Source organism: Dawidia cretensis, from assembly GCF_018598175.1.
Lineage (GTDB): Bacteria > Bacteroidota > Bacteroidia > Cytophagales > Cyclobacteriaceae > Ohtaekwangia > Ohtaekwangia cretensis.
The window spans coordinates 57,672-115,342 of record NZ_JAHESE010000005.1 but is presented as its reverse complement, the minus strand read 5'-3'; the positions used below and the strand labels follow the sequence as shown (position 1 = coordinate 115,342).

Below are 57,671 nucleotides of genomic sequence, written 5' to 3'. Positions count from 1 at the left end.
AAAAACCATGGTGATGGTGACCAGTAGCCAATCCTGGTAGAGCCACGCGCCGATGTGGGCGGGTAGCAGGGGCAGCGACGTGATAAAAATCGTATTGGCCGGGGTGTTTAATCCTTTAAAGGAATCGGATTGTGTTGTATCGATGTTGAAGATTGCCAACCGCAGCGCGGAAAAGGCGGCAATGGTGAACGCAATGTAGGGCAGTGCCTCGCTGGACGAATGCGCGCCGATGAGCTTGTACATGACCATCGCGGGCAGCACGCCAAAGCTGACCACGTCGGCCAGGGAATCGAGCTCACGCCCGATGGGCGACGAGACGTTTAGCCATCGCGCTACAAAACCGTCGAAAAAATCGAAGACGCAGGAGGCCCACACAAAATAGGCGGCAGGCACAGGGCGGCCTTCCAGCAGGAAAACAATTCCCAGGCAGCCTGAAATAAGATTACAGCAGGTGAGAAAATTCGGCAGGTGTCGGATCATAAAAAATTAAGGTCGCGGGGATGATACGCCAACAAATGGATTCGTGCGTTTTTCATACCCAATGGTTGTTTCAGGACCATGGCCCGGATAGACGGTTACATCGTCAGCCAAGGTAAAAAGTTTTTCGTGGATGCTGTGGATGAGCGTGTCGAAATTTCCCCCCGGCAGGTCGGTTCGGCCGATGCTGTTGTAAAACAGCACGTCGCCGCCGATCAACACTTTTTGCTCGGCATGGTAAAATGCAACGTGGCCGGGCGAATGGCCGGGCACAAAAAGCACCTGCAGCTGCTGGTTGCCAAAGGTCAGCGTTTCACCCTCTTCCAGAAAGGCATCGGCTTCGGTTTCGGCGTATTGGAAGATGCCATAGTGGGGTGCATAGACCTTGACTGCCTGGAGCACGGCGACTTCCGTCGGGTGTATGTACAGCTTGGTTTTGTATGTGTCTTTCACAAAAGCATTGCCCAACACGTGGTCTACGTGGCAATGTGTGTTGAGCAGCATTTTTACCGTCAGCCCCTGGGTTTCGATAAGATCCGCCAGCTCATACCGCTCTTCCGCGTCATAACAACCCGGGTCGATGATGACACATTCTTTTGTTTCGTCGGCGAGTACATAGGTATTCTCCTGTAAGGGATTAAAAACAAAAGAGTGAATTTGAAGCATGGGCAAAAATAACTGGGAATTCCTCAGAAGGCCAGAGAATTATTTCCAATTTTAGCCCTCGATTTTTGTACCGTGCAGGCAGTGGATTATATCGTCGTGGGCCAGGGGTTGGCCGGTTCGGCCGTGGCAGTGCAACTGCTGCAGCGTAAAAAGCGCATCGTCGTGATCGATCAACCCACCGGCAATAGCTCGTCGCGCATCGCCGCGGGGTTGTTTAATCCCATTACCGGCAAGAAGATGACAAAAACGTGGCTTGCCGACACACTCTTTCCCTACCTGCACGAATTTTACCGGGCCGTAGAGGTACGCACCGCGCGGAGATTTTTCTTTCCCATGCCGCTCTATCGTCCCTTCCTTTCGATTGAAGAGCAAAACGATTGGATGGCGCGGAGTGCCGAGCCGGGGTATGCCCCCTACATCGACACCGTCCACCGGCGCCCCGCGATACCCGGCATTCACGATCCCTGGGGCGGGCTGCTGCTTCGCCAATGTGGATACCTCGATACAACCGGGTATATCGAGGCTGTACGCGGCTGGATTACCGAGGAGGGAACTTTGCTGCAAACGTCATTTGACCCTGCCGGCCTGCACATGACACCGCATGGTGTACAATACGGGACGTACACGGCGGCGCAGATTATTTTCTGTCAGGGCGTGGCGCCCGCCAAAGGCTTTGAATGGCTGCCGGTAAAGCCGCTGAAGGGTGAAACGATCCGCATCAAAACAGACTTCCAACACAATGCCATCATCAACCGCGGCGTTTACCTGGTGCCTGGCGTGGGGCCCGGCGAGCGGCGCGTGGGCGCCACGTATGAATTTCACGATAGCACCCCAACCATTACACAGGCTGCTAAAGAAACACTCGATCAAAAACTGAAAGAACTGGTGGATTTCCCGTACGAAATTACCGGTCAGGAGTGGGGCTTTCGTCCCACCGTGCCCGACCGGCGTCCCCTGGTGGGCGTCCATCCGGAACACCCGTCAGTAGCGGTTTTTACGGGGCTGGGCACGAAGGGCGTAAGCCTGTCGCCGTACTTTTCCGAGGTTTTGATCCGCCGGTTGGAAAATCAGGTGCCATTAAACAAAGAGATAGATATTGAACGTTATAAATCATTATATTGAGTTCCCCTAAATGACTATGATGCTGCGCAGAGGTTTACTAGCTGTTTTCTTGATTGTGATCTCCGTTACCGGGTTTGCCCAGCAGGCCAGAGAGGTCTTTGGCAAGAACCGTATCCAATACCGCCAGTTCGACTGGCAATATCTGAGCGGCGAAAATTTTGATATTTACTATTACGACGCCCGCAAGGGTGTAGCGCAGCAAGCGCTGGAATACCTCGAAGGAGAGTTCGATCGCATCACCGACATGATCGACTACCCGCCGTACTTCAAAACCAAAGTATTTGTCTACAATTCCCTGGCCGACCTGCGGCAAAGCAACATGGGCCTGAACCGGAACGTGTACAAGGTTGGCGGCGAAACAGAATTCATCAAACCCTATATCGAAGTAGCACACCTGGGCACGGCCCAGGAATTCAAGGAAGAATTATTAGTCCGCATCTCCGACCTGATGGTGAACGAGATGATGTTCGGCGGAAACCTCAAAGACATTTTCCAAAGCTCGATTCTCATGAACCTGCCCGACTGGTTTACGAACGGTGCTTCCCTGTATGTTGCCAAAGGCTGGACGTCTGAAATGGATGACTATATCCGCACACTGGTGCGTTCACGCAAAGCAAAACGCGCGACGAAGCTCGGGGGCAAGGAAGGTGCGTTGGTAGGCCAGTCGATCTGGAACTTCATTACCGAGAAATACGGCAAGAGCAGCATGGCCAACATCCTCAACTATACGCGCGTGACGCGCAACGAGGAGAAGAGTATTCAAATCACGCTCGGCATCAGCTTCCGGCAGATGCTGACGGAATGGCAGCGTTATTATACCGAAATGGAATCGACCACGGCTAAAGCCTACGTCGCCCCTGCCGACTCGCTGCAATTCAGCCGCCGCCATAACCGCACGACCGAGTTTACTCAGGTGAAACTAAGCCCCGACGGGCGCTACATCGCGTATGCCGAAAACGACCGGGGCCGGTATATTGTAAAAGTACAGTCGCTGTCAAGCGGTAGAGAAAAGACCATTATTTCCGGTGGCAGCAAGGTGATCAACCAACGTGTGGACTACCGTCAGCCGATCATTGCCTGGTCGGACGCCAGCACGCTGGGGGTCATCGGCGTAACACGCGGCGAGTATGTATTCTGGCTTTACGACCTGAGCACAAAAACCAAGCAGCCCCGTGCCCTCGAGAAATTCAGCAACATCCGAAGCCTTCACTTCTCCGACAACGGCCGCCTCATCATCCTCAGCGCGGACTTCGAAGGCAAGAGCGACCTGTTTTTGTTAAGCACCCGCCGCGACCGTGTGCGCCGCCTGACCAACGACCTTTACGACGACCTCGATCCGACATTTATTCCCGGCACAAACCGGATTGTGTTTTCTTCCAACCGTACGACCGACTCGCTTAAGGCCAACGCTAAACCGGAGTTTGAGAAGCTCAACAACAACTATAATCTTTTCATCTACGATCTCGATAGCACTTCGTCCACGTTGAAGCGCGTCACGAATACGCTGAGCAAAGACATCATGCCCCTGGCGGCAGACCAGAGCAATGTATATTACCTCAGCGACCAACGCGGCATTGTCAACCTGTTTAAATACAACCAGGCCACCGGCATCTATTCGCAGGTCACCAATTTTGATACAAGCATCAAAGACTACGATCTGAACCTCACCACCGGCACGATGGCAATGGTGATGACGGAGAGACAGCGGCAGCATATTTTTGTAGACCGGAGCTTTGACGTAAACCGCCAGGTATTTACACCGGCCACCCGCCGCAAGGAGCTTCAGCAGGCCCGTGTCATTCGCGAAAAGCGCAAGCAGGAAAGCAATAAAAACATGAGCATCAAGGACCTGCTCAACGCACGTCTGAAAGAGGCCAATAAGGAAAAAGATACTGTTGCCGTACCGCCCACCGACACTGCGAAGGTGCAGCTACCGGCGGACACGGTGAAGGTACCGGCCGATACGGTAACCCGTACAGCCCCCGAGCTCAAACCGGGTGAGGTCAACACCGACGATTATACTTTCGATGGCCAGCCGATAAACAGCACCGTAAAAACACCACCACCGGCACCCGAAAAGAAACCCGATGTCGTGAATACCGACAACTACGTGTTTGAGGACGACGCCGTGAAACAAACCCAACCGGCGGAGTCGTTCATGAATCGGTATATGAAAGCGCGCGACCGACGACGCGTCACGGGCCCATACCCCTACGAGTCGAAGTTCAGCGCCGACAACCTGGTGACTTCCCTGGTCGTGGATCAGCTGCGGAGCGTAGGGCTGCTGATCGAGACACAGATGAACGACATGTTGGAGAATTACCGGTTCTACGGCGGCATCATGGCCCCGATCGACCTGCGCGGCGGCGATGTCTATGCCGAGTTCCAATACCTGCCTGCCAAGATCGACTTCAGCGCGCGCTTTGACCGCAAAGCCATTCGTTGGGAGACTGTCACGAACGACGATATCAACAACAGCACGGATTATAAATATACCTTAAACCGCCTGGAGCTGGGTGCCTCGCTGCCCATTACAGACCGCCTGCGGATAACGGTAAAACCGTTTGGCGCGGTAACCCGTACTGCTGATTTGGGATTCGCCGACTATCCTTCCTCCGAGCCCGTCGTCGAGCCGATAAACAACTATTACGCCGGCGTGCGGTCGGAGCTTGTATACGACAACTCTGTTTCTACCGGTCTCAATCTCATTGAAGGCTCGCGCGGTAAGGTCAGCTTCCAGCACTATCAAGGCATCAGCAACAAGGCGCTGAGCTTTAGCCAGATTTCGATCGACCTACGTCACTATCAGCCCATCTACAAGGAAATAGTCCTGGCCCTGCGTGGCTTTGGCGGCTCGTTCTTTGGCAGCTCACCGAAGCTATACATGCTGGGCGGTATGGATAACTGGCTCTTTAACGACTCACGTTATACCGGCCGGACCAGCAAGGGCCAACCCAACCCACTTTCCTCGGTTGACCTGAACCGGGATGGCGTTGCCGATCCAAACCCAGACCTGCTCTTTCTCGAGTATGCTACCAGCTTGCGTGGTTTTGATTATGGCACACTCTTCGGCAACAGCGTACTGCTGTTCAACGCCGAGCTGCGCGTACCGCTTATCCGCGCATTGGTAAATGGACCGATCTCGTCGAACTTCCTGCGCCACATGCAGCTGACGGCCTTCTACGACATGGGTACGAGCTGGTCGGGCAAGCCGCCGTTCTCGTCTAACAATAGCGTAAGCTATACCATTGTACAGGGCGGTCCCTTTGAAGCCGAGATCAAGAATTACCTGAACCCCTGGCTGTATAGCTACGGTACCGGCCTGCGCACCATGTTCCTGGGATATTATGTGAAGTGCGACCTGGCCTGGCCGGTCGAAAATTACAAGGTACGCGACCCGCAATTTTACGTAACGCTCGGGTTCGACTTCTGACAGACAATTCTCTATCTTGCACAACATTTTGGTGCGGCATGACTCATCATGCCGCGCTTTTTAATTTTTGAGCTCTATGATAAAATCCATGACAGGCTTTGGCCAGTCGACATACGATGACGGCCAGCGGCAAATCAACGTGGAGATAAAAAGCCTTAACTCCAAGTTCCTGGATTTGAACCTCCGGCTACCCAAGCTTTTCTCCGAAAAGGAGATCGAGCTCAGGAACCTGGTGAGCGAAAAGCTCGAGCGTGGCAAAGTTTCTGTCGTCGTGGAGTATCAACGTTATGGCGACACCACGTTAAAACAGTCCTATAACGAAGCGCTGTTTGTTGCGTATTATGGCGAGCTCAAAAAACTGGCCGACCGTGTTGTGGCACCCTACGACAATCTGTTTCAACTGGCCCTCTCCTCACCCGACGTTATTCAAAGCAGCCAGAAGGAAGAAGGTAACGACGATGAGTGGAATATCATTCGCAAGCTCCTGAATGAGTCCATCCAGAAGTGCGATCAGTTCCGGAAGGCGGAAGGCGACGTGCTCGGCAAGATGTTGAAGGATTGCTGCGCCCTGATCGGCGAAGAGCTGAAGAATGTAGAAGCACTCGACCCCAAGCGCGTACAGCGCATCCGTGAGAAGCTCAAAGGAAATGTCGACGCCTTTTTTGGTGAAGAAGGATATGATACCAACCGGCTCGAACAAGAAATTATCTTTTACGTCGAGAAGCTGGATATCAACGAAGAAAAAGTCCGTCTCAAGACACACCTGAACTATTTCATTCAAATACTGCAAGAAGGTCAGTCCAACGGCAAGAAGCTGGGCTTTATTTCGCAGGAGATTGGCCGCGAGATCAACACCATCGGCTCTAAAGCCAACGATGCGGAGATTCAAAAGCACGTGGTGGTGATGAAGGAAGAGCTGGAGAAGATCAAGGAGCAGCTAAACAACGTGCTTTGATCCGGAGGAGGATTATTCCTCTCCCTGGTACCCCACGTCGCCGTAAGGATGCGTAATGACATAGTCCGAAAGGTCTTGTTTGGCATCCAGCCCCGTTCCATAGATCACATCGTCCTGCATTTTGATCGTGACAAATTGCTCGGTGTAGATTTTCTGATCGGTCTGTTTCCAGAAGAGCTCTTCGGTATTCAGCTGTTCTTTCTTGGCAATATTTTTAACTTCTACTTTGCCGCGCCCGCGCCATAGATTCTGTTCTTTAAAAAAGTAGGCGTTGTTGGCCTTTAGCGTTGACTCCAGGGCTCCTTCTTCGGTATAAAATTCCAGGTAAACGCCTTTCGGAAATTCGCGATCACCACTCAAAAACTCGTATACCAGTGCGGCCTGCATTTTTACTTTGACGTGATCATTCTCGGTATAAAACATTTCCATGTTCTCTACCTCGCGCAGCGGCCCTTTGTATTCCACAGGCTCTTTGGCCTCCGGCTGGTCGCAGGCGATCAGTGAAACAGCTACAAACACTATGGACAGGTATCGCATCATATAAAATCAAAAGGCCATAACATTACGGCCTTTCGTTATTTTGTTCTATTTGAAGAAAGGCTCTTAGTCAAACTTACGCTTGATGAACCAGGTATCATTAAAAGTTATGCCAAAATAGATCTTGACGTAGCTTTCTTCCAGGATATTTTGCGCTCGATCGCCGCGGCGTCCTATTTTACAGGCCAGGTTTACGTTAGAGCGGCCGGCCGGTAAAGACATGCCGATGCTGGCACCATAGTCTTTTACACTTTTGCCATTGGCCAGAAACGGGTATTGTTCCAAACTCACCCCACCGCGGTAGGTGATCCGCTTCAGGTAGCTACCCAACGCCACCGGGTCGGGTGTGATTTCGCCGCCTAACGCTACGCGCCAGGATTCTTCCAGGCCTTCGTCGTCTTCGTTTATGCTTTTGAAATTCGACCAGTCCTGGTATGAGAATTCGGTCGACACGGCCCACTTCAATCCACGGCTCAACGAGAGACCTACCGTAAGCCCGGCGGGTATTTCAATGTCACCCCGGCTTCTTCCCAGCTGATAGTTTTCCAGTGTATCGCCGGCAGCGGTCGTGCGGAAGAATCGATCGTTGCGTTTAGCCCCCAGCGTGGTACCAAAGTTATATACGGCACCGGCGCTGACGCGATAGTTTTTTCCCCACAGCGAATCGCGGCTGAAAGAATAGCCCACGCCAAAGTTAAAATCAGACACACTGGTCTTTTCCTGAATGGTCACGACATACGGCGAGCCGCTCAGCTGGTTGGAGTATACATTGTCAATGGGACCGAAAATATAGGAGGCGCGCAGGCCTACGCTCATCTCTTTACTGATCCGCACGCCGTTTGACCAGGACAATTGTGTCAGACCGCCGCTGGCGGATTCGTAGAAATAGGCCGGGCGATCGTTGTCTGTGCTAAACGTCGTATCTGACTGCAAAGAAAAGTCAACATTGGTATAGGGCATCAATCCAAGGGACGTGGTCCACTTATTGGTCTTGATCGGGAAGGCCGTCACCAGGTAGCTCATGTTGCCACCGGAGGTTTTTTCGCTCAGCTCATCGCTTTTGATTTTGCGTTGCTCGTACACCATACCCGCCTCAAACGAGGTGAGGGAGTTGAACACCAGCAGGGCGGGGTTTTGGTTATTGATATACCAGAATTGCGGTTGGGCGACGCCGGTACCGGCTACACCCTGGTTGTGGATGAGCGAATTGCCGTAGGGTTCTCCGATGCCAAAGGTGGTAAAAGGTGAGCTTGCTGCCTGACCCCACACATCTGCGGACGCTACCACAATAATACCCAGAAAGAGAAGCTTTTTAAAGACTGACATTATAGATCAAAATGCTGTTTAATCCGCTGAGAACCAGTTCAGGGCTCGCAAATATGGACGCTTTAAGTTTGTTTTCAAAAAATAGGGCATCGCCCCCGCACAAAATCACCTGCAAACCCTCAAATTTCTCCTGGTAGCGGCGAATTATGCCATCCACTTCTTCCAGAAGACCGTAGATCACACCGCTTTGCATGCAGGTTTCGGTGCTGTTGCCGATCAAATCGACCGTATCCGTTGCTTGCACTAACGGCAAACGGGCGGTAAACGTGTGCATCGCCTCAAACCGCATGTTCAAACCCGGCGAAATTCCGCCGCCGTGGTACGTTCCCGTGCGGTCCAGAAAATCATACGTAATGCACGTGCCTGCGTCAATGACCAGGCAGGGACTGCCTGGAAACCGCTGCTGCGCGCCGCAAACCCCTGCCAGTCTGTCCACTCCCAGCGTATGCGGTGTGGCATACAAGTTCCGGATGGGCAGTGGTAACGAATGACGCAGCACAAATTTCTTTTGGGCCGTCGTCCAGCTTGCTACGCGGACGGCATCGGCATTTACCGAGCTTATGATGAAATGAACCGCCGGAAAGTTCTGTAGAAATTGCTGCAAAGCATCCTCTTCGCGAAATATGCGCTTCTCCTGCAGGACCGTCCCTTCAAATATCCCCACCTTGGCTGATGAGTTCCCGTAATCAACCACTATATTCATGCCGTTTGAAAATTTACAGTTTTGGCCGCGATGCCGACAGACCACTTCAAAAGTATGGATTCAAAGAACAACTCTAAAAAAGATGTGTACAAAGTCCTCGGCCTGATGTCGGGTACATCCCTCGACGGTTTGGACATCGCCTACTGTACATTCAAACAAACCGACGCCGGCTGGACATTTTCCATCGTGCAGGCCGAGACGCTGAAATACACATCACCCTGGCAAAAGAAGCTGAAGACCGCCCACCAGCTCAGCGGCGACGCCCTCGTTGCCCTGGACGTGGAGTACGGTCATTTTCTGGGCGAGGCGTGCCGCACGTTTCTGAGCAAGCATAAGCTGAACGTAGACTTTATCGCCTCGCATGGTCATACGGTGTTCCACCAGCCCGACAAGGGCTTTACACTGCAGATCGGCAACGGCCAGGCCTTGTACACCTCGGCAGGGAAACCCGTCATATACGACTTCCGCAGCCTGGACGTGCTCTACGGCGGACAAGGCGCTCCCCTTGTGCCCGTCGGTGACAAACACCTGTTTCACGAATACGATGTTTGCCTCAACCTGGGCGGCATTGCCAATTTATCGCTCGAGGTAAAAGGCAAACGCCTGGCATGGGATGCTGCCTTCGTAAACATGGGCTTGAATTACCTGGCCGGCAAGGCTGGAAAAGGATATGACGCAGGTGGCGCTATGGCAGCCGAGGGCGAGCTGCATGCCGGACTTCTAAAGTCCCTCACCAAAGCATATGAACCATTGCGCGCTAAAAAGCCCTCGCTCGGCCGCGAGATCTTTGAAAAGAAATTTCGTCCGCTGCTCGACAAAGATACGATAGCCCTACACGACCGCTTGCACACCTTCACGGTTGCCGCGGCGCGCGAAGTAGGCGATGCTATTCTGGGTAGCGTGGGTAACCGCGCGGCCAGTGTACTGTGCACCGGCGGTGGCGCTTTCAATCACTTCTTCATGAGCTGCCTGCTGGAGCATTGCGGTGACCAAATCTCGCTGATCCTTCCGGATGAAACGGTGATCAAGTTTAAAGAAGCGCTGGTCTTTGCGTTCCTGGGTGTGTTGCGCAGCCGCAACGAAGTCAACTGCTTGAAGTCGGTTACGCAAGCTTCGCGCGATAGTTCCTCCGGCCTCACCGTTGGCCTGGTATAACGCCATTCCTCATCGTATACTATATCTATAGGTGTTTCTGCACGCAGATTCCGTGCGTGCTTTATTTTGAAGCTCGGCGGTAAACGCGTAAACTCGCAGCTCCTAAACTGAAGCCCTTTTCCCCATGAAAGAACTCTTACAGAAATTTGAGAACAAGCGCCCCGAGATTGTCTTTGAATGGAAAGACAGTGAGACCGAAGCCGAAGGTTGGGTGGTCATCAACTCCTTGCGCGGTGGCGCCGCCGGCGGCGGAACACGCATGCGCAAAGGCCTTGACAAACGCGAAGTAGAGTCGCTGGCAAAAACCATGGAGGTAAAGTTTACCGTGTCGGGCCCGCCGATCGGCGGTGCAAAGTCCGGTATTAATTTCGATCCCAACGATCCGCGTAAGGCGGGTGTGCTGCAACGGTGGTATGCTTCGGTCATGCCGCTACTGAAGTATTATTATGGCACCGGTGGCGATCTGAACGTCGACGAGATTCATGAGGTAATCCCCATTACGGAAGATGTCGGTATCTGGCATCCGCAAGAGGGTGTCTTTACCGGGCACTATAAACCAACCGAAGCGCAAAAGGTAAACCGCATCGGGCAGCTGCGTCAGGGCGTGGTGAAAGTTATTGAAGACGAGCAGTTCACACCTTCTCTGCAAAAGAAATATACCGTGGCCGACATGTGTACCGGCTATGGTGTGGCACAGGCTGTCAAACATTATTATGAATTGTGGGGCGGCAATGTGGCCGGCAAACGCGCCGTCGTACAGGGCTGGGGTAACGTGGGGGCGGCGGCCGGCTTTTACCTGGCGCAGATGGGTGTAAAAGTAGTAGGCATTCTCACCCACGAAGGCGGGCTGATCAACCAGGACGGCTTTACGCTGGAAGAGATTCGTCAGCTTGTCATCGATCGCAATGGTAATAGGCTTGTGTCGCCCGATCTGCTGCCCTTTGATGTCGCTAATACGCGGATTTGGGATCTTGCTTTCGAAATCTTTATACCGGCCGCGGCATCGCGGCTCATTACCCGCGATCAGGTGGACCGCATGATGGCCTCGCACCTGGAAGTTTTCTCGTGTGGTGCGAACGTACCGTTTGCCGATCCGGAGATTTTCTTTGGGCCTACTGGGCTATACGCGGATCAGAAGTTTTCGGTACTGCCGGACTTTATTGCCAACTGCGGCATGGCCCGGGTGTTTGCTTTCTTTATGGAGAGTGAAGTGAAGATGGAGGATGCCGCGATCTTTCAGGATATTGCGCAGACTATTCGGAAGGCATTGGATAGGACGTATGCTGTGAACAAGGGTAAGACGGGGATTGCGCAGGCGTCGTTTGAGATTTCTTTGAGGCAACTTGTTTCGGCGTAGGGGTCTTAGCCGTGCGGTGATATGATTGCCCGGTGCCTCGTCGGTCTGAAGACTGACATCAGAGTGGGTCCAAGTCGCCCTCCCTTCGGTCGGAAGACTTGAACCAGATGCGTGCCTCAAGTCGCGCAAGCGCTCTTGTATTTTCGCGCTCACACTTCACACTCACGCTGTTTCCTCTAGTCGGTATTGTGTGTGGGGCTGTCCAGCGTGCGTAGCTCCACGAGCTCGGGCAGCGTCTTGGTCATTTTGATGATGCGTACCATGTAGCCATCCAGCTCGAACTCTTCGCCTTCGCGTAGGTCGAAAGGTTTATACTGTAAGAGAAGTCCGGCCAGGGTATCGTAATCTTCCGATTCTGCAAAGGGTATATCCAGCTCTTTGTTGATGTCGTGAATGGGCGACGTAGCAATCACCTGGAAGGTGTTGCCGCTCTGGATCACGATTTGCGCTTCGTGGTCGTGTTCGTCCTGAATCTCGCCGACAAGCTCTTCGATGATGTCTTCCATGGTCACAATACCAATGGTGCCACCATACTCGCTGATCACCACCGACATCTGGATCTTCTTGCGCTGGAATTCACGCAGCAGATGGTCGATCGGTTTATTCTCTGTCACGAGGTACGGCGGATGGGCGATCTCCAACAGCGTTTTGTTGGTCTTGTTGATGAAGTGTTGTACGATGTCCTTACCCGTCACAATACCTTTTATATCGTCCAGGCTGGTGTCGTATATGGGATAGCGTGAGTATCCTTCCTTGAGCACGATTTGCAGTGCCTGATCCAACGTAGCGGTTACGTTGATGGCCGAGATTTTGATGCGCGGCACCATGACCTGTTTTACAATGCGGTCGTCAAAGTCAAATACGTTTTGGATGAGCTCGCGCTCGCTGCTTTCAATGGCGCCACCTTCTTCGCTTTCGGCGATGATGAGTTTTAGCTCTTCTTCGGAGTGAATCTCATCTTGCTCGTGTATGGGCTTTATACCAAAGATCTTCAGTACCAGGTTGGCAAAACCGTTCAGCAACGAAATGGCGGGCTTACAAATAAAATAGAAGATGCGTAGCGGAACAGATACCGCCAGGGTTGTAGAAGTTGGATAGCGAATGGCTATGGACTTCGGTGCCAGCTCGCCAAAAACGATGTGCAGTACGGTCAGCGTAGCAAAGGCTACCGGCACCGCGATACGATGTGCGAGGGCTTCGTCGAGTGGCAGCCCAAAGGCATCCATAACGTTCAGGATGATACGGGATACGACGTCTTCCCCCACCCAACCAAGGCCGAGGCTGGCAAGTGTAATGCCCAATTGCGTAGCCGCCAGAAAACCGTCGAGGTTGTCGATGATGATCTGTGCAGCAGCTTTTCGTGCATTGCCGGCTTGTATGGCAATTTGCGAAGAACGGACTTTAACAATGGCAAATTCGGCAGCAACGAAAAAACCATTTAGCAACACCAGGAAAAGTGTTAAGAAAATATCAAACGCCATAGTGAACGCTAAAACTTCAAAGTTAACGGTTTTGTACCGCTTTTTTGTGCACCCCGGGGGTTGGCACTTGGCCAACGGGCCAACGGCCGGTTAAAAAGCCTCTACGCAGGAAGATAAGGCGTTTTAGGATGCCAAAATCAGCAAAAAATAACACTGGCCGAAAGTGACAAAGATCGTAAAATCTGCTTTCCACCCTAAAAATCAGGGTTGATAACCATGAACGGGGTATTTCTTACAAGGGTCAAGAAAACTTACGTGTTACACCAAAAAACACCGGACACCGCTCGCAATAGGAACAGTGTCCGGTGATGATTGTATAGATTCCATTTACTTCAGGCCGAAGAGCTCTTCGTTGAGCACATTCAGCGCCTGCTCCTTATAGCTCTTGTCGACCAGTACCGTCACGTTGTTCGGGCTACCGCCGCAGCATACCATACGCACCGGTATTTCCGAAAGGGCATCAAATACTTTGTTCAGCATACCTTTCTGCTCGGTAATCTTGTTGCCGACAATACAGATGATCGCCTGATCTTTATACACTTCGATGGTGCCGAACTTCTTCAGCTCCGTTTCGATCGATGGCAGGTGTGCATCGTTGTCGATGGTGAGCGACACCGATACCTCTGCCGTGGTGATCATGTCGATTGATGTCTTGTGATTTTCAAATACCTCGAATACACGACGCAGGAAGCCGTACGCCATCAGCATGCGTGATGACTTGATGTTGATTGCCGTAATACCATCTTTTGCAGCAATGGCTTTGAACGAACCTTCGGTGCCTTTGCTGGTAATGATGGTACCAAAAGCTTTTTCGTCCATGGTGTTTTTCAAACGCACCGGTACGTTGTACTTCTGCGCCGGTACGATCGTAGACGGGTGCAAAATCTTCGCACCGAAGTACGCCAGCTCAGACGCTTCGTCAAAGGTGAGCTCGGAGATCGGCACGGTCTTCTTCACAATGCGCGGGTCGTTGTTGTGCATGCCATCAATGTCGGTCCAGATCTGAATCTCTTCCGCACGGATCGCAGCCCCCACCAGCGAAGCGGTATAATCACTGCCACCACGCTTCAGGTTGTCTATTTCATTGCGATGATTGCGACAGATATAGCCTTGGGTGATGATGATCTCTACGTTGGCCAGCGAGCTAACCAGCGGCTTCAGACGCTCCGATATTTTTTCCAGCTCGGGCTCTTCATTTTCGTCGATGGACATGAAGTATAACGCCGGCAATAGGCGCGCGCTGATCTTGCGCTCCTGCAGGTGCTGGTAGAACAGCTCGGTGGAGATGAGCTCACCTTGTGCCAACAGTTCGCGGTAGCCTTTGTTGTCGAACTGACCGGCGGCCAGCAGACGGATGAAGATAAAGAAGCGGCTTACAATCTCTTGTCCGATGGCGAGGAAACCCTCGCTGCCATACAGTTCCTTAATAAATACCTGGTAATGATTTTCCAGGGCGACGATTACTTCCTCCGCCTTGGCGCGTTGTCCCAGCAACAGATGATCACCAATGGCGACGAGTGAATTGGTTGTGCCTGATAAAGCAGAAAGAACAACAATCTTCTTACCGGGAACGCCTGATACAAGGTCCGCGATTTTTTTCATGCGTTCAGGCTTCCCTACTGAGGTGCCTCCGAATTTCATTACAAGCATAAGGACTGCATTTTGTTAAAGCGGGCAAATATAATGTGTGCGGAAAGACATTCGCCAGAGAACGGGCAACCTTTTATTGGCCAGCAGGCTCTTTTTCAATTCGTTACAACGAAAGGTCGTTCGTAAGCCGCATTTTCGGGGTAAAAAAGAAGGCCTTCCGTGGGGAAGGCCTTCCAAACCATTTACTATGTTAAACTAACTTCTCAAGATTTATTTCTTGTCGTTTACCTCTTCGTATTCGACGTCCGATACGTTGTCAGCCGAATTACTCGAAGCATTGCCACCCGGAGCGCCCGCGCCCGGTGCGGCGCCAGGAGCACCACCGGTATTCTGATACATCTCTGCTGTAGCCGCCTGCCATGCCGTGTTCAGTGTGTTCACACCGTTTTCGATGCCTGCCAGGTCCTGCGCCTTGTGCGCTTCTTTCAGCTTCTCGAGTGCGCTGTTGATCGCAGCTTTGTTGCTGTCGGAAAGCTTGTCGCCGTATTCTTTCAACTGGCTCTCCGTCTGGAATATCAGCGAGTCGGCCTGGTTGATCTTCTCAGCACGCTCTCTCGTTTTCTTATCGGCATCGGCATTTGCCTGTGCTTCCTGCTTCATCTTGTTGATTTCGGCATCTGTCAGGCCCGAAGACGCTTCGATGCGAATCTTCTGCTCTTTGTTGGTGCCTTTATCTTTAGCCGACACGTGCAGGATACCGTTGGCGTCGATATCGAATGTTACTTCGATTTGCGGGATACCGCGTGGTGCCGGCGGGATACCGTCGAGGTGGAAGCGACCGATGCTACGGTTATCTTTCGCCATCGTGCGCTCACCTTGCAGCACGTGTATCTCTACCGAAGGCTGGCTGTCAGCCGCCGTCGAGAATGTCTCCGACTTCTTCGAAGGAATGGTTGTGTTCGACTCGATGAGTTTGGTCATTACGCCACCCAGCGTTTCGATACCCAGCGACAGCGGGGTTACGTCGAGCAGCAGTACATCTTTTACTTCACCAGTCAATACACCACCCTGGATCGCAGCGCCTACGGCTACTACTTCGTCCGGGTTAACACCTTTCGAAGGTTTCTTACCGAAGAACTTCTCTACCTCCTCCACGATGCGGGGGATACGGGTAGAACCACCAACGAGGATTACTTCGTCAATTTCTGATACGTTAACACCAGCATCTTTTATCGCGAGGCGGCAAGGCTCCAGTGTTCTACGCACCAGGTCATCTACCAGCTGCTCGAATTTCGCGCGGCTGAGTTTTTTCACCAAGTGTTTGGGTACACCGTCTACCGATGTGATATAGGGCAGGTTGATCTCAGTCTCTTGTGAGCTGGACAACTCGATCTTCGCTTTTTCAGCAGCTTCTTTCAAACGCTGCAGTGCCATCGGATCTTTACGCAGGTCGACGTTCTCTTCTTTGTGGAACTCATCGGCCAGCCAGTTCATGACGCGCATATCGAAGTCGTCACCACCGAGGTGCACATCACCGTTGGTAGATTTTACTTCAAACACGCCATCGCCAAGCTCGAGGACAGAAACATCGAATGTACCACCACCCAAGTCGTAGACGGCGATCTTCATGTCGTTGTTTTTCTTATCCAAACCGTACGCCAGCGCAGCAGCAGTAGGCTCGTTGATGATCCGCTTTACATCCAGGCCTGCGATCTGACCGGCTTCTTTCGTCGCCTGACGCTCAGCATCGTTAAAGTAGGCAGGTACGGTAATAACGGCCTCTGTAACAGTGGTGCCCAGGTAGTCTTCTGCGGTGCTCTTCATTTTTTGAAGAATCATAGCAGAGATTTCCTGCGGTGTGTAGAGGCGGTCGCCGATACGTACCCGTACCGTGTTGTTGTTGCCACCTTCTACCTGGTACGACACCATTTTCTTTTCGCCTGTTACCTCGTCAAACTTCTTACCCATGAAGCGTTTGATAGAGGAAACTGTATTTTGAGGATTGGTAATAGCTTGGCGTTTCGCAGGATCACCTACTTTGCGTTCGCCCTTACCGTTATCCAGGAAAGCGACTATAGAAGGTGTGGTTCTTCTACCCTCGCTGTTGGCGATCACCACCGGTTCGTTGCCTTCCATGACGGCTACGCACGAGTTGGTGGTTCCTAAGTCTATTCCAATAATCTTTCCCATGATATTTTCTTTCTGTTGTTTTTAAGGTTGTACAACCCCTTCTTCAATGGTTATGCCAACCCAATTTTCTTCCTAAAAAAATGACACAATGACATGTCAGATCTTGCTATTGCGACCACGAGGTGGGCGTTCTGTCCCAGCGGTGTCCTTTCAGGGTCTGGCGCAACGTTTCTGGCAGCCCCTGGCCATCGCTCGTGGCGATGTTGGCTTCTACGTTACGAATTTTCCGCATTCCGGGGATGATGGTATGCACGTCGTCACTGCCCAGGATGAACCGCAACGCCATTTCGGCCATGGTCATGCCTGCCGGGATTAGTGGCCGCAACGCCTCTGCGTGGTCGACGCTGGCATTCAGGTTTTCCGGCACAAAGTACGTTGACCGCCAATCGTCGGCCGGGAAGACCGTCTCTTTTGTCAGCATGCCCGTGAGGGTGCCTTCGTCAAACGGCACGCGGGCGATTACGCCGATGCCGAGCTGCTGGCACAACGGGAAGAGGTTGTCTTCCGGCGCCTGGTCAAAAATATTGTAGATGACCTGTACCGAGTCGATCAGGCCTGTGCGCAGCGTATTCAACACGTTGTCAGGCTCCCAGCGGTTTACGCTTACGCCAAAATGTTTCACTTTGCCTTCGCGCTTCAACTTTTCGACGGCGTTTTTCCAGTCATCGTGGCCGGCCCACCCGTCTTCCCACACGTGGAATTGCTGCAGGTCGATGCAATCGACGCCGAGATTTTTTAAGCTCTTTTCCGTGTATTCAACGATGTGTGAGGCCGGGAAGCACTCTTCCAGGGTGAACGACGGCTGAGACGGCCAGGTAAAGTTTTTGGCGGGGATCTTGGTGGCGACGTACAGCCGCTTGCCTGCATATTGTCTTAAAATGTCGGCCAGAATGTTCTCGCTTTTGCCGTTGCCATAGGCCCAGGCGGTGTCGAAAAAGTTGCAGCCCAGGTCGATTGCCCGTCCCTGCGACTGCATCACTTCTTTCATGTCAGAGCCGGACCAGCCTGCCAGTCCCCACATGCCGTAACCGATTTCACTCACCTGCCACTGGGTGCGGCCAAACGTTCTATACTTCATACCATAAGATTTTGCTTCAAAATAGCACTTTCACATTTCTTTCCCGCCGTATCTTATTCTTCTTTTCTCCTACCTTTGCCGACCGAATTATTACCCATGAGCTTAGAACAGGAAATCGCCAAACGCCGAACCTTTGGCATTATTAGTCACCCGGATGCCGGTAAAACCACGTTGACAGAAAAATTGCTGCTCTTTGGGGGCGCCATTCAAAAAGCCGGTGCTGTGAAATCCAGCAAGATCAAGGACCACGCACGGTCCGACTGGATGGAGATCGAAAAGCAACGCGGTATCTCCGTCGCCACCTCGGTGATGGGCTTTAACTATAAGGACGTCAAGATCAACCTGCTCGACACACCGGGTCACCAGGACTTTGCCGAAGACACGTACCGTACCCTCACGGCCGTGGACAGTGTGATCATGGTGATCGACTGTGTAAAGGGCGTGGAGATCCAGACCGAAAAACTGATGGAGGTTTGCCGCATGCGCAGCACTCCCGTGATCTGCTTCATCAACAAGCTGGACCGCGAAGGACGCGACCCGTTCGAGCTGCTGGACGAGATCGAAGAAAAACTCAACATCAAAGTGCGCCCGCTCAGCTGGCCCATCAACATGGGCAAGAACTTTAAGGGGGTCTATAACATCTACGAAAAGAGCCTCCACCTTTTTACCTCCAGCAAGACCACGATTGCAGAAGGCATTGAAGTAAAAGATATCACGGACACGCTGGTGGACGACTACGTTGGGGAAAACAATGCGAAGCAACTACGCGCCGACATCGAGCTGATCGAAGGTGTATATCCCGAGTTTGATGTGAACGCATACCTGAACGGCCGCGTGGCGCCTGTGTTTTTTGGCAGCGCGGTGAATAATTTCGGTGTGAAAGAATTGCTCGACGCATTCATTCGCCTGGCGCCACAACCTATACCGCGCGAAACCTCTGTGCGGATTGTTGAGCCTGAAGAGAAAAAATTTTCCGGCTTTATCTTTAAGATCCACGCCAACATGGATCCCAAGCACCGGAACCGCATCGCCTTCCTGCGCATCTGCTCGGGCAAGTTCGAACGCGGCAGCAACTATTTCCACGTACGCCAGGACAAGAGCGTGCGTTTCTCCAACGCCACGGCCTTCATGGCGCAGGACCGCGAAACGGTAGAAGAAGCCTGGCCGGGCGACATCGTCGGTATCTTTGATACCGGCAACCTCAAGATCGGCGACACACTGACCGAAGGTGAGAAGTTAATGTATACCGGCATCCCGAGCTTCTCTCCCGAGATCTTCAAGGAAGTGGTGAACATGGACGCTATGAAAACCAAGCAGCTTGAAAAAGGCTTGCTGCAATTGATGGAAGAAGGCGTTGCACAGCTGTTTACATATGAGCTTGGCAAACGCAAAGTGGTGGGTGTTGTCGGTGCTCTGCAGTTTGAAGTCATTCAGTTCCGTCTGAAAAACGAGTATAATGCCACGGCACAATTTGTGCCGCAGAACATCTATAAAGCATGCTGGATCAGCAGTAAGAATCCGCAGAAGCTGGCGGAGTTTGTTGATTCGAAGCAGCGGCACATTGCCCGTGATAAAGACAACAAGCTGGTCTTTATGGCGGAGTCGCGTGGCTGGTTGCAGATGGTGCAGGACAACTTCCCCGACATCGAGTTTCACTTCACGTCCGAGTTCTAGTACACCTGACCCCGGTATGCACGAGCCATTTGACGTACTCTACGAAGACAACCACCTGTTGATCGTCAACAAGCGGTCGGGCATCCTGGTGCAGGGCGACGCCACGGGCGACACACCCCTGGTCGATCTCTGCAAGGTATATATTAAAGAAAAGTACGATAAGCCCGGCGCTGTATTTCTGGGCGTAGTACACCGGCTCGACCGACCCGTGAGCGGTGTCGTTGTATTGGCGCGTACCTCCAAGTCATTGGAGCGCATGAACGAATTATTCCGCATGCGCGAAACTACCAAGATATACTGGGCTATCGTCGGGCAAAAGCCGCCGGAGCAGCAAGGCACGTTGGTGCATTGGCTGCAGAAGGATGAAACGAAAAACAAGACCACGGCCTACCGTAAAGAAACACCGGGTGCATTGCGATCCGAGCTACACTACAGGGTGTTGACCGGCGCCGCGGGGCATTGGTTGTTGGAAGTACATCCTATCACGGGCAGGTCGCATCAGATACGTGTGCAACTGGCCAGCATGGGCTGTGTCATTGCCGGCGATGTAAAGTATGGTGCTTCTCAACCCAACGCCGATGGCAGCATTTGCCTGCACGCCCGTAAGCTGACCTTTTTGCACCCGGTAAAGAAGGAACCGGTATCGTGCGAGGCGCCGATACCCGACGAGGAATTGTGGAGATATTTCCGCTAAATTTAACCGTTATGAATAATAGTTCGTGGATTGAAAAACTCAGACAACGCTGGCAGCTCGGCAGCATCTTTCAGGTGGTTATTGTGCTGGTGGTGTTTGCCTGCACAGGTATCACGATCGCTCTCATCAAGAGGCCTCTGCTTCTATTTTTGTTTGGCGAGTCTGCCGCCGGCTCAACCCTGGTGACCGTTTTATACTATATTTTCATCTTACCGCTCTATAACGTCGTGCTCCTGGCGTATGGCTTTTTGTTCGGCCAATTCGACTTCTTCTGGAAATTTGAGAAGCGCTTCCTTGGCAGGATATTTTCCGGCTTCCGGAAAACAAACAAGTAAGAAGCCTTATGAGAAATTATCCACTCCTGGTAGCGGCAGCGCTGCTCTTTGCGGCATGCTCATCGCCCCGGTATGCCTATCATTTTGATCATTATGATTATAACAGCGGCCGGAAGGCCCACGTACCGCAACTGCAACGCGTAGAAGAAGCACAACCCGTCAGCCCGCTGTCTTTAAATGAAAGCACCCTGGTAGCCAGCACGGAGGCTACTCCTATCACGCTAGCCGAGCCGGCGCTGAAAGCCCCGGTAGCCGGGGAGGCCGCCACTAACCTGTCCAAACGGTATAAAGCCATGACGAAGGACGAGAAGCGGGAGTTTCGCCGGGAGATCAAGAGCCAGGTAAAAGCGTATGTAAAAGCCGTGAAAGCAGGCGATAAGGGCGCGGCAGAAAAGGCGGTACAGGTGATGGACAACGACTTGAAGCTGGCGATCATCTTTGGTGCCGTCGGTTTGACGCTGACACTCTTCGGTGGCATAAACGAGGCCTTCTGGGTCCTGGGCGTGATCTCGATCGTGGTCGGCGTGGTCTTCCTGGTCAAATGGCTGGTACGTCAATAACATATGCCGCACACACCCATAAAAAAAGAGACTGCCTGAAAGACAGCCTCTTTTTTATATATTCTGTTTGGCACCAGGTTATCCCACCACGCCGTCTGCCAGCACGATTACTTTGTTTTTCAACACTTCTACAACCCCGCCGGTAACCAAAAGCTGGTGCGCACCTTCTTTACCCTTGTACTCAACGGTGCCTGCTTTCAGCAAGCTGATGAGGGGAGCATGGTGATCCATCACCTGGAAGGAGCCATCCTCACCAGGAAAGGTGGCAATGGACACTTCGCCTTCAAATACTTTTTTCTCGGGAGTTAATATTTCCAGGTGCATTGGTATCGGGTTAGAGGTTACAGGTACAGCGTTGCTTTACAGGCCGTACCTGAAACCTGAAATGAATATTATCCTCTGGCTTCGGCCATGATCTTCTCGCCTTTCTCAACAGCTTGTTCGATGCTGCCGACCAGGTTGAAGGCCATTTCCGGCAGGTGGTCATAGTGACCGTCCATGATGCCGTTGAAGCCTTTAATGGTGTCTTTAATATCTACGAGCACACCTTTCAAACCGGTAAAGGCTTCTGCCACGTGGAAAGGCTGTGACAGGAAGCGCTGCACACGGCGGGCGCGGGTTACAACCAGCTTGTCTTCATCGCTAAGCTCGTCCATACCGAGGATGGCGATGATGTCTTGCAGTTCTTTGTAACGCTGCAGAATGCTCTTCACGCGCTGTGCGGTGTTATAGTGCTCGTCGCCTACGATCTCCGGACGCAAAATCCGGGAGGTAGAGTCCAGCGGGTCTACGGCCGGGTAGATACCCAGCTCGGAGATTTTACGGCTCAATACGGTGGTAGCATCCAAGTGAGCGAAGGTCGTTGCCGGCGCAGGGTCGGTCAAGTCATCGGCCGGCACGTATACTGCCTGTACCGAAGTAATAGAACCGTTTTTAGTCGACGTGATACGCTCTTGCATGGCACCCATTTCGGTTGCCAGGGTAGGCTGATATCCTACGGCGGAAGGCATACGACCGAGAAGGGCCGATACTTCGGAACCTGCTTGTGTGAAACGGAAGATGTTGTCTACGAAGAACAGGATGTCGCGGCCTTTACCTTTGCCATCGCCATCGCGGAAATATTCCGCTACGGTCAGACCCGACAGGGCCACCCGTGCGCGGGCTCCGGGAGGCTCGTTCATCTGTCCGAACACGAAGGTTGCCTTCGAGTCAGCCAGACCTTTTTCGTCTACCTTCGAAAGGTCCCAGCCACCGGCGTGCAATGACTTGTTAAATTCCTCACCGTAGTTCACGATGCCTGCTTCAATCATTTCGCGCAGCAAGTCGTTTCCTTCGCGGGTTCTTTCGCCCACACCGGCAAATACAGAGAGACCTGAATATGCTTTTGCAATGTTGTTGATCAGCTCCTGGATCAATACGGTCTTACCTACACCGGCACCCCCGAACAGTCCGATCTTACCACCTTTTGCGTAGGGCTCGATCAGGTCGATAACTTTAATACCAGTGAACAGTACTTCGGTTGCCGTGGAAAGATCCTCGAAACGGGGCGCCGACCGGTGAATCGGCAGGGTTTGTGTACCTTTCGGTTGCTTGATCCCGTCAATGGCTTCACCGATCACATTGAAAAGACGGCCTTTAATATCCTCACCCACCGGCATGCGAATCGGCGAGCCGGTATCCTCTACTTTCATTCCCCGCACAAGGCCTTCTGTTCCTTCCATGGAAATGGTACGAACGCGGTCTTCGCCAAGGTGCTGCTGGCACTCCAAAACGACTTTGGTACCGTCAGCTTTCATTACTATAAGGGAGTCCAGGATGTTGGGTAACTTTGCCCCTTCGCCGTCAAAGGCGACGTCTACGACCGGGCCAATTACCTGGGTGATCTTTCCAATATTTGCCATTGTATGTTATTTTCGAATTCAGGGTCTGATTCAGGGTCTGAAATCGACCGCAAAAGTAGCCGTTTGGCCAAAAAGAACAAAGAGCGCCAGCCGAATTATTCCTCCTTTTTAAGCTGTCGGCAGCGGCCCTTGTACAAAGCTCTCCGGCGCCGCATTTAGCACGATCCGGAACGTTGTTCCCTGACTTTCTTCCGAGCTTTTTACAAAGATCTTACCGTTGTGATAGGTATCGATAATGCGCCGGGCCAGCGCAAGACCGAGGCCCCAGCCCCGTTTTTTTGTTGTAAAACCAGGCCGGAAAACCATACTGATTTTAGACCGGGGTATACCCTTGCCCGTGTCCGACACATCGATAAAGACCTTGCCCTCATTGCCGCGCAGGACCTTAATAGCAATCGTACCGGAGTTCCCCATCGCATCTACCGCATTTTTGCAAAGGTTTTCAATAACCCATTCAAACAATGGTGCGTGCACATCCGCATCGATGCGGTCTGAGAGGGTAAATACTTCAATGCGTATTTTGGCAGAAACACGTGGCCGAAGGTAATTTACGACATTGTTAACCAGCGATACGATGTTCTCACGTTTTAGTGTAGGCACCGAACCAATGCTGGAAAACCGCTCGGTCACAATCCGCAGTTTGTACACATCTTTTTCCAGCTCCTCCACAATGCCCCTTTGGTTTATGGTAGGGTCTTCCCGCAACACCTCCACCCACGCCATCAACGACGACAGCGGTGTGCCCAACTGGTGGGCTGTCTCTTTCGCCAGGCCTACCCACACCCGGTTTTGCTCTGCTGCTTTGGAATAGCTAAAGGCCAGGTAGGAGATGAAAGCAAAGATTGCGATGACGGACAACTGAATGTAGGGATAGGCAATCAGCTGAATCAACAGAAAAGAATTTTTATAGTAAATATATTGTACGCCAAACACCTCCCCTGTTTGGGAGTCGCGCAACGTGACGGTAATGGGCTCGTAGGTGGTCTTCATGGTTTCCATGGCGTCGGCCAGGAAAGCATCCTTGCGTTTGGTGGGCCAGGTCTCTACCAGGTCGAGGTTGCGGTATGACAAAACGTTGCCTTTCTCGTCGGCCAGTATGATGGGGATCGAGTTGTTTTGAAAGAGGATCTCTTGCGCGATGAAGTTTACGTCGCCGCCGGTATCGTCTTCGTTGGCAGTATATTCTATTGCTTTGGCATACAGTTGTACTTGCTGCCGTTCGCGGCCTTTGAGCTGGTCGACGAGTATTTTAGTATAATAAATAGACCCTCCACTGATCAGGACAGCGACACCCAGCACAATCCACTTGGCGGCGGTATTGTTCTGATAAAACGCCAGTCCCGGTATAGAAGACTTTTTACTCATGCTAGTTTCGCATCAAAAACCACTTCATCAGCACGCGGTAATTTACTTTGGCACCGTGCATCAAAATACCGATGCGGTAGATCCGGCCCGCGGCCCAGGTGGTAAATATAAAGCCCAGGATCAGCAATCCTTGTGATAATAGCAACTGCCACCACGGCACGCCGAAGCCTAACCGGCCAATCATGGTGATGGGCGCTGTAAACGGTATGATCGACAGCCACACGCTGATGGCGCTGTCGTGGTCTTCCAACACAAAGGCAAACAAGCTCAGATACGCAATCAGCATCGGGATGGTGATGGGGAACATAAACTGCTGTGCTTCGGCCGGACTATCGACCGCGGCGCCGACCGCGGCGAAGAGCGCACCGTAAAGCAGGTAGCCGCCGAGGAAGTAAAACAGGAAATTGAGAATGACGTATGTGAGCGGTATTTGGTCCCAGATCTTCATGAACGAAGCGACAGCATAGTTTTGTGCCGCGGCAGTCTCCGGGTATTGCCGGCCTACCTCCTCCATCATCTGCTGCTGTGGCATGGACACACCAAAATAGGTCAGCAACGTAGTGGAGACTACAGTGATCAATACAATCCAAATCAAAAACTGCAGTAAGCCTACCGAGGCCAGCCCGAGGATCTTACCCATCATCAATTGGAAGGGACGGACGGATGACACGATGATCTCGACAACCTTGCTGGATTTTTCTTCAATGACGCCCTGCATGATCTGCGCACCATAGATAAAGATGAACATATACATCAGGATGCCACAGGCCATGCCTATGCCAAACAATATGTTTGAGTCGGAGGCCTCTTCATGTCCGCCTTCCGTCACCGTGATGGCTTCGATCGACACGTCGGTCTTGAGCTCATCCAGTAATTTCTGATTGACCTTCAGCTCTTTCATCTTTACATCGCGGATGCGGTCCTCCAGCATCTGCTCCAGGCTGGCAATGTCCGAGGGGCTCAGATTTATCTTGCCATATAACGTGATCCCTGCCGGCCGCATCACGTCCAGCTTCGGTATATGCAGCAGTGTTCCTACGGCATTAGAGTCGGCATCCAATAACAATCGGGCCTGGCTGAAATTACCGGGAAAGGGCTTGAAGCGAAACACCGACGTATCGGGTACAAACAAACCACTTTCGTCTACATATTGAATCTCCTTTTTCTCGGCATGGCGCTTTTGCTCCGCCGAAAAATAAACCATCACTCCCATGAGCAACGGAAAGATGAGCGGTATGAGGATCGTTGCGATCAGGAACGAGCGCTTTTGTACCCGGGTGAGAAACTCGCGTTTCATAATGAGCCAAATCTTATTCATGATTTCCTCCTTTCACCAACGTGATAAAGATCTCGCTCATGGTCGGTATCTTTTCAATAAAGCTATGCACTTCGGTTACCGGTATCAGATCGCGGAGGAGCTGATTCGGGCCGCTGTTATCGTTTACGGCAACAACCGATTTATAAAAATCATCTTCGACGACGCGTTGTTGGATCAACCGGTACTTCGCGGCATCCAGGTCGAACGCCCCGCGGTGCTCGACGGTATAGGTATGGGTGCGGTAAGTCTCTTTGACCTGTCGTTTAGAGCCTTCAAGGATCTTCTTCGATTTATCGATCAGCACAATGTGGTCGCACAGGTCTTCCACAGTCTCCATGCGGTGTGTAGAGAAGATGATTGTACACCCCTTCTCTTTCAGCTCGAGAATCTCCTTCGTGATCAGCTGTGCATTGATGGGATCGAAGCCCGAGAAGGGCTCGTCTAAAATGATCAGGCGCGGCTCGTGCATCACGGTACTGATAAACTGCACCTTCTGCGCCATGCCTTTGCTTAGGTCTTCTACCTTTTTATTCCACCAGTCTTTGATCTCAAATTTTGTGATCCAGGCTTTGCTGCGGACAACTGCCTCCTGGCGGCTCATGCCTCTTAGCTGTGCAAAGTAGATCAGCTGCTCGCCTACGGGCATCTTTTTATACAGGCCCCGCTCTTCGGGCAGGTAGCCAATCGTACCAATGTGCTTTTCTTGTAAACGTTCACCGAAGAGGGTGATGGTGCCTTCGTCGGCCTGGATGATTTGATTAACGATGCGGATGAGGGTGGTCTTGCCGGCACCGTTTGGCCCCAATAAACCGAAGATCGTCTGTGCCGGAATAACCAGGCTCACGCGGTCCAGTGCCAGGTGCTGCGAATACCGTTTTGTTACCTCGTGGGCAATAAGCGCTTCCAATGATGGTGGTTGTTTGGTCGATTAGTATCGGCCTACAAGATAAAATTACCGGAAGGGAAAAAAAATAAAAGCCCTGACGGGCGACAACTACTTGGGATCTTTTACTTCAACTTCTTTTGTTTCTTTAAACACAATGCTGCCCATCGATACATCCAGGTCGAATGTCAGGCCGCCTTTGGAGTCTTTGCTGTACGCTGCGTTGGCAAATGTATTTTCCTTGATCTTCACCAGGCTGCTGGGCATCTTTACGCTGCACAGCCACGAGTCGTGAATCTTTACCAATACGGGTATTTCATCACTGGGCATCAGGATCAACAGGTTACCGGCACCTACGCTGCCTTTCACGGTGTTCTGCACCAACGGCTTATTGCTAAAGTCGAGCGTTACATTGCCAAAGCCCACATCGGCCTGCACAAAGTGCGTGCGCGACAGGTTCAGATTTTTTACGTTAACAGAGCCCAGGTCCACTTTTACAATGAACGTGTCCATGTCGATCTGGTTTTCCAGTGACGAGTTGTAGCCTACGGTTACGTTGGCACTGCCCGAGCTTATTTTCAATTTTTTAATAGCCAGGCCGGAGAGGTCGACGTTGGCATTGCCCACGCCATATTTCAGTTCCAGCAGATACGGTTTCATATCGGTCAGGTACATCTTCCACAGCTTGTCGCCGCCGCCTTCGGTACCGCCAAAGAAATGGGTGGAAATGGACTCGCCCAGGGAGCTTGCCTGGCTATCTTCCAGATTCAACTGCACTTCGCAGGTTCTGCCTTTGATCTCTTTTCGAAAATTGTGTGCGTATTCGGTTTCGGTCTGATTACTAAAAACGTTGAGAATTTCGGGATTCTGGCTGGGTTTGATGTAGCAATTGCCGCTGTTGGCTTGCAAGCTCAGGCGCACGCTTTCACACGATTGGACGTCTTCGACCGTAAACTGCTTTTTGATCTGGCCAAAAACCATTCCGCCAAGCGCAACTCCGCAACATGTTAGCCAAATCTTCTTACGCATGGTGAATTATTACGGCCCTGCTCTCTACAGGTTACACGGTTGTAAGTTTAAACAATAAATAAAATGAAAAACCCTCGTTCAGGTACGTGTTCAACGTATTAAACGAGGGTTTCCAGGGGAATGGCGATACTTAACTGAAGTATTCCTTCATTCTTTCAAAAAATCCTTTATCGCTCGCATCCGGGTGTGGCTGAAAGTTTGCCGCACCGCGCAGGCTCTCCAATTTCGCCTTTTCATCGGCGGTCAATTTTTTCGGAATCCACACGTTCACATAGATAAGCTGGTCGCCGGTCTCATAACCGTTGACGTCTTTCAGGCCTTTGCCGCGTAAGCGCAATATTTTGCCGCTTTGGGTTCCTGGCTCAATCTTGATCTTCACCTTGCCCCCGACAGAAGGAACCTCTACCGATGTGCCCAGCGCAGCGTCCACCACCGTGATATAAAGTTCGTAGATCAGGTTGTTGCCGTCGCGCTTGAGCTGTCTGTCCTCCTGCTCTTCGATGAGGATGAGTAAGTCGCCGGCTACGCCGCCCGGAGCTTCGTTGCCTTTACCCGACATGGCCAACTGCATACCCTCGCCCACCCCGGCGGGGATCTTTACCGACAAGATTTCTTCTTTTGATACGAGGCCCGAATTGTCTACGCCGGCAGGGCGTTTGTCAAGGATCTGGCCGCTACCATCGCAGGTAGAGCAGGTCGTAGCCGAGACCATTTGGCCCAGCATGGTGTTCACGACTTTTTTGATCTGGCCCGTGCCGTTACAGGTCGTACACGTCTTGAACGTTACCCCTTCGGCCCGCACCAGGCGGTTAACCTTTATTTTCTTTTCTACGCCTGTTGCGATCTCATCCAGCGTAAGCTTCAGCTTGATGCGCAGGTTCGAGCCTTTGCGCTGACGCCGCCCACCGCCGCTGCCACCACCACCAAAGAAACTATCAAAGGGGCTGCCGCCACCGAAAATATCTCCAAACTGGCTGAAGATATCTTCCATGTTCATGTTGTGGCCACCGCCATAACCTCCGCCACCATTGGCACCGGCATGACCAAAACGATCGTAGCGGGCGCGCTTGTCGGCGTCACTGAGGATTTCGTATGCCTCGGCGGCTTCCTTGAATTTGTCTTCAGCTTCTTTGTTACCGGGGTTTTTATCCGGGTGAAACTGAATGGCCGTTTTGCGATAGGCCTTCTTGATTTCCTCCGGAGTAGCCGTCTTGCTAACGCCCAGTATTTCGTAATAATCTCTTTTGGTAGACATGTAAGTAAGATGAATTAGCTTCCGATTACCACTTTGGCAAACCGGATCACTTTATCGTTTTGTAAATAACCCTTCTCCACAACATCCACGATCTTGCCTTTCAGCTTTTCATTGGGCGCAGGAATTTGTGTAATGGCCTCTTGCATGTCGACGTTAAAGTCTGAGCCAGGGCCCAGCTCCATTATTTTTACGCCGTACTGCTCGAGTGTCTTTTTAAATTTATTGTAGATCAGGAAGAAGCCTTCCAGCTCTTTGTCGTTGCGATCCTTGAACGATTTCTCCGCGCGCTCAAAGTCGTCCGCCACTGGCAAAAGCGATTTGATCAGCTGCTCGTTAGCAGACGCAATCATTTCGATCTTTTCTTTGGCCGTTCTGCGACGGAAGTTTTCGAATTCAGAATACAGGCGGATGTACTTGTCTTTCTGCTCGGCCAACTCGGCCTGCACTTTGGCTAAGCTGCCATTTTCGGCGCCGCCGTTCAAATCCTCCTCCGCATTGTCAGCCCCTTTGACGGCATCTGCCATTTCTTCTGTATTCTCGGAGATCGTCTCCTGATTTTGATTGAGTTCTTCGCGTTGGTCCTTATTTTCTGGCTGCATGGTAACTACAAATTAATGAAGGGGCAAATGTCAACAATTTTGCCAAAGCTATCGCATGCCAAACTGGCATTCCTGAGAAATTGGGAAATCTGCCTGCCGTCAGGCTGATTCCTTGCCTACCTGGTAGGCTAGAAATGCCGTTGAAAAGCGCATGGCGCATGCCTGAAGTGGCACGACGCGCGAAAATGAGGGTTCTTAGTGTAGGTGCGACCAGATCAGGTCCTTGAGCTCGACAAGGCCCTGGTTGGTGATGGAGGAGATGAACACGGCGGGCAGGTCGGTCGGCAGCTCGCGTTTCATTTCGGTCTTCAGCTCATCGTCCAGCATATCTGATTTAGAAACAGCCAGGATACGCTTTTTGTCCAGTAGCTCGGGGTTGTACTTGCGCAGCTCGTTTAACAGGATGTCGTATTCTGTTTGAATGTTGTTGGCATCGGCCGGAATCATAAACAACAACAGAGAATTGCGTTCAATGTGGCGGAGGAAGCGAGTGCCCAGCCCACGCCCTTCGGCGGCGCCTTCAATAATACCGGGTATGTCGGCCATGACAAACGACAGCCCTTCGCGGTATGAGACAACACCCAGGTTAGGCGTAAGTGTCGTAAAAGGATAATCGCCGATCTTGGGTTTCGCGGCGGACACCACCGACAGCAAAGTGGACTTGCCGGCGTTAGGAAATCCCACCAGGCCCACGTCGGCGAGCAGCTTCAGCTCGAGGATGATCCATTCTTCGATGCCGGGCTCCCCGGGTTGTGCGTGTTGGGGCGCCTGGTGTGTGGGCGTTGAAAAATAGGCATTGCCCTTGCCCCCGCGGCCACCCGGCGTCAACACGAATTCCTGACCGTCTTCGGTAATCTCGCAGCGGATCTCGCCGGTCTCGGCGTCGCGGGCCACCGTGCCCAGCGGCACGGGAATAATCTCATCGCTGGCGGAGGCGCCGGTACGGTCTTGCTCTTCACCGGGATTTCCGTCTTTAGCAATGATGTGCTTGCGGTACTTCAAGTGCAGGAGCGTCCAGTGCTGGGAGTCGCCGCGCAAAATGATACTTCCGCCCCGGCCTCCATCGCCCCCGTCAGGTCCACCCTTCTGGATGAACTTCTCGCGGTGAAAGTGCAGGCAGCCTGCACCTCCTTTCCCGGAGCGTGAGCAGAATTTAACGTAGTCAATGAAGTTCGGAGCAGACACGATGTCGGATTATTTTGCCAGTAAGCTTTTGTCGATCTCAGTACAGATGTTTACGAAGATCTCGTCGATCTTACCCACACCAATAACCGAGGCGTATTTTTTATGTTCTTTATAGTACTGCGCTACTGCGACAGTCTCTGACTTATATACAGAAATGCGGTTTTCGATCACTTCCGGCTTGGCGTCGTCGGGGCGATTTTCTTTCACGGCGCGTTCAGCCAGGCGCTTGCGCAGCTCATCTTCGGGCACGACAAGCTCTACCAACACTTTAATGGGCGCTTGTTTGGAAGCCAGCAGTTTGTCCAGTGCTTCAGCTTGCGGAATGGTACGGGGAAAACCATCGAAGATAACACCGGCAATATCACCACTGCTCTTGATTTTATCATCCACCATGTCAATCACTACCTGGTCAGGAACCAGATTTCCCTTGTCCATATAGCTCTGAGCCAGCTGACCAAGCGGTGTGCCCTCTTGGCGATGCTTGCGGAGTAAGTCGCCAGTCGAAATATGCGTCAACGAGTACTTTTCAATGAGCTTGGCGCTCTGCGTTCCTTTACCAGCCCCAGGCGGGCCGAAGAGAATGAGATTGATCATGATCTGTGTTGTCGTTTAAGAATTTAGGTTACATAAGCCGCCCAAGATACGGAATGACGCATGAATTACAATCGCTTGCATTTTACTTCACGGCTTTGTAAATCTCTTTCAGGTTACGCCCCAGCCCGTCGTAGTCCAGCCCATAGCCCACGACAAACTCGTTTTCGATTTCAAATCCCGTATATTTTACGGTGATCATTTTTTCGCGGGCGGTTTCTTTGCGCAGCAGCGTCACTACCTCTACTGACTTTGTTCCGAGGCCTTTCAGCTCTTCGATAATTTTTTGCAACGTCTGGCCCGTATCGACAATATCTTCTACCACGATCACGTCCTGGTTAAAAAGGCTGGCGTCCATGCCGATCAGCGTCTTGAGCTGACCGGAGCTTGTCGTGCCGGAATACGAAGAAACCTTTACAAATGATACTTTACACGAAATTTCGATCTGCTTAATGAGGTCGGCGGCAAAAATAAAGGAACCATTCAGGATCGGCAGAAACACCGGAGTCTTGTCTTTATAGTCCGTGTTGATCTGCTGGGCAAGCCCACGAATCGTTTCCTGAATCTTCGATTTATTGATGAATTGCTTAAACTCCAGATCTTTTATTTGCATAGTGCTCCCACTAAGGGGGCACAAAGATAAAAGAAATTGTAACACCCAATAGGCCAGCGGTTCCGCGTGATTTTTACAGGTCTTTCATCAGCCATTGGTACAGCTCGATCATGGTACGGATGTCATGCTTATGCACGCGCTCGTCCGGCGTATGCGGCCCGCTTTCGGGCGCGCCCACAAAGCACCAGTCAATCGGATACGGCGACACCTGCAGCTCGCGGCCATCGCTCGAGCCCATGCCTTCTACCTCTAATTGAAAATCTACCTGTCGCTTACGCGCAATGGCAATAATACGATCGACAAAGCTGCGCCGGGGAAGGTTCCGGTCGCGCATCGAGATTGCTACACCCTTGCCCGGCGCTACGCCGTCAGACACCCAGGTAATGTCGGAGATCAATGCCTGGCGCACCTGCCACTGCTCATAGATGAACTTGGCCAGGTAGGGTACGCTGCCGCCACCGTGCTCTTCCCAACAGGTAAATACAATAACGCCATCCTTTAATGTCTCAGCGACTTTTAGCGCTGCGTAGATACCCATGCGGTCGTCGAGGTAGGCTGACTGGATATACATTTTACTATCGCGGAAATTTACTTTGTAGGTAAGCTCCGTGCCACGGTCTATCTGCCGGCCGAACGAATAAAAGGCATGATTGTCCTTGTCGAATTCCAACACACATTCAATCGCGCCCAGGCTGTCTTCGCCCACCAGCACGGTGCCGGCGTCGGCATCGGGGCTGCCAATGGGCAGGAGCTGGTTAAAGTAACGCACGGTAAAACCGATGCTGTCCATGTGGGCAAAGATCGCGGTGCGCGGGGCGCCAAACTTCAGCACGATACAATCCTGAAATTCTTCGCCATGGTATACTTCGGGCTTCACCTTCCACTTCTTACTCTCTTTGGCGATGTAGCGCAGCAGAAAATCTTTCATGCCCACCTCGTTGCCGGAGGGTGCGTGTACCTCGCACAGCTGCTTTAAAAGCTTGAATTCTTGTATCATTCGCGCACGGTTTAGCGTTTTTATCTACAACTTTATCCTAAATTTTGCTTAGAAAAAAACGCATCCATGGTTTTCAACCTCAGCGAACAGAATTCAATTGCCAACCAGTTCCTGGCCGAGCTACGCGACCGGGACATTCAGCGTGACCGTATGCGCTTCCGCAAAAACATGGAGCGCCTGGGCGAGATCATGGCCTACGAAGTTTCTAAAAAGCTTCAATACGGCACCCGTATCGTGGAAGGCCCGCTGGACAAAAGCCGGATCAACGTGCTGAAACAAGAGCCACTCCTGGTAACGATCCTGCGTGCAGGACTGCCCTACTTCCAGGGATTTATCAATGTATTCGATCGTGCCGACGCCGCGTTTGTCGGCGCCTACCGCGACGAGTTTGCCCACGAATTGACTGTACGCACGGAATATATTACCACCCCGGCACTTACAGGTCGGGAAGTCATCCTCGTCGACCCGATGCTGGCCACGGGCCGTTCGGCGACCGACGCCATCGATCTGCTGATCAAAAAAGGAGGCCGGCCACAGCATTTACATGTCGTCGCCCTGGTGGCGGCACCCGAAGGAATTAAGCAGCTGGCCCAGCACGTCAACGTGCCCTACTCCCTCTGGACCTGTGCCATCGACGAAAGTCTGAACGATAAGTTTTACATTGTCCCCGGACTGGGTGATGCCGGTGACCTGAGCTATGGCACAAAATTGTAGTACAACGCGGAACGGCAACACGGCAACACAGTACCTATGTGGGAATCCATCCTGAAAGTCATACCCGTCTATTTTTCCAGCATGTTCAAGTTTATCCTTGGACCAATAGGTGGTTATGCCGCAGGACTAACACTTATCACCACCATTCTCGTCACGGTGGCGGGTATGATGACCGTGGTGTTGCTCTTTTCGTTCTTTGGAGATTTTATGCGGCGGCAAGTGGCACGGATCCGAACCAAACGCCCCGTGTTCTCCAAACGCACCCGTAAGGTCGTCGTCCTGTGGCAAAAGTATGGGCTACTGGGGGTGGCCATTCTGACACCTGTTATTTTATCACCCGTCGGTGGATGTTTATTGGCCATCAGCTTTGGTACCCCCAAAGAAAAACTGATCTTCTATATGTTTGTCAGCGCCGCGTTCTGGTCGGTGCTTTTTAGCAGCGTGATCTATTTCTTTGGTAACGAAGTGCTACCCGACGTCATTCGGTAAGTCGGGAAGACATTATACTTCATCGGGCAAAACTTCGATGTCGTGTATCAGCACCCGCTTGGCAATAGCCTGCCCGGTCTTAGTAGCCGCCAGGCCCCCCAGTGCAGTTTCTTTATAACGAGTCTCCATACTGGAGCCGATCTCGCCCATGGCCTCGATCACTTCATCTACGGGTATTACGGCACTGACACCCGCCAGGGCAATTTGAGCCGAGCTGTTGGCGATGGCCGCGGCGCTGGCATTTCGTACTACACACGGCACTTCTACCAGTCCTGCCACGGGGTCGCACACCAGGCCCAACATACACTGTACAGTAATAGCCACAGCGTTGAACACCTGGTCTGTATCACCGCCCAGGCAGTGTACAATCGAACCGGCGCCCATCGCTGCCGCGGTACCGGTCTCGGCCTGACATCCGCCGACGGCCCCCGCGATCGACGCTTTTTGTTCCATGATCAACGCGACACCCGCCGCAATCAGCAGGGCTTCTAAAATGGTATGGTCGTCGATCTTATGAATGTCTTGTAACGTATACAGTACGCCCGGCATGATACCGCTGGCACCCGCGGTCGGAGCCGCCACGATACGGCCCATGCACGAGTTTACTTCTTTCGCGGCCAGTGCCCGTGCGATCAACTGCTGAAATTCTACGGATAATACCGGCGTTGGATAGCGGTATACTTTTTTCGCGCCGTTATTGATCATGCCGGAACGCGACACCATCTCGTCTTCAAGGCCCGAGCGTACAGCTTCCTTCATGACGCTCCACGCCTGTGCCAAGCCTTCCCACGTCTCTTCCTCCCGGCGGCCTTTCTGCTCATGCTCATATTCCAAAACCACCTGGTGGAGCGATAACCCCGTCTGTTCGCTATACAGCTTCCAGCCGGCAAACGATTCAAACAAAAATCCCATGCCTTTAATGCGCTAATGCAATGACGAAGTACGAGGTTTACCCGAGCCCGAACAAACAAAAACGGATTTTTCGGGTAAACACACGTTGTAGAAAATATACTTTTTAGAGATGCGGTATACCGCAACATTTGTCTTCGCCAAAAACATCAAAAATCCGTATCATTGAAATGTTATGAAGACTTTTCTCGTGTCCCTCCTCCTATTGCCCCTCACGGTGGCGTCACAGGAACAAAATTTCTGGGATACCCTGGCCAACGTGCGGTTTGAAAACAGAAAGGACAAGAGCGGATACGATGTCGAGGCGCCTGTCTTCAGCCCACAGCTGAAGGCCTTCAACAACAAAAAGATCAGCCTGAAGGGTTATATCATTCCGCTGGAAGAGCTCGGCGGGCAAGGGCGGTTTATGCTTTCGTCTCTACCGTTCAACCTCTGTTTCTTCTGCGGAGCCGCCGGCCCGGAAACTGTCATCGAAGTACAAACCTCCATCAAGATTCCCTTCACTACCAAACCCATTATCCTGGAAGGTACGTTGGTGCTAAACGATAAGGATCCCAATCATCACATGTATATATTAACCTCTGCTAAACGATTAAACTGATTATGATAAAACACACTGTACGCTTGCTGTTGTTTGCTTGTATCGCCACACCCGTGTTTGCCCAGTCGCCGGACGCGTCGGCCATCCGTCAAATCTTCGATACCGAGCTCAGCCAGGGCAAGAGCTACGCCGCCCTGGAATACCTCACGACCCGCATTGGGGCACGATTGAGTGGCTCACCGGGCGCCGCCGCCGGTGTGGAATGGAGCCGGCACGAAATGGAAAATTTCGCCGACAGCGTTTGGCTACAGCCCGTTATGGTACCCCACTGGATCCGCGGCCAACAGGAACAGGCCCGTGTTTTAAACTCCAAAAGACAGGGCACGATTGAAATGAACGTCTGCGCGCTGGGCATGTCGGTAGGCACGGGCCCGGAAGGTGTTACCGGTCAGGTAGTCGAGGTTAGGAGCTTTGAAGAGCTGAAGCAGCTAGGCGAGAAAAGGATCAAAGGCAAGATTGTATTCTTCAACCGCCCAATGGATGTCAAACAGATCAACACCTTTGCGGCGTATGGCGGCGCCGTCGAACAGCGTGCCCTGGGCCCCTCTGAAGCCGCCAAATACGGCGCCGTGGGTGTCATTGTTCGCTCCATGGGCATTAATCAGGAAGACTACCCGCACACCGGCTCATTGCGCTATGCATTAAACATTCCGAAGATACCGGCTATCGCGATCAGCACCCGCCATGCAGCGCTGCTGAGCACGTTGCTGCAGACTGAAAAAGATCTTCAATTTTATTTCGAGACTCACTGCGAAACATTGCCCGACGCACCGTCTTTTAATGTCATCGGCGAGATCAAAGGCTCGCAGTATCCGAACGAGATTATTGTTGTGGGTGGCCACCTTGACTCGTGGGACCTGGCCCAGGGTGCGCATGACGACGGCACCGGCTGCGTACAATCCATGGAAGTAATGCGCCTCATGAAAATGATCGGCTATAAACCCAAGCGCACCATCCGCGCCGTGATGTTTATGAACGAAGAGAACGGTCTGCGCGGCGGCCTGGAGTATGCACGCCAGGCAGCGCTCAAACAAGAGAAACACATTGCCGCCATCGAGTCTGACGACGGCGGCTTTACCCCACGCGGCTTTACCATGAATGCCCAGGAAGGCCCCAAAGCCCGCATCAAAAGCTGGAAACCACTCTTCGCACCGTACGGACTGACGGACTTTGAGGAGGAGGGCGCCGGCGCCGACATTGGTCCACTGGAGCCGCAAGGTGTGACCACGCTCGGCTTCCTGCCCGACTCACAACGCTACTTTGATTACCACCACACGCGCGAAGATACGTTTGACAAAGTAAGCAAGCGCGAGCTGGAGCTGGGCGCCGCGGCCATGACTGCCCTGGTGTACCTCATCGACCAGCACGGTCTGAATTAAAAAGAGCAGCCCCGGTAAGAATCACTTACCGGGGCTGATTTTGTATGTTGTGTATTGTTTAGAATCCAATCTCGCCCAGCACTTCCGCATTTTCCAGAATATAAATCATTTGGTCGGGATTGCGCTCGTTCAGCATCAACTTACCTTTTACCTCGATCGGTTTTTCGGTATACGTCATCGATTTTAGCGCAAATACTTCTACTACCGTTTCGGGGCCACCCACGCCGCAGAAGAAACACGCGTTGATGGGCAGCGATGAAAGCATGAAGTGATTTCCTTTAATGCCGTTCTCAAAAGGCATCATATACCCAGGTAGCGTAACGACCTTACCTTGCATGGCCAATACCGCGTCAGAAAATACAGGCTTGTCGTACTCGCCCAGATCGTCCTTTGCTTTTTCAAATGAAGTGGCATACAGTTTGGGCCATATCAACGATGGGAAGCCGCTGTAGGTGCTTTTCTGTTTGTATACACCACCTTTTTGGCTATAACCTGGCCGGGATAGCAGCAAAAGCGCTGCCAGCACTATCATCGTGACGACAGCCTTTCCTTTGAACATATGCTTTACGTTTCCGGCCTTCATATACTTTCTGTTTATAGCATGAAACATGCCAGTAGTCTAATCCTTCACGTCTATACAAAGAAGGCTATCCCTTTCGGAATAGCCTTCTGGAATATTATCGTCTGGCGATATTATGCCTCTACGGTCTCTTCCTTCTTCTCGTACTCATCCAGCGGCAAACAGCTGCACACCAGGTTGCGGTCGCCATAGGCGTTGTCTACGCGGCTCCCGCTGGGCCAGAATTTTGCTTCTTTCACAAACGGCAGTGGGTACGCAGCTTTTTGGCGGCTGTACGGGCGTGTCCATTCGTCGGCGGTGATCACGGCCGCGGTGTGCGGCGCATGTTTCAGCACGTTGTTTTCTTTATCGGCTTTGCCGTTTTCCACTTCGCGGATCTCGTTGCGAATCTCGATGAGCGCTTCGATAAAACGATCCAACTCTTCTTTCGGTTCGCTTTCCGTAGGTTCGATCATCAGAGTGCCCGCTACCGGGAACGACACGGTTGGCGCGTGAAATCCGTAGTCCATCAAACGCTTGGCAATGTCTTCCACTTCAATGCCCGCTTTCTTGAAATCGCGGCAGTCTACAATCATCTCGTGTGCGCAACGACCGTTGGCACCCGTATAGAGAATCTTATAGTGGCCTTCCAGGCGGCTCTTGATATAGTTTGCATTCAGGATCGCGTAGCGCGTGGCGTTGGTCAGACCGTCGCCGCCCATCATCGCGATGTAAGCATACGGAATCGTCAGAATGCTCGCGCTGCCCCAGGGAGCAGCCGATACGGCTTGAATGGCTTTCTCTCCGCCGGTCTTCACGACAGCGTGTCCGGGCAGGTAGGGCTTCAGCTTGTCGTTGCAGCAGATCGGTCCCATGCCAGGGCCGCCGCCGCCGTGCGGAATACAGAAGGTCTTGTGCAGGTTCAGGTGACATACGTCTGCGCCGATGTTGGCGGGCGACGTCAGGCCCACCTGGGCGTTCATGTTCGCACCGTCCATGTATACCAGGCCACCGTTGGCGTGGATCGTTTCGCAAATTTCGATGATAGATTCTTCAAACACACCGTGTGTGGACGGGTAGGTCACCATCAGGCATGACAGACGATCTTTGTATTGTGCGGCTTTGGCCTTGAGATCGGCCACGTCGATCTTGCCATCCTCGTCCGACTTCACCACAACGACGTCCATACCCGCCATCACAGCGCTGGCCGGGTTTGTACCGTGTGCCGAAGCAGGGATCAAGGCGATGTCGCGGTGGCTGTCGCCGCGATCCAGGTGATACGCGCGAATCACCATCAGGCCGGCGTACTCGCCTTGTGCGCCGCTGTTCGGCTGCAGCGATACACCAGTAAAACCGGTAATCTCTTTCAGCCAGTTTTCCAGGTTGGTCGTTAGCTCGGCGTACCCCATTGCCTGGTCCGCCGGTGCGAACGGATGAATGTTACCAAACTCGGGCCACGTCACCGGAATCATTTCGGCGGTAGCGTTCAACTTCATGGTGCAGGATCCCAGCGAGATCATGGAGTGTACCATGGAAAGATCTTTATTTTCCAGGCGCTTGATATAGCGCAGCATTTCGTGTTCAGAGTGGTGCGTGTTAAACACCGGGTGTGCCAGGTAGGACGACTTCCGCAGCAACGCCGCGGGCCAGTTCATCTCCATGCCATTCGGGGATATGGCAGAGGCCTTCTTGCCTTCCGCCGCCGTTAGAATTTCCAGCAACACGGATATATCCTCGGCTGACGTGGTCTCGTCCAGCGAAATGCCCACATGGTTATCGGCAAAGTAACGCACGTTTACGCCGCGCTTCAGCGTTTCACGCTCTACTGCTTTTTTATCGGCAACGGTTACTTTCAGCGTATCGAAGTACTGTTCGTTCACTTGCTTCAGACCAGCCGCTTTCAGACCGGCGTCCAACGTACGGGTGAGGCCGTGGATACGGCCGGCGATCTTGCGCAGTCCATCGGGACCGTGGTACACCGCATACATGCCGGCCATGACCGACAGTAACACCTGTGCTGTACAGATGTTGGAAGTAGCCTTCTCGCGGCGGATGTGCTGCTCGCGGGTTTGCAGCGCCATGCGATAGCCCGAGTTTCCGGAGGCATCGATCGACGCGCCTATGATACGGCCGGGCATCTGACGTTTAAAGTCATCTTTCGTAGCGAAGAATGCCGCGTGCGGACCACCAAAGCCCATCGGCACGCCAAAGCGTTGCGAAGAACCTACTACTACGTCGGCGCCCATTTCGCCGGGCGACTTCGTCAGCAGCAAGCTCATCAGGTCGGCGGCAACGACAGCAAACACGTCTTTCGCGTGTGCCGCGGTAATGAAGGCGGAATAATCTTTTACCGCACCATTGTTATCGGGGTTTTGAACAAACACGCCAAAGAGTTCGGGAGACGAAACGTCCAGGGTGCTGATGTCGCCTACCACCAGGTTTACACCGATCGGCGTAGCACGGTTTTGCAGCACGTCGATGGTTTGCGGGAATGTATGCTGGTCTACAAAGAACGTAGTCGCATTCTTTTTAGAAGCCTTGCGCGAGGCAAACAACAAATGCATCGATTCGGCCGCCGCCGTACCTTCGTCCAGCAATGAAGCGTTGGCGATCTCCATGCCGGTTAGCTCAATGATCATCGTTTGGTAGTTGATCAGGGCTTCCAGGCGGCCTTGTGCGATCTCGGCCTGGTACGGCGTGTAGGCCGTGTACCATCCCGGATTCTCCAGAATATTGCGAAGGATTACGCCCGGAGTGATGGTGTTATAGTAACCGGTACCGATGTACGACTTATACACTTTATTCTTGCCCGCCAATGCTTTGAAATCTTGCAGGAAACGAAACTCAGATTTCGCGGCCGGAAGATTGAGTGCCTTCTTCAACCGTATTGCTGCGGGAACGGTCTGGTCGATCAGTGCATCAATCGATGGCGCTTTAATCACCTTCAACATCTCTTCTACCTGGCGTGCATCGGGACCTATGTGGCGGCTTTCAAACTTCTCGGAATACTGCGAGTCTATTTTCATCTGAGTTATTGATTTTCAATATTTTAGGTGGACTAACAAAGGACAAACGTCTGTAAGGCTGCAAAGGTAAGGAAAAGACTCCGGAAGTTCTGAAGCGCTTTTCCCCAGGAAGTAAAAAGTTTACACGATTCAAAAAGTGCTATTTCACCAGCGGGTATATAGGGTTTAAAGTATACAGCACGGATACCCCATGTATAGCGTAAGTATCCTCTTAGTACGCCTTCGATACGGGTAATCCCTACTTTGATAGGGTGATATCCGTTCTAACCCATTCGCAAACCATGTAGTTCCCGGCCGTAGATACAGGAGCGGTTTGACGGTTCATGATTACTTGCTGATATTGCGTTCTAAAACACCTCAAAAACAAACTCATTAACCATGAAGAAATTGATCCTACTCGTTGTACTGGTGAGTGCCCTGGCCGGCAACAGGCTCCAGGCGCAAGATCCCGTTGCCAAGAAATATGGTGACCTGATAACTTCCTCCGATCTGAAAGAAAATCTGTCGGTCCTGGCTTCTGACGCTCTCGAAGGTCGTGAGACCGGCAAACGTGGACAGAAAATGGCAGCCGCTTTTATTAAGGCACATTTTGAAGAGCTCGGCCTGACCGGCCCCGTCGATGGCAACAGCTACTACCAGGCGGTAGAGCTGTACACCAGCATTCCCGGCGATATTTATATTAAAGCGGGGCAGCAGAAGTTTACAAACTTCGAAGATGTGGTATTTTACGGCAATGGCGACTCCGGTGGCGAAGTATCGCTTCCGCTGGTGTTTGCCGGCAAAGGACGCAAAGAAGATTTTGATCAATTGGGTTCGGTTGAAAACAAGGCTGTTGTGATCCTGGTGGAAAGTGAAGAAAATTTCCGCGATCCCATGGCTATCGCACGCGAGCGCAAAGCCCGCATGGTCCTGCTCTGGAACAATAACGCCGATGCTTTCAAAGACCTGGTAAACCAGTTCAAGAGCTACCTGGGCGGTGGTGCCTTGTCCCTGAAGAAGCCCGAGGCCAATTCTGCCAGCTCGGGAATCTTCTTTATTTCGACGGCTACGGCCACTAAGGTGCTGAACCAGCCTTCGGAAAAACTGCTGAAGGCCACCAACGAAGACACCAAGAAAGGCGCATTGAAGAAAATAAAGCCGACCACGCTCACATACAAAACCGCAATGGACGTGAAGGTGCTCAAGACCGACAACGTATTGGGCTACCTGGAAGGAACGGACAAGAAAGACGAACTGGTGGTGGTGACCGCACACTACGACCACATCGGTAAAAAATCCGGCGGCGAAGGCGACCTGATCAACAACGGCGCCGACGACGACGGCTCCGGTACAGTGTCAGTGCTGCAACTCGCAAAAGCATTTGCTACCGCCAAGAAAGAAGGGAAAGGCCCGCGCCGCAGCATGCTGTTCATGCTGGTAACGGGCGAGGAAAAAGGCCTGCTGGGTTCCGACTATTACACACAGCACCCGGTGTTCCCGTTGGAGAAAACCGTAGTCGACCTGAACATCGACATGGTGGGCCGTCGTGACCCCCAACACAAAGACAGTGCACCGTATGTATATGTGATCGGCTCCGACAAACTTTCGACTGAGCTGCACAACATCAACGAGGCCGCTAACAAGACCTACACCAATCTGCTCTTCGATTACACATACAACGACCAGAATCACCCTGACCGGTTGTACTACCGCTCCGACCACTGGAACTTTGCAAAGAACAACATTCCGATCGTGTTTTATTTCGACGGCATTCACGAAGACTACCACCAGCCTACTGACGAAGTAAGCCGCATCGAATTCGACCTGCTGTCCAAACGCGCGCAGGCCGTCTTCTACACTGCATGGGAAGTCGCGAACCGCGAGCAACGCATTCAAGCGGATAAGAAATAGCAAAGAGGAAAAGAATCTACAGATGCCGTCTCCCCAAAAGAGACGGCATCTTCATTACAGTGCGTTATCACAGCTTTATAGGGACCTTACAGCGACCTCATAGCGACATTTGACCATACCAAAGCCATCCTTCAACCACAGCAAAGCCATTCATACCTGATACAAAAGATATTCTGTGGATGTAAGCATCAAAAAATAATCACCGACGTTGAATTAGTTAGACCGATGGCCAACAGAGTGTTGGAACCGTAACCAGAATATTGGATATTCGTACACTAATCCACCGTTTTGCGTCATCGAGTCGAATCTCCTGACTTCTATAGTTTAAAAAGAACCCTTTAATCCTCCGCACATGAAAACCTCATTATGCGTTATGCTTGCCACGGTCTCGGTACTGGGCTGCCTGCTGTTGTCAGGCTGCTCAGACGGCCAGGACGGAGACCCTGGCCCCAAAGGCCCTGACGGGATCAACGGTCCTGATGGCGATTCTGGTAAGGACGGCGATGGCTTCCATGAATCCATTAGCTATGGCAACATTGTTGTCAGCTTTACCGGTAAGCGCCCCAATGGTGAAGAATTCGCCGACACGGTCAACTTCAGATTTGCTCCGCTGGGCGTCAATGGTTTCAAGTTTGGATCGTTTGCTGATACCAACACCGGCGACTTTTTCATACATCGTTTTTATAGTAGCGTCGATCCGACTCCTGACCTCCAGGATAATTTTGTCCGCCTGGAACTGGTTGTGATACCAACAGACGATGGAAATTTGGTCCTCCCGCAACAATGCATAATTTCTACGTACATGCAGGCCAGCGACACCAGCCTGATTACAATACAGCACGACTTTAGCGGAATATTGGCAAGTGAAGACTTTAAAGACTTTCACTATAACCCCGCCACGGGTGATCTATCGTTTCGATTGCTCTTTGCAGAGCATCACCAACAAACCGGCGTAGGTATATCCGGGCTAAAAGTTACCATGATCGTAAACGTGAAAGTATTCCAGGAACTCCGGAAACCGTAGCGATTCTGTTCAAACAATATAGTCTTTATAGTTATCAGCAGTAAGCTTTAATTTTTATGAAAAACCTCTTAAAATTCTTTACCATGTTGATGGTGGCGCTGGCCGCCTATGTGTTTACAGGTTGTGCCGAAGATGGCGATCCGGGCGCGGCAGGCGAGCAAGGTGAGCCTGGCAAAAAAGGCGAAAACGGAGAAGACGGAGAAAACGGTGTGGGCTTTGACGAAGCAACGAAGTATGGCAACATCACACTGGTTCTGGACGGCCAGCGGCCCGACAACACCAAAGAGTTTAAAAGGGATCTCAACTTCAGATTCACACCCGTAGGCGTCAACGGTATTAGGACGTCGTCAGTAGTATATACGGAAGGCATTTATCGTACCTTTACCATACGGCGATTTTACAGTTCGGTAGCACAGGACTTCCAGGACAACCAGGTAACTCTAAATTTGTATGTTGCTTCTGATGATGGCGGCAACGCAGAAATAACGGGAATAGATTTTTATGTAAGAACTGTCATAACCACCGACGATTATAAATTCTTCACCTTCGAGGATAGTTATTCCGAATTCGCCATGAATGGCAACAAGGAATATACATACGATCCCGCTACCGGCAATCTTGACCTGAAATTAAACTTTACCGTTCCGGGCGATTTTGAGTTTAATCCCACTGGCCATGACTTGCACGTGGTGGCTACTGTAAATGTGAAGGTTTTTGAGAGCATGTAAGCCTGGGATTTCCATGATAACCCTGTAACCTTATTCGTAAATGTTTTTTCTGATGGCGGGCCACTCCGATAACCGATGTAGAGTTTTTCGTCAGAATGTTCATAAAGACCCGTAATTTTAAATTCTTCGCCTGGCAGAATGACTGTTCTTCATTCACGCGAATGGTGACCAAAAATACACTTACAACCGGGTCACCAGCCTTCGTGATCTAAAATCTAGCTTTACAGTGCTTATCAACTTTGTATTAAATACACTAGGCCATGATCGACACGTACTGGCTACTGTAAATGTGAAGGTTTTCGAGAGTATGTAAGTTTTCGACAAAAAAGGCTCCGTTCGCCTGAACTTATTTTTTCTACCTTCGTACATATTCGTCGTTTAGATGAGTGTATAAAGACCAATTGTCGTAAGTCGCCTACCCACAATTTTTGAAGGTAACCGGTCATGCACCGGGGGAATTTTCCCCTGGCCGGAAGGGAATTGTTTTAGGTATTTGCAATGGTAATTATCACCACTACATATTCATGGGGTATAGCTTCGAATATTCGCATACATAGTCTTTATCACTATTAATTTAATCCTAATCATTTATTTATGAAACAACTTCTAAAGTTTGGCTTGATGTTTACAATTGCAACTTCCGGGCTTATGTTCACCGCTTGCGAAGGCGAAGATGGTGATCCGGGCGCTGTCGGTCCTCAAGGTGAAAAAGGCGATAAAGGTGATACCGGCGAACAAGGCTTGGGGTTTGATGAAGCGGTGCAGTACGGCAATATCGCGGTTCAATTTAAAGGTACTCGCGCGGACAACGTAACATTCAACAAAACGATCGATTTCAAGTTTTGTCCTACCGGGCCTGACGCATCCTATTATTCTTACGCATCACCTTACCAAACAGAGGGCGGCACATCTGTGACTGAATTTCGTATCGAACGCTTCAACTCGGTAGTCGTATCAGACGATAGCGAAGGAGGTTCTAATAGCTCTATCCGCTTTCGTTTTAACAAGTACGAAGAAGAGGAATCCTATATTGACCTTGATCTTAATGTAGCGATCGTTTCGGATGATATGAAATTCTTTACGCTCTGGGACGACTACTCTGAGATCACGTTCTCAGAAGTGGTATCCGAGTATTCATTCAATTCCGTTACAAGCGAATTGAAATTTAAGTTTCACCTGATTGTTCCGGAGGAATCTAACAGCACAGGTCATGACCTTGAAATTACGGCAGACGTAAACACAAAAGTTCTCCAATATATTTACGTCGATTAATCTAAGCAGCACGAAGTAAACCAGCGCGATCCGTGATTGTCCGTTAGACAGACACAACGACGTGCACTATTTCACTAATCAATGATCTTATCTATGAAACAACTTATAAAGTTTGGCTTCATCTTTACCATCTTTACGTCGGGACTTATTTTCACTGCCTGCGAAGACGGTGAACCGGGAATAGCCGGAGCCCAGGGTGAAAAAGGCGAAAATGGTGATCTCGGCGACACTGGCGAGAATGGTGTCGGCTATACCGAAGCCACACAATACGGTAACATTGTCGTACAATATAAAGGCACTCGCCCCGATGATGTGCCATTCGACAAAACCATCAACTTTAAATATGCTATCGATGGTCCGGATGTCAGGTATACTTCCAATGTTTGGGACAACAACAACGATGGAACAGATCTGGAATTCGGCGTATATCGTTACAGTTCAGCCGTGACATTGGATAATTATGAAAGTGGCTCCAACAACTACGTTGGGTTTAGACTTCGCCAAACCACTTTGGAGGGCGAAGAGTCCTACATACAAATTTTTAACAATGTGGCGATCATTTCCGATGACTTTAAATTCTTTACGCTGTACACGAGCGAGAATCAGTTTTCAGTTTCCGAAACCTTGTCAGGATACTCGTTCACCTCAGCGACAGGTGAGTTGAAATTTAAATTTAACACCACTTTGCCGGCAGACGGGAACGCCACAGGCCATGAGCTCGAGATAACAGCCGACGTCAACGTGAAGGTTATCGAAGACGTGGATACCCCGAAGTAGCAGGATCACAAGTACTAAAAAATCGGGAGGCCGTCTGAAAAGACGGCTTCTTTTTTCTATAATAAAAAAGAGCGCCTTTAATTAAGGCACCCTTCCGTAATTCATTTTTTGCTAATCAATCCAACGGCACGTTTACATGCCGCTCCGCATGATAGCTCGAACGCACCAGGGGACCTGACTCTACGTATTTCAATCCGCGACGCAGTCCTTCTTCACGATACATCGCGAACATATCCGGGTGAATAAACTCGGCTACTTCCAGGTGCATCTTCGTCGGCTGCAGGTATTGACCCAGCGTCAGGATCATCAGACCGTTTGCGGCCAGGTCGTCCATCGCTTTAAATACTTCTTCTTTGGTTTCGCCAATGCCCAGCATGATACCCGTCTTGGTACGCATACCGGCTTCGCGAATGCGGCGAATCTGCTCCAGGCTGCGCTCGTACTTGGCTTGTGGCCGTACGATGCGATACAGACGGCCTACGGTCTCCATGTTGTGCGACACCACTTCTTGCTTGCCTTCGATCATGCGATACAGCGCATCCCAGTTGCCTTTTGTATCGGGTATGAGCGTCTCGATCGTTGTCTCGGGGCTTTCTTTCTTAGTCTCGACTACGGTTTGATACCATACCTCGGCACCACGGTCTTTTAATTCGTCACGATTTACCGAAGTGATCACGGCGTGTTTTACGCCCATCAGCTTAATGGCTTCCGCCACGCGTTTGGGCTCTTCCATGTCGTACTCGGTTGGGCGGCCTGTCGCCACCGCACAGAACGTGCAGCTGCGCGTACAGACGTTGCCCAGGATCATGAACGTCGCCGTACCTGCCCCCCAGCACTCGCCCATGTTCGGGCAGTTGCCGCTCTCACAAATCGTATGAAGCTTGTAGTTGTCTACAAGCTTGCGCACTTTGGCATACTCAGGACCGACCGGCAGTTTTACGCGCAGCCAGTCTGGCTTGCGCTTGCGGGTTTCCGGAGATGATATGACGGGTAATTCTATCATGATGGTAGCGTTAGTGCTCAACCACAGCAGGCCTGATCAACCTGGCGGTCGGCATATTGTAAAACGCTTTACTTGCCGATAAGTTCCTTGTATTCGGCAGCGGAAAGCAGGCCACTGGCAGAACCAGTGATCTTTATTTTGATCATCCAGCCTTCGCCGTACGCATCTTCGTTTACTTTTTCCGGGCTGGCTTCCAGTACAGGGTTCACTTCCAGCACCTTACCGGATACCGGCATAAACAGGTCCGATACAGTTTTTACCGCTTCCACTGTTCCGAAAATATCGTGTTCGGCTACGTCCTGACCGACCGTGGTAATGTCTACATACACAATATCACCCAGCTCGCTCTGGGCAAAGTCTGTTACACCGACAGTCGCTATATCGCCTTCAATTTTCACCCACTCGTGATCTTTGGTGTACTTCAGTCCTTCAGGAATGTTCATGGTTTATGGTTTAATGCGTTATTATGGGCCAAAAATACAGGAAGAATGGAAGATTGGGAAATAAGGCCAAAAAGATTATAAATTCCCTCTTGTTTACGCATTTTAACGATTGCCCCCTCATCGCTATACCATGTTTGAAAACTCCTTGAAATTTGCCCGTTCACTCGACCGCCAGGATTCCCTCGCGTCCTTTCGCAAAAAATTCCTGTTGCCGCCGGCCGGCAACGGCCCGGCCATATACCTGACTGGCAACTCTCTCGGCTTGCAGCCCAAAACCACGCAACAGTATCTGCAAGCCGAGCTGGCCGACTGGGCAACCCTCGGAGTAGAAGGCCACGTGCACGCGCAACGGCCCTGGTTGTATTATCACAAATTTTCCAAGAAGGCGCTTGCTGCGCTTGTCGGTGCGCAAGCGAACGAAGTCGTGGCCATGAACCAGCTCACGGTCAATCTTCACTTGCTGCTGGTGTCATTTTACCGACCCACCGCCCAGCGCTTTAAGATCATTACCGAAGCGGGCGCTTTCTCCTCCGACCAATACGCGTTTGAGTCGCAGCTTTGCTATCATGGCATCGATCCGGCCACGGCCCTCGTCGAGCTGGCGCCGCGCGCAGGAGAGTATACCTTGCGCACGGCAGACATTCTCCATGCCATTCACGAACATGCCGACCAGCTTGCCCTGGTGATCCTGGGCGGTGTACAATACTATACCGGGCAGTTCTTTGACATCCCGCGCATTACTGCGGCCGCACACCAGGCGGGTGCCTATGCGGGGTTCGACCTCGCACATGCCGTCGGCAACGTGCCACTGGCCCTACACCGCGATAACGTAGACTTTGCCGTATGGTGCAGCTATAAATACCTCAACGCCGGGCCCGGCGCAATCGCCGGCGCTTTTGTCCACAACCGTCATGCCAGCGCACCCCTGCCGCGCTTTGCCGGCTGGTGGGGGCATCGCGAGGGCGAACGCTTTCAAATGAAGAAGGGCTTTAAACCGCAACCCGGTGTCGATGGATGGCAGCTCTCGAACGTGCCCATCTTTCAAAGCGCTGCGCTGCTGGCTTCGTTGGAGATCTTCCAGGAGGCGGGCATAAAGAAGCTGCGACAGAAAAGCCTGCGGCTCACGGGATTTCTCGAGTTTTTGTTAAGCCAGGCCGACCCCGATGGAAAATACTATACGGTTATAACACCGGGCGACCCCCATCAACGCGGATGCCAGCTTTCCATCCTCATGAAACGCCAGGGCAAAAAGACCTTTACCAGCATTACCCGCGCGGGCGTCATCGCCGACTGGCGCGAGCCCAATGTCATTCGTGTTGCGCCCGTGCCGCTGTATAATACTTTCGAAGAGGTATTTCGTTTTGTCACGCTCCTGTCCGATTCTTTATACTAGCTTTATTATAGGATGAAAAAGAATATCGCCATTGCCGGTGCAGGGCTCGTAGGTTCCCTGCTGGCCATTTATCTGTTGCGACGGGGATATCATGTAACGATCTTCGAACGTCGCCCCGACATGCGCAAGAACCAGGCAGGCACCGGCCGTTCCATCAACCTGGCGCTGAGCAACCGCGGACTGCATGCTCTCGACGAAGTCGGCCTCTCCGACGATTTACGTGCCGTGGCCATACCCATGCATGGTCGCATGGTGCACGACCGCCAGGGCAACACCAACCTGCAGCCATACGGCAAACAAGGACAGTTCATCAATTCCATCTCACGCAGCAATCTCAACATCGTGTTGATGAACAAAGCCGAGGCCATGGGCGCCATCTTTCACTTCGAGCAACGCGTCACACACATCGACACCGAGCGATCAGCCATTACCACCGCGTCCCCCGAAAACCACCTGGCCACCTATCACTTCGACGGTATCGTGGGCGCCGATGGCGCCTACTCGGCCGTGCGCCTGGACCTACAGCTCACCGATCGTTTTGATTTTTCGCAGGCCTATATCGAGCATGGCTACAAAGAGCTGCATATACCCGCCGCCGGCCAGTTCACGCTGGAGAAAAATGCACTGCACATCTGGCCGCGTGAAAGTTTTATGCTGATCGCGTTACCCAACCCCGACGGCAGCTTCACCGGTACATTATTCTTTCCGTTCGAGGGCAAGAACTCGTTCGCATCGCTTACAACGGATGCCGCTATACGGAGCTTCCTCGAAGAAACTTTCCCCGATGTTATCAAGCTCATGCCGGAGGCACTCCACGACTTCAACCACAACCCGACGGGTTCACTGGTCACTACGCGGTGTTACCCGTGGGTGCGACACACCACCGTGCTTATCGGCGACGCCGCGCACGCCATTGTACCGTTCTACGGGCAGGGCATGAACGCAGGCTTTGAAGATTGTTCTGTATTAAACAAGCTCTTGCAGCGGCACCACGACCACTGGGACGCGGCCATCCGGGAATTTCAACAGCTACGCAAGCCCGACACCGATGCGATCGCGCAACTGGCGCTTGACAACTTCATCGAGATGCGCGACCTGGTGGCCGACGAGAAATTCGTTCTGCGCAAAAAGATCGAAGCCCGCATCCACGAGCTTTATCCCGACAAGTGGGTACCCCTATACTCCATGGTTACATTTCATGAAAACATACGCTATGCCGATGCTTTGCAAATCGGACGAAAGCAAAAGGAAATCATGGACGACATTCTGGCCCAGCCCGACATCGCCACTACCTGGCCGTCACTGAATTTTGAACAGCTTGCAAATCGATTACATCGTCCTTGATGTGGACGCGGTATTCTTCGTAACGATCTAACACATCTTTGATGTAATTCACCGGCTCTTCGCACTTGCAATAGCCCGCCGATACAAGCGGATCCCGGTAAAACCTGGGATCAGATTTCTTGAGGAGATACGACTGTACATGGCCGTCCCATTGCGAAGAGTCTTCACGCTCGTCGCTATATTTTTCGGTTAGTTTCTTGGCATCCAATATGTGTGAGAGTCCCGCATTGTATGACGCGAGCACAAACTTGAGTCGCTCCGCGGAATCCGGTATCGACTTGGTCCAATACCGGTCCAGGTACTTTAAATACCCCACACCGGCACGAATACTCTGCTGTGGATCGTTCAGGTCACGCGCACCAAAGCGACGGGCCGTCTCCGGCATAAGCTGCATCAGGCCCCGCGCGCCGGCCCACGATTCACCTCGTGGATCGAACTTCGACTCCTGGTATACCACTGCTGCCAGCAACCGCCAGTCCCATCCCAGGCGCAAGGCACCTTGCTTGATCATATAATCGTACGGAGAAAGCCGGTTGCCACCGTATGAGAAATAATCGCTTCGCATACGCGAAAGCGACGTACGCGGGCTTTTAAAATAACGGTTGTAAATCACCATAAACGTAGGCGCCTTTTTAATTTCCCGTAGCCATTCGTCTATCGCCTGTAACAACGCGGGAGAATTTTTCCGTACTCCCCAGGCAATCTGTTGCGACATGCTTAATACGGTGCGCACATCGAGGTTAGGATAATACGCAGCATTGACTTGTGCCATCGTATGATCCGCTACAGCGTATTCGATCTCGCCTGTCGCCACCCGACGAATGAGCCCTTCGCTTTCGACCATGAGTGTATCTTCCACCACGTCGATGTCCATACCAATCTCGTCGGACAAGTTGCGCATCCGCATAGCGTGACTTGTACCTTTCATTACATGCACGTGCTTCCCGCTGAGGCCTGTCGGTGTACGCACCAACGCGGCATCGATCTTGTCTTGCGTTAACGTTCGCCAGCGCTCAGGCTTGCGCTGTACGAGTACCTGATAAGTATTGAAGTGAGGTTGTGTAAATGCGATGAGCTCTTTACGCGGTTTATTGATGGTGAGTGGAAAGGCAAGTATATCACCTTCGCCTGCCTGCAACTGCTGTATGGCGTGGTCTACGCCATTGGTAACGGTAATCTTGAGCTTTACATTCAACTGTTTGGCAAGCAACTGCAACAGCTCATATTCATAGCCCATCGCTCTACCCCTATAAATAAAATAGCTGGTGGAATTGTTATCGACCAATGCGCGAATATACCCGCGGCGTACGATCGCCTCCAGATCGAGACGATATACAGGCTTCATGCGCGCTGCCGTTTGAACCGGATCGCACGAAATACCCATAGACATAAAGATGCCTATGACACACACATATCGTAAGAAAGCCAACATACCGACCACGAAGATAGGCCCTTCTTGTAGAAGGAAAAATTCGACAGCTTCGCACAAAGCACAGACGAACTGCCTGTAGCATCACACAAACGGTATATTCGGAAATTATGGCATATAAAATTTGAAGCAAACAGCGACTTCAGGCGTATCAATCCATGCAACGTGTTGCAATGACACCTACTGACACATTGGCCTGACAACACAAAAAATATTTAAAAATATTTTTCCTTATACCACCCACATCGTATCGTGCCAGGGAATATCCTTTCACACATACCGGAAAAATCCTATAGAAATATTCATTTAAAAAAAATAGGCAGTACAAAAAATGGTATTCAGTAACCGATATGTACACACCCCGATCGGGCGCAACATTCCACACAACCGGCGTCCCGGCCTTGTCGGGATGACTGCGCAGTCTCCAGACCAGCGGGTGGTCCCGCAGGGCCTTATTCGTCAAATTTGTCCGCCGCGCCAGCAACACTGTTTGTTTACATTCTCTTAACACGACCGCCCAGTCGGTCCCATCCTCATCTCACGCTCACTCCCCATTCCCTCCCTTCCGCTCTCACACGCACACTGTATTTTCCCGCTAGCCTGCTAATATCCACGTCCACCCTGATGCCTCGTATACCTTTTTTTGCAATCTTTGTATCCTGAGCAACCCACTTTTTTAACCTATGATCGCTTTCCTGAAGGGTAGACTCGTTCATCGCGAGCCCACCCATGTTATAATTGATGTTAATGGCATCGGCTACCTCGTTACCATCTCGCTGCAAACATTTTCGGAAATCAAAGAACAGGAAAACATCCTGCTTCATACCCACCTGGCCATCCGGGAGGACGCCCATGTATTGTTTGGATTCAGCAATGAAAGCGAAAAGCGGCTTTTTCAGCAGCTTATCACGGTAAACGGCGTCGGTCCCAGCACCGCCATTGTCATGTTGTCCTACATGAACAGCAACGAGCTGAAGACGGCTATTGTACAAGAAGATGCCGGCGCACTGCAGCGCATCAAAGGCATCGGCGGGAAAACGGCACAACGAGTTATCATCGACCTAAAAGACAAACTCAAAAAGGAATCGTGGGAAGAGAGCCAGCCGGCAATTTCTATAGGGACAAACAATACTTTGCGCAAAGAGGCGTTATCAGCTTTGCTCACGCTGGGCTTTCCCAAGGCCGCAGCAGAGAAAAGTGTGGATACCGTCCTTAAAAAATCAGGAAATACCATTACATTAGAAGATTTGGTTAAACAAGCTTTGAAGAATAGTTAGGAGTTCGGAGAACGATGTGTCTAGCCGAAACTGCACAGGTCCTTATTGGCTGAAACAAGGGATGGAAGAGGTCGCTGGAACGGAAGATTCTTAATTTTTTACGCAGCGACAAAGCACAAACGGGTTTACGAGATTTTAAGTAGTGAAAGTCTTTACAAAGAAACGTCAGGTTATATCCAAGCTGGGGGGCCTGATCATTACGTGCCTAAGCGTCTTTACCTTTACCGATGAGGCCCTGGCTCAACGGCAGGATACCACGCGCGTCAATGCACAGGACACGACCTCCCGCCCCTATCGCTCCAACCGTCGCCCTACCTACCGACCGACCGATCGGTATGGTGATCCGTTCTCAAATACCTCTTCGGCCTCGCCTTTCTATCTGAAAGACCCACAGCAAATGAAGCTCGATGTCGAGATCGACACGAGCATGAACTATACCATCTACGAAAAGATCGGCGACATGAACTATCGCCCCACCTCGAGCATGACCTTCGAGGAGTTCAAGCAATACCAGGATCGCCAGGCGTTGAAAAGCTACTGGCAGAGTCGCGCCCGGGCGCAAGACGGTGAAAGCGCTGTCAGCGGCCGGGGCCTCATTCCGAAAATCTTCATCAGCCCGATCCTCGACCGCATCTTTGGTGGCAGCTACATCGAGCTCATACCCCGCGGCTTTGTAACCCTCGATTTCGGTGCCTCCTTTCAGCGCAACAACAATCCCAACCAGACCATCCGCATGCAGCGAAACGGAGGTTTCGAGTTCGACCAGCAGATCAATATGAGCGTGACGGGTAAGGTGGGCGAAAAACTGCAAGTCACCGCCAACTTCGACAACAACAACTCCTTCGATTTTCAGAACAACATGAAGATCGAATACACCGGCTTCAAAGAAGATATCTTACAGAAGCTTGAAATCGGTAACGTGAGCTTGCCGCTGAACAATACGCTCATTCAGGGGGCGCAGAACCTCTTCGGTATCAAGGCACAGATGCAGTTTGGCAAGCTCATGGTGACGACCATTGCCACGACTCAACGTGGCAAGGCCTCCTCCATCGACATCGGCGGCGGCAACGGCGGTGGCCAGGGACGCCCGTTCGAGATTATCGCTTCCAACTACGACGACAACCGCCACTTCTTTCTCGGTCAGTTCTTCCGCGACAACTATCGCAAATGGATCAGCAATATCCCGCAAGTCATCTCCGGCGTGAACATCACCCGTGTGGAAGTGTATGTTCTCAACCGCAACAACGATACGCAGACCATGCGCAACGCCATCGCGTTGATGGACTTGGGCGAACCACGTCGTATCTATAACACAAACGTCGTTAAGCCTAGCGCCAACGCAGCAAATCTTCCCAATACTAATGCGGCCAACACACTGTATTCCAGATTAGTGGAACAGGATAAGTTTCCGATGACTGCCGGCAGCCGCGGGGCAGATGGCGCCAACCAGAAACTGGAAGACATGTTCCTGGAAAACGGGACCGACTTTGAAAAAATCACAGGAGCACGCAAGCTTTCACCGACAGAATTTACCTATCACCAGCAACTGGGTTATATCACCCTTACCCGCAAGCTGCAAAACGACGAAGTTCTGGCCGTAGCGTACGAGTACACCTACAACGGACGGGCGCATAAAGTTGGTGAGTTGTCAGAAGATTATTCGGCGCTCAAGGACGACGACATCATCCTCCTCAAAATGCTGCGCCCCCGGAAAGTGGCGATCCGCGATCAGCAACGCCGCATCCTCCCCACCTGGGACCTGATGATGAAAAACATCTATAACCTCAACGTCAACCAGTTGAGCCGTGAAGACTTCCAGCTGCGCGTAATTTACCGAGATGCGCGCACAGGCATTGACAACCCCCAGCTACAAGATGGCGGTGAAACCGTTCGCGCCCGCCAGTTGCTTGACATCCTGGGGCTCGACCGTCTCAACCCGGTAAACGATCCCGGCTTCGACGGTAACTTCGACTACGTCGAAGGCGTCACCATCAATAGCTCAACGGGGCAGATCATCTTTCCCTACCTGGAACCCTTCAGTGAAGGGTTGCGCGAAGCCTTCGCCGGTGATGCCCGGCGGGACTACATGATCCAGAAATATTCGTACGACACCCTGTACCGCAGTACCAAAGCCGATGCAGAGCTGTATGCCACAAAAAATAAGTTCTGGCTCGTGGGTACATACAGTGCTGGCTCATCTAAAGAGATTCTTATACCCGGCTTTGGTGTTTCACAAGGATCGGTGAAACTATACGCCGGTGGCATGCCGCTGACCGAAGGAAGCGATTACGTGGTGGACTATACCTTTGGTAAGGTAACGATCCTGAACGAATCCATTCTCAGCTCCAACAAAGAGATCCAGGTGCAGTACGAACAGTCCGACCCCTTTGCATTCCAAACCCGGAGCTTGCTGGGATCGCGCTTCGACTACAAGCTCAGCGAAGACGTCAACTTTGGTTCCACCCTGCTGTATTATAACGAGCGGCCCATGATCAGCCGCAACCAGATCGGCACCGAGCCGGCGCGTAACGTCCAGTATGGCTTTGACTTTAACATCAACAAAAAGAGCCGCCTGCTCACCAAGATCGTCGATGCGTTGCCCTTCCTCGAAACCAAAGAACAATCTGCCGTGAACTTCACCGGCGAATTCGCGCAGCTGCTACCCGGCACGTCCAACATCATCGATGGCGAAGGCACCGGCTACATCGACGACTTTGAGAACACCGCCACGCCCTATACGCTCATGAACCCCACGGCGTGGAAGCTGGCCGCCACACCTAAAACCAGCGACAACGCCTTCGGGCCGTCCAACATACCGATCGGCTCGTCGGACATTATTCAGATCGGGTACAAGCGGGCCAAGCTGGCCTGGTACCAGGTCGACAACCAATTCTATCGCGACGGCGGTGCGGTAAAGCCCTCGAACATTTCCAAAGACGATATCAAGAACCACTATGTACGACCTGTCGGCCCGCAGGAAATCTTCCCGGCCAAACAGCTCACACAGGGCGTGTTCTGGGAACAGATCTTTGACCTGGCATACTATCCACGCGAACGCGGCCCCTACAACTACAACCCCACTGTCACGGCCGATGGCTTCCTGCCGCGCCCGGAAGAGAACTGGGCGGGTATTACCACCGCCATCAAAACCGAAGTAGACTTTGACAAAGCCAATATTGAGTACGTTGAATTCTGGCTGCTCGATCCGTTCATCAACTCCCCGCAGGGTGTTATCAACGACGGTATCTCGCCTGCCAAGCGCAACGAGACCGGCGGTAAGCTGATCTTCCACCTGGGAAGTATTTCCGAAGATGTGGCCCGTGATGGCAAACACGCTTTTGAGAACGGCCTGCCGCGCGCCGAGAACGACCTGGAGCAGGCTACTAAAAACGCCTGGGGGTATGTAGCGTCCGACCAATATGTCACAAACGCCTTCGACCTCGACGCCGGTGTACGCTCCCGGCAGGACGTAGGTTTCGACGGGGTGACAGCCGATAGAGAGACCACCACGTTCCAGGATTACCTCAACCAGCTGAGTGGCCTGAACCCCGAGGGACAAGCACGCATTCAAAACGATCCCTCTGCTGATAACTTTCAATATTTCCTCGGCGACGAGCTCGACAACCGCAATGCAAAGATCCTGGAGCGTTACAAAAACATCAACGGCATAGACGGCAACTCGCCGGTGGCCAACGGCTCAAGCGAGCTGTATACACCCGCCGGTTCGACCATTCCCGACAACGAAGACCTGAACGCCGATAACACGCTAAGCGAGCTGGAAGAATATTACAGCTACAACATCGACCTGGCCCCCGGTGGGCAGGCTGTAGGACGGAAATATATCGTCGATAAGATTACCACCGACAACCGAAACGAAGCCGGCGAGCAGGTGACCTGGTATCTATACCGCATTCCTGTACGCGAGTTCGAAGATCAATACGGCAACATCGAAGGCTTTAAATCCGTGCGGTATGCCCGGATGATCCTGACAGGCTTCCGCGAGCCGGTGGTATTGCGCTTCGCCAACTTCCGCATGGTGGGCAGCCGCTGGCGGAGATATACCAACAGTCTTCAGGAAGGTGGTATCGCCCCCACGCCCGAACTCACCCCCGAGGACTTTACCGTGTCGGTAGTGAACCTGGAGGAAAACGGGAAAGGCAATGAAAACAAATCGCCCTACGTCATCCCGCCCGGTGTGGTGCGTGACCGTGATAACACTTCGTCCGTATCACGCTTGTTGAACGAGCAGTCTGTACAACTTTGCGCCGACGCCGTAAAAGACGGCGATGCCCGGTCCATCTACAAAAACGTTTCGTTCGACCTGTTCAATTACGGCCGTGTAAAA

Annotated in this window: 49 protein-coding genes (2 of these 49 cut by a window edge); 22 read left to right on the top strand and 27 right to left on the bottom strand. The window is 51.9% G+C overall.

Annotated features, from left to right (window positions below):
- Both pssA and KK062_RS07905 read right to left on the bottom strand, forming a co-directional pair.
- On the bottom strand, positions 1–480 hold the 5' portion of the coding sequence (gene pssA, locus KK062_RS07910) for a CDP-diacylglycerol--serine O-phosphatidyltransferase (protein WP_254083732.1). Its footprint begins 201 nt before the window's first position; only the first 480 of its 681 coding nucleotides appear in the window; the start codon lies at positions 478–480; the stop codon falls past the left edge of the window.
- A 6-nt stretch (positions 481–486) separates the two neighbouring features.
- Positions 487–1,143, bottom strand: a complete 657-nt coding sequence (locus KK062_RS07905; RefSeq protein WP_254083731.1) for an MBL fold metallo-hydrolase — start codon at positions 1,141–1,143, stop codon at positions 487–489.
- A 72-nt stretch (positions 1,144–1,215) separates the two neighbouring features.
- Between KK062_RS07905 and KK062_RS07900 the strand changes: the two genes are divergently transcribed.
- From KK062_RS07900 to KK062_RS07890, 3 genes are all read left to right on the top strand, one after another.
- Complete coding sequence (locus KK062_RS07900) at positions 1,216–2,265, top strand: NAD(P)/FAD-dependent oxidoreductase (RefSeq protein ID WP_254083730.1); 1,050 nt, start codon at positions 1,216–1,218, stop codon at positions 2,263–2,265.
- A gap of 16 nt (positions 2,266–2,281) precedes the next feature.
- On the top strand, positions 2,282–5,698 hold the full coding sequence (locus tag KK062_RS07895) for a translocation protein TolB (protein ID WP_254083729.1): 3,417 nt from the start codon (positions 2,282–2,284) through the stop codon (positions 5,696–5,698).
- A gap of 76 nt (positions 5,699–5,774) precedes the next feature.
- Positions 5,775–6,653 carry a YicC/YloC family endoribonuclease gene (locus tag KK062_RS07890; protein WP_254083728.1) on the top strand — a complete coding sequence of 293 codons (879 nt, stop codon included), beginning with the start codon at positions 5,775–5,777 and terminating at the stop codon, positions 6,651–6,653.
- A 12-nt stretch (positions 6,654–6,665) separates the two neighbouring features.
- Here the strand turns inward: KK062_RS07890 and lptC are convergent, their stop codons facing one another.
- From lptC to KK062_RS07875, 3 genes are all read right to left on the bottom strand, one after another.
- A complete protein-coding gene (gene lptC, locus KK062_RS07885; protein ID WP_254083727.1) occupies positions 6,666–7,193 on the bottom strand; it encodes an LPS export ABC transporter periplasmic protein LptC in 528 nt (175 codons plus the stop codon).
- Between the two features lie 63 nt (positions 7,194–7,256).
- Positions 7,257–8,516, bottom strand: coding sequence for a BamG family beta-barrel-assembly machinery protein (gene bamG, locus KK062_RS07880; protein ID WP_254083726.1), 1,260 nt, complete (start codon positions 8,514–8,516; stop codon positions 7,257–7,259).
- Positions 8,503–9,219, bottom strand: coding sequence for a type III pantothenate kinase (locus KK062_RS07875; RefSeq protein ID WP_254083725.1), 717 nt, complete (start codon positions 9,217–9,219; stop codon positions 8,503–8,505). The genes bamG and KK062_RS07875 overlap by 14 nt, the downstream gene beginning before the upstream one ends.
- 54 nt (positions 9,220–9,273) lie before the next feature.
- On the opposite strand from KK062_RS07875, the gene KK062_RS07870 reads away from it, so the two are divergent.
- Together KK062_RS07870 and KK062_RS07865 are read left to right on the top strand one after the other, a co-directional pair.
- Positions 9,274–10,374, top strand: coding sequence for an anhydro-N-acetylmuramic acid kinase (locus KK062_RS07870; RefSeq protein WP_254083724.1), 1,101 nt, complete (start codon positions 9,274–9,276; stop codon positions 10,372–10,374).
- A 124-nt stretch (positions 10,375–10,498) separates the two neighbouring features.
- Positions 10,499–11,731, top strand: a complete 1,233-nt coding sequence (locus tag KK062_RS07865) for a Glu/Leu/Phe/Val dehydrogenase dimerization domain-containing protein (protein WP_254083723.1) — start codon at positions 10,499–10,501, stop codon at positions 11,729–11,731.
- A gap of 176 nt (positions 11,732–11,907) precedes the next feature.
- Here KK062_RS07865 and KK062_RS07860 read toward each other — a convergent pair whose 3' ends face one another.
- The 4 genes from KK062_RS07860 to KK062_RS07845 all read right to left on the bottom strand — a co-directional run bounded on the left by KK062_RS07860 (position 11,908) and on the right by KK062_RS07845 (position 18,070).
- Positions 11,908–13,212: a hemolysin family protein gene (locus tag KK062_RS07860; RefSeq protein ID WP_254083722.1), complete on the bottom strand. Its 1,305-nt coding sequence runs from the start codon at positions 13,210–13,212 to the stop codon at positions 11,908–11,910.
- Positions 13,213–13,539: 327 nt separating this feature from the next.
- A complete protein-coding gene (locus KK062_RS07855; RefSeq protein WP_254083721.1) occupies positions 13,540–14,862 on the bottom strand; it encodes an aspartate kinase in 1,323 nt (440 codons plus the stop codon).
- A gap of 210 nt (positions 14,863–15,072) precedes the next feature.
- Complete coding sequence (dnaK, locus tag KK062_RS07850) at positions 15,073–16,992, bottom strand: molecular chaperone DnaK (protein ID WP_254083720.1); 1,920 nt, start codon at positions 16,990–16,992, stop codon at positions 15,073–15,075.
- A 106-nt stretch (positions 16,993–17,098) separates the two neighbouring features.
- Positions 17,099–18,070, bottom strand: coding sequence for an aldo/keto reductase (locus KK062_RS07845; RefSeq protein ID WP_254083719.1), 972 nt, complete (start codon positions 18,068–18,070; stop codon positions 17,099–17,101).
- 96 nt (positions 18,071–18,166) lie between these two features.
- Here KK062_RS07845 and KK062_RS07840 point away from each other — a divergent pair, with 96 nt between their 5' ends.
- From KK062_RS07840 to KK062_RS07825, 4 genes are read left to right on the top strand one after another with little or no spacing between them, the layout of a single operon-like run.
- Positions 18,167–19,744, top strand: a complete 1,578-nt coding sequence (locus KK062_RS07840; protein ID WP_254083718.1) for a peptide chain release factor 3 — start codon at positions 18,167–18,169, stop codon at positions 19,742–19,744.
- A gap of 16 nt (positions 19,745–19,760) precedes the next feature.
- Positions 19,761–20,438: an RluA family pseudouridine synthase gene (locus KK062_RS07835; protein WP_254083717.1), complete on the top strand. Its 678-nt coding sequence runs from the start codon at positions 19,761–19,763 to the stop codon at positions 20,436–20,438.
- Positions 20,439–20,449: 11 nt separating this feature from the next.
- Entirely contained in the window at positions 20,450–20,773 is a 324-nt protein-coding gene (locus tag KK062_RS07830) for a DUF6787 family protein (protein ID WP_254083716.1), read from the top strand.
- An 8-nt stretch (positions 20,774–20,781) separates the two neighbouring features.
- Positions 20,782–21,333, top strand: a complete 552-nt coding sequence (locus tag KK062_RS07825; RefSeq protein WP_254083715.1) for a hypothetical protein — start codon at positions 20,782–20,784, stop codon at positions 21,331–21,333.
- A 78-nt stretch (positions 21,334–21,411) separates the two neighbouring features.
- On the opposite strand, the gene atpC is transcribed toward KK062_RS07825, so the two are convergent.
- The 12 genes from atpC to KK062_RS07765 form a co-directional block, all read right to left on the bottom strand.
- Positions 21,412–21,657 carry an ATP synthase F1 subunit epsilon gene (atpC, locus tag KK062_RS07820; RefSeq protein WP_254083714.1) on the bottom strand — a complete coding sequence of 82 codons (246 nt, stop codon included), beginning with the start codon at positions 21,655–21,657 and terminating at the stop codon, positions 21,412–21,414.
- A 68-nt stretch (positions 21,658–21,725) separates the two neighbouring features.
- Positions 21,726–23,234 (bottom strand): F0F1 ATP synthase subunit beta, encoded by a 1,509-nt coding sequence (gene atpD / locus KK062_RS07815; protein WP_254083713.1) that lies wholly within the window; start codon positions 23,232–23,234, stop codon positions 21,726–21,728.
- A 108-nt stretch (positions 23,235–23,342) separates the two neighbouring features.
- Positions 23,343–24,599 carry a sensor histidine kinase gene (locus KK062_RS07810; RefSeq protein ID WP_254083712.1) on the bottom strand — a complete coding sequence of 419 codons (1,257 nt, stop codon included), beginning with the start codon at positions 24,597–24,599 and terminating at the stop codon, positions 23,343–23,345.
- A gap of 1 nt (position 24,600) precedes the next feature.
- Positions 24,601–25,917, bottom strand: a complete 1,317-nt coding sequence (locus KK062_RS07805; protein ID WP_254083711.1) for an ABC transporter permease — start codon at positions 25,915–25,917, stop codon at positions 24,601–24,603.
- Positions 25,910–26,824, bottom strand: coding sequence for an ABC transporter ATP-binding protein (locus KK062_RS07800; protein ID WP_254083710.1), 915 nt, complete (start codon positions 26,822–26,824; stop codon positions 25,910–25,912). The genes KK062_RS07805 and KK062_RS07800 overlap by 8 nt, the downstream gene beginning before the upstream one ends.
- 87 nt (positions 26,825–26,911) lie before the next feature.
- A complete protein-coding gene (locus tag KK062_RS07795) occupies positions 26,912–27,829 on the bottom strand; it encodes a toast rack family protein (RefSeq protein ID WP_254083709.1) in 918 nt (305 codons plus the stop codon).
- 130 nt (positions 27,830–27,959) lie between these two features.
- The gene (gene dnaJ, locus KK062_RS07790; protein WP_254083708.1) at positions 27,960–29,084 is read right to left on the bottom strand and encodes a molecular chaperone DnaJ; all 1,125 of its coding nucleotides are present in this window, start codon (positions 29,082–29,084) and stop codon (positions 27,960–27,962) included.
- Positions 29,085–29,098: 14 nt separating this feature from the next.
- Entirely contained in the window at positions 29,099–29,683 is a 585-nt protein-coding gene (locus KK062_RS07785) for a nucleotide exchange factor GrpE (protein ID WP_254083707.1), read from the bottom strand.
- A gap of 195 nt (positions 29,684–29,878) precedes the next feature.
- The gene (obgE, locus tag KK062_RS07780) at positions 29,879–30,868 is read right to left on the bottom strand and encodes a GTPase ObgE (RefSeq protein ID WP_254083706.1); all 990 of its coding nucleotides are present in this window, start codon (positions 30,866–30,868) and stop codon (positions 29,879–29,881) included.
- Between the two features lie 9 nt (positions 30,869–30,877).
- Entirely contained in the window at positions 30,878–31,462 is a 585-nt protein-coding gene (locus KK062_RS07775) for an adenylate kinase (RefSeq protein ID WP_254083705.1), read from the bottom strand.
- 82 nt (positions 31,463–31,544) lie between these two features.
- Positions 31,545–32,072, bottom strand: coding sequence for a hypoxanthine phosphoribosyltransferase (gene hpt, locus KK062_RS07770; RefSeq protein WP_254083704.1), 528 nt, complete (start codon positions 32,070–32,072; stop codon positions 31,545–31,547).
- Positions 32,073–32,145: 73 nt separating this feature from the next.
- The gene (locus KK062_RS07765; RefSeq protein WP_254083703.1) at positions 32,146–33,069 is read right to left on the bottom strand and encodes a M20/M25/M40 family metallo-hydrolase; all 924 of its coding nucleotides are present in this window, start codon (positions 33,067–33,069) and stop codon (positions 32,146–32,148) included.
- 66 nt (positions 33,070–33,135) lie between these two features.
- On the opposite strand from KK062_RS07765, the gene upp reads away from it, so the two are divergent.
- The gene (gene upp, locus KK062_RS07760; RefSeq protein ID WP_254083702.1) at positions 33,136–33,783 is read left to right on the top strand and encodes a uracil phosphoribosyltransferase; all 648 of its coding nucleotides are present in this window, start codon (positions 33,136–33,138) and stop codon (positions 33,781–33,783) included.
- 36 nt (positions 33,784–33,819) lie between these two features.
- A complete protein-coding gene (locus KK062_RS07755) occupies positions 33,820–34,272 on the top strand; it encodes a hypothetical protein (protein WP_254083701.1) in 453 nt (150 codons plus the stop codon).
- A gap of 12 nt (positions 34,273–34,284) precedes the next feature.
- On the opposite strand, the gene sdaAA is transcribed toward KK062_RS07755, so the two are convergent.
- Positions 34,285–35,184, bottom strand: coding sequence for an L-serine ammonia-lyase, iron-sulfur-dependent, subunit alpha (gene sdaAA / locus KK062_RS07750; RefSeq protein WP_254083700.1), 900 nt, complete (start codon positions 35,182–35,184; stop codon positions 34,285–34,287).
- A 172-nt stretch (positions 35,185–35,356) separates the two neighbouring features.
- Between sdaAA and KK062_RS07745 the strand changes: the two genes are divergently transcribed.
- Positions 35,357–35,782 (top strand): hypothetical protein, encoded by a 426-nt coding sequence (locus tag KK062_RS07745; RefSeq protein ID WP_254083699.1) that lies wholly within the window; start codon positions 35,357–35,359, stop codon positions 35,780–35,782.
- A gap of 2 nt (positions 35,783–35,784) precedes the next feature.
- Positions 35,785–37,161, top strand: a complete 1,377-nt coding sequence (locus KK062_RS07740) for a M28 family peptidase (RefSeq protein ID WP_254083698.1) — start codon at positions 35,785–35,787, stop codon at positions 37,159–37,161.
- Between the two features lie 58 nt (positions 37,162–37,219).
- Here KK062_RS07740 and KK062_RS07735 read toward each other — a convergent pair whose 3' ends face one another.
- Positions 37,220–37,744: a hypothetical protein gene (locus tag KK062_RS07735; RefSeq protein ID WP_254083697.1), complete on the bottom strand. Its 525-nt coding sequence runs from the start codon at positions 37,742–37,744 to the stop codon at positions 37,220–37,222.
- 110 nt (positions 37,745–37,854) lie between these two features.
- Entirely contained in the window at positions 37,855–40,746 is a 2,892-nt protein-coding gene (gene gcvP, locus KK062_RS07730; RefSeq protein WP_254083696.1) for an aminomethyl-transferring glycine dehydrogenase, read from the bottom strand.
- 378 nt (positions 40,747–41,124) lie between these two features.
- On the opposite strand from gcvP, the gene KK062_RS07725 reads away from it, so the two are divergent.
- The 5 genes from KK062_RS07725 to KK062_RS07705 all read left to right on the top strand — a co-directional run bounded on the left by KK062_RS07725 (position 41,125) and on the right by KK062_RS07705 (position 46,437).
- Positions 41,125–42,636: a M28 family peptidase gene (locus tag KK062_RS07725; RefSeq protein WP_254083695.1), complete on the top strand. Its 1,512-nt coding sequence runs from the start codon at positions 41,125–41,127 to the stop codon at positions 42,634–42,636.
- Between the two features lie 352 nt (positions 42,637–42,988).
- Positions 42,989–43,660: a hypothetical protein gene (locus KK062_RS07720; RefSeq protein ID WP_254083694.1), complete on the top strand. Its 672-nt coding sequence runs from the start codon at positions 42,989–42,991 to the stop codon at positions 43,658–43,660.
- Between the two features lie 56 nt (positions 43,661–43,716).
- Positions 43,717–44,388 carry a collagen-like triple helix repeat-containing protein gene (locus tag KK062_RS07715; protein ID WP_254083693.1) on the top strand — a complete coding sequence of 224 codons (672 nt, stop codon included), beginning with the start codon at positions 43,717–43,719 and terminating at the stop codon, positions 44,386–44,388.
- Positions 44,389–44,982: 594 nt separating this feature from the next.
- Positions 44,983–45,660, top strand: coding sequence for a collagen-like triple helix repeat-containing protein (locus tag KK062_RS07710; RefSeq protein WP_254083692.1), 678 nt, complete (start codon positions 44,983–44,985; stop codon positions 45,658–45,660).
- Between the two features lie 93 nt (positions 45,661–45,753).
- Complete coding sequence (locus KK062_RS07705) at positions 45,754–46,437, top strand: hypothetical protein (protein WP_254083691.1); 684 nt, start codon at positions 45,754–45,756, stop codon at positions 46,435–46,437.
- 115 nt (positions 46,438–46,552) lie between these two features.
- On the opposite strand, the gene lipA is transcribed toward KK062_RS07705, so the two are convergent.
- Both lipA and gcvH read right to left on the bottom strand, forming a co-directional pair.
- Complete coding sequence (lipA, locus tag KK062_RS07700) at positions 46,553–47,440, bottom strand: lipoyl synthase (protein ID WP_254083690.1); 888 nt, start codon at positions 47,438–47,440, stop codon at positions 46,553–46,555.
- A 68-nt stretch (positions 47,441–47,508) separates the two neighbouring features.
- Positions 47,509–47,883: a glycine cleavage system protein GcvH gene (gcvH, locus tag KK062_RS07695; RefSeq protein ID WP_254083689.1), complete on the bottom strand. Its 375-nt coding sequence runs from the start codon at positions 47,881–47,883 to the stop codon at positions 47,509–47,511.
- A 130-nt stretch (positions 47,884–48,013) separates the two neighbouring features.
- Here gcvH and kynU point away from each other — a divergent pair, with 130 nt between their 5' ends.
- The gene (kynU, locus tag KK062_RS07690; RefSeq protein ID WP_254083688.1) at positions 48,014–49,276 is read left to right on the top strand and encodes a kynureninase; all 1,263 of its coding nucleotides are present in this window, start codon (positions 48,014–48,016) and stop codon (positions 49,274–49,276) included.
- A 12-nt stretch (positions 49,277–49,288) separates the two neighbouring features.
- Positions 49,289–50,620, top strand: coding sequence for an FAD-dependent oxidoreductase (locus tag KK062_RS07685; protein WP_254083687.1), 1,332 nt, complete (start codon positions 49,289–49,291; stop codon positions 50,618–50,620).
- Here KK062_RS07685 and KK062_RS07680 read toward each other — a convergent pair.
- Positions 50,565–51,965 (bottom strand): MltF family protein, encoded by a 1,401-nt coding sequence (locus tag KK062_RS07680; RefSeq protein WP_254083686.1) that lies wholly within the window; start codon positions 51,963–51,965, stop codon positions 50,565–50,567. The two genes, KK062_RS07685 and KK062_RS07680, sit on opposite strands and share 56 nt — an antisense overlap.
- A 767-nt stretch (positions 51,966–52,732) precedes the next feature.
- On the opposite strand from KK062_RS07680, the gene ruvA reads away from it, so the two are divergent.
- The gene (ruvA, locus tag KK062_RS07675; RefSeq protein ID WP_254083685.1) at positions 52,733–53,326 is read left to right on the top strand and encodes a Holliday junction branch migration protein RuvA; all 594 of its coding nucleotides are present in this window, start codon (positions 52,733–52,735) and stop codon (positions 53,324–53,326) included.
- 142 nt (positions 53,327–53,468) lie between these two features.
- Positions 53,469–57,671: the 5' portion of a T9SS outer membrane translocon Sov/SprA gene (sov, locus tag KK062_RS07670; protein ID WP_254083684.1), read on the top strand. Its footprint extends 3,153 nt past the window's final position; the window shows 4,203 of its 7,356 coding nt (coding positions 1–4,203); it begins with the start codon at positions 53,469–53,471; its stop codon lies off the right edge, out of view.

Bases quoted from the DNA above. Each gene is read 5' to 3' on its own strand.
- KK062_RS07905 (WP_254083731.1), bottom strand. From the start codon at position 1,143: ATGCTTCAAATTCACTCTTTTGTTTTTAATCCCTTACAGGAGAATACC.
- KK062_RS07895 (WP_254083729.1), top strand. From the start codon at position 2,282: ATGATGCTGCGCAGAGGTTTACTAGCTGTTTTCTTGATTGTGATCTCC.
- KK062_RS07890 (WP_254083728.1), top strand. From the start codon at position 5,775: ATGATAAAATCCATGACAGGCTTTGGCCAGTCGACATACGATGACGGC.
- lptC (WP_254083727.1), bottom strand. From the start codon at position 7,193: ATGATGCGATACCTGTCCATAGTGTTTGTAGCTGTTTCACTGATCGCC.
- bamG (WP_254083726.1), bottom strand. From the start codon at position 8,516: ATGTCAGTCTTTAAAAAGCTTCTCTTTCTGGGTATTATTGTGGTAGCG.
- KK062_RS07875 (WP_254083725.1), bottom strand. From the start codon at position 9,219: ATGAATATAGTGGTTGATTACGGGAACTCATCAGCCAAGGTGGGGATA.
- KK062_RS07870 (WP_254083724.1), top strand. From the start codon at position 9,274: ATGGATTCAAAGAACAACTCTAAAAAAGATGTGTACAAAGTCCTCGGC.
- KK062_RS07865 (WP_254083723.1), top strand. From the start codon at position 10,499: ATGAAAGAACTCTTACAGAAATTTGAGAACAAGCGCCCCGAGATTGTC.
- KK062_RS07860 (WP_254083722.1), bottom strand. From the start codon at position 13,212: ATGGCGTTTGATATTTTCTTAACACTTTTCCTGGTGTTGCTAAATGGT.
- KK062_RS07855 (WP_254083721.1), bottom strand. From the start codon at position 14,862: ATGCTTGTAATGAAATTCGGAGGCACCTCAGTAGGGAAGCCTGAACGC.
- dnaK (WP_254083720.1), bottom strand. From the start codon at position 16,992: ATGGGAAAGATTATTGGAATAGACTTAGGAACCACCAACTCGTGCGTA.
- KK062_RS07845 (WP_254083719.1), bottom strand. From the start codon at position 18,070: ATGAAGTATAGAACGTTTGGCCGCACCCAGTGGCAGGTGAGTGAAATC.
- KK062_RS07840 (WP_254083718.1), top strand. From the start codon at position 18,167: ATGAGCTTAGAACAGGAAATCGCCAAACGCCGAACCTTTGGCATTATT.
- KK062_RS07835 (WP_254083717.1), top strand. From the start codon at position 19,761: ATGCACGAGCCATTTGACGTACTCTACGAAGACAACCACCTGTTGATC.
- KK062_RS07830 (WP_254083716.1), top strand. From the start codon at position 20,450: ATGAATAATAGTTCGTGGATTGAAAAACTCAGACAACGCTGGCAGCTC.
- KK062_RS07825 (WP_254083715.1), top strand. From the start codon at position 20,782: ATGAGAAATTATCCACTCCTGGTAGCGGCAGCGCTGCTCTTTGCGGCA.
- atpC (WP_254083714.1), bottom strand. From the start codon at position 21,657: ATGCACCTGGAAATATTAACTCCCGAGAAAAAAGTATTTGAAGGCGAA.
- atpD (WP_254083713.1), bottom strand. From the start codon at position 23,234: ATGGCAAATATTGGAAAGATCACCCAGGTAATTGGCCCGGTCGTAGAC.
- KK062_RS07810 (WP_254083712.1), bottom strand. From the start codon at position 24,599: ATGAGTAAAAAGTCTTCTATACCGGGACTGGCGTTTTATCAGAACAAT.
- KK062_RS07805 (WP_254083711.1), bottom strand. From the start codon at position 25,917: ATGAATAAGATTTGGCTCATTATGAAACGCGAGTTTCTCACCCGGGTA.
- KK062_RS07795 (WP_254083709.1), bottom strand. From the start codon at position 27,829: ATGCGTAAGAAGATTTGGCTAACATGTTGCGGAGTTGCGCTTGGCGGA.
- dnaJ (WP_254083708.1), bottom strand. From the start codon at position 29,084: ATGTCTACCAAAAGAGATTATTACGAAATACTGGGCGTTAGCAAGACG.
- KK062_RS07785 (WP_254083707.1), bottom strand. From the start codon at position 29,683: ATGCAGCCAGAAAATAAGGACCAACGCGAAGAACTCAATCAAAATCAG.
- KK062_RS07775 (WP_254083705.1), bottom strand. From the start codon at position 31,462: ATGATCAATCTCATTCTCTTCGGCCCGCCTGGGGCTGGTAAAGGAACG.
- hpt (WP_254083704.1), bottom strand. From the start codon at position 32,072: ATGCAAATAAAAGATCTGGAGTTTAAGCAATTCATCAATAAATCGAAG.
- KK062_RS07765 (WP_254083703.1), bottom strand. From the start codon at position 33,069: ATGATACAAGAATTCAAGCTTTTAAAGCAGCTGTGCGAGGTACACGCA.
- upp (WP_254083702.1), top strand. From the start codon at position 33,136: ATGGTTTTCAACCTCAGCGAACAGAATTCAATTGCCAACCAGTTCCTG.
- KK062_RS07755 (WP_254083701.1), top strand. From the start codon at position 33,820: ATGTGGGAATCCATCCTGAAAGTCATACCCGTCTATTTTTCCAGCATG.
- sdaAA (WP_254083700.1), bottom strand. From the start codon at position 35,184: ATGGGATTTTTGTTTGAATCGTTTGCCGGCTGGAAGCTGTATAGCGAA.
- KK062_RS07745 (WP_254083699.1), top strand. From the start codon at position 35,357: ATGAAGACTTTTCTCGTGTCCCTCCTCCTATTGCCCCTCACGGTGGCG.
- KK062_RS07740 (WP_254083698.1), top strand. From the start codon at position 35,785: ATGATAAAACACACTGTACGCTTGCTGTTGTTTGCTTGTATCGCCACA.
- KK062_RS07735 (WP_254083697.1), bottom strand. From the start codon at position 37,744: ATGAAGGCCGGAAACGTAAAGCATATGTTCAAAGGAAAGGCTGTCGTC.
- gcvP (WP_254083696.1), bottom strand. From the start codon at position 40,746: ATGAAAATAGACTCGCAGTATTCCGAGAAGTTTGAAAGCCGCCACATA.
- KK062_RS07725 (WP_254083695.1), top strand. From the start codon at position 41,125: ATGAAGAAATTGATCCTACTCGTTGTACTGGTGAGTGCCCTGGCCGGC.
- KK062_RS07720 (WP_254083694.1), top strand. From the start codon at position 42,989: ATGAAAACCTCATTATGCGTTATGCTTGCCACGGTCTCGGTACTGGGC.
- KK062_RS07715 (WP_254083693.1), top strand. From the start codon at position 43,717: ATGAAAAACCTCTTAAAATTCTTTACCATGTTGATGGTGGCGCTGGCC.
- KK062_RS07710 (WP_254083692.1), top strand. From the start codon at position 44,983: ATGAAACAACTTCTAAAGTTTGGCTTGATGTTTACAATTGCAACTTCC.
- KK062_RS07705 (WP_254083691.1), top strand. From the start codon at position 45,754: ATGAAACAACTTATAAAGTTTGGCTTCATCTTTACCATCTTTACGTCG.
- lipA (WP_254083690.1), bottom strand. From the start codon at position 47,440: ATGATAGAATTACCCGTCATATCATCTCCGGAAACCCGCAAGCGCAAG.
- gcvH (WP_254083689.1), bottom strand. From the start codon at position 47,883: ATGAACATTCCTGAAGGACTGAAGTACACCAAAGATCACGAGTGGGTG.
- kynU (WP_254083688.1), top strand. From the start codon at position 48,014: ATGTTTGAAAACTCCTTGAAATTTGCCCGTTCACTCGACCGCCAGGAT.
- KK062_RS07685 (WP_254083687.1), top strand. From the start codon at position 49,289: ATGAAAAAGAATATCGCCATTGCCGGTGCAGGGCTCGTAGGTTCCCTG.
- KK062_RS07680 (WP_254083686.1), bottom strand. From the start codon at position 51,965: ATGAAGCCTGTATATCGTCTCGATCTGGAGGCGATCGTACGCCGCGGG.
- ruvA (WP_254083685.1), top strand. From the start codon at position 52,733: ATGATCGCTTTCCTGAAGGGTAGACTCGTTCATCGCGAGCCCACCCAT.